Here is a 55,504-nt window from a genome sequence, read left to right on the forward strand (position 1 = left end):
CCCCGTCGAAGGCGTTGCCGAGGATCAGCGGGTTGAGCACCACGATGTAGGCCATCGTGAAGAAGGTCGCCAGGCCACCACGGGCCTCACGGCCCAGGGTCGAGCCACGGGCGGTGATTTCGAAGAACCGGTCGAAGCCGTTCCGGGCTCTGGGTCCTTCTTCCGTCTTGTCGGACTTGATCGGGGTTTTGCTCATCAGATCCTCGCAGGCGATCCGTCGTTGCCGCGCGCATCGTCGCAGATCACGGGCCTACCCTGAAAATTGATCCCGTACCCTGGCCACGTGCCGCAGGAACAACCCCCCCGCCCCCAGCCGCTCGACCCCCCGATGGTGCCGTTCGCCATCGCCGGTATCGCCGCCTGGGCGGTCGCCGGACTGGTACTGCTGATCTTCTTCCAGGACTGGCTGACCGAGCAGGGGCGGGAGAACTGGCTCTGGACCTGCCTGGCCGGGTTCCTACTCGGATTCCCCGGCCTGGCGGTGATGCTCAGGCACGACGCCAACCGCCGTCGTCGTCGGGCGGCCGACCACACCGGTCCGGTCGACTGACCTGGCCGTCGGTGCCACCCGGTGCAACCTGACCGGGGTGGTGGTGTCGTGCGGTCCGGTCAGCCGTGCCCGTAGGGCTCGACCGGTTCGTCGGTCCCCACCGATCCGGCCGGCCGAATCACCGGAACCGTCTCCACCTCGCTGTCATCGTAGACCGCGGGTGGCTCGTCGGCCGACGTCTCCGGCGAGTCCGTCAACGCCTCGGAGTGCGCACCACAGCCGTGGTCGGCGCTGACCGCCCGACCGTCGTCCGGCGCGTAGTAGTTGCCGCAGACGCCGAAGCTCTGCCGCAGGACGCCCGCGATCGGCAGGTAGAACCCGCACGAACCGCAGCGGGCGGAGGCGGGCGCGGCTACCGAGATGGGCGCGGCCGGGCCGTGGTCGCCGTCGTACCAGCGCTGGGCGGTGTCCATCCGTCCCTCACGGGACATCACCCGGACCCGGCCGAAACCCAACTCCCAGGCCGTCTCCTCCACCGCCGGGTCGTCCGAGAGTACGTACCCGGGGGCGAGCCGCTCGTCGTCCGGGGGAGTCGGCAGCAGGTCACCCGGACCGAGGTCACCGGGCTGGAGCCGGTCCTGCCAGGGCAGCCACCCCGGAGCCAGCAGCGCATCCGGTCCGGGCAGCAGCACCGTGTCGCAGACCGTGACGTTCCGGCTGCGCGGCACCCGGGTCACGGTGACCGCCCACCGCCAGCCCCGATAACCAGGGAGGCGACACTCGAAGAAGTGGGTCACCAATCGATCACCTTCGGCGACCGCCGCCAGGTGGTCGCCGACGTCGGACGGGCCCGCTTCGGTAATGCCGGCACGGGCCACCTCGACGGCGCTGGCACAAACCTGGTCGAGACGAGGGGCACGAGTGGCGACGGTCCTGGTCACCTGCTCATTGTTGCCTATCCGGGTGGCCGACCCGCAGGGACTCCCCGGTACGATCTCCGGCCAGAGCCGGCAGAGATCGACCGGATAGGCAAGGATGGTCGGCATGCCGCTGTTCTCCCGCTCCGGCCGCTCGGCCCTCGGGCGTACGGTCGGCACCGCCATCCGGCTCATCCGGTTCACCCTGCGGACGACGCTGGGCGGCGGGCGCTGGACGGTACGAAGCGTGGGCCGGGTACGGGAAAAGGGTGCCGGTGGCGAGCCGGGCATGGCCCGGATGTTCGACCTGCACGCCATCTCCTGCGCCGGCGACGCACTGGTCGCGATCGGTCTGGCCGGCACGATCTTCTTCAACGCTCCGCTCGGCGAGGCCCGCAGCAAGGTGGCCCTCTACCTGTTGGTGACCATGGTGCCGTTCGCACTGCTCGCCCCGGTGGTGGGCCCGCTGCTGGACCACTTCCGGCACGGTCGCCGCTGGGCCCTGGCCACCACCATGCTCGGTCGCGCCTTCCTGGCCTGGCTGATCTCCGACTACCTGCACGGCTTCGGGCTCTACCCCGCCGCGTTCGGCGTACTCGCCCTCTCCCGGGCGTACGGCGTCGCCCGCTCGGCCGCCGTACCGAGGCTGCTTCCGGCGGGGTTGGGGCTGTCCCAGGCGGGTGCCCGGGCCAGTGTCTACGGCACGATCGCCGGCGGTGTGGTGGGTCCGGTCGGCCTGGCCCTGTTCTGGTTCGGCCCGCAGTGGCCGTTGCGGGCCGCCTCGGTGATCTTCCTGATCGGCATGGTGCTCTCGCTGCGGCTACCGGCCCAGGCGGACTCCGCACCACCGGAGGCCATGCCGCGGGTCTTCGCCGCCCTCTTCCGCCGGCCGGGCACGGGCGACCGGGCCCTCGGACGCAGCGGTCCGGACGGCCGGCTGGTGATGACCAGCCTGGTCGGCAGCGCGACGCTGCGCGCCATGTTCGGCTTCCTGCTGCTCTACCTCGCCTTCGCGCTCAAGGCCGGCGACCTGACCACCGAGGTGTTCGGGCGGGACATCGCCAGCGAGGGCGCGCTGGTGCTGGTGGGTGGAGCGCTCGCGGTGGGCTCCTTCCTCGCCACCGCAGCGGGCACCCGGCTCCGCATCCACCAGCCGACCATGATCCAGTCCAGCGGTCTGGTCGTCGTCGCCGGAGTGGCGATACTCACCGCAATCAAGTTCTCACTTCCCATGGTGGCCCTACTCTGCCTGGTAACCGCCATGATCAGCGGCATCGCAAAGCTGGCCGTGGACGCGTGCATCCAGGAACGGGTCCAGGAACGACTCCGGGCAAGCGCGTTCGCCCGCTCGGAGACGGTGCTGATGCTGGCCTTCGTGGCCGGCGGGGCGCTCGGACTCATTCCGGTCGAGGGGTGGATCGGCATCGCCGGGCTGGCTGGCTTCGCCACCCTCGCCGCCGTACGGGCGACGGTGATGGCCACCCGACTACGCGGCGAGCGCCTGCTGGGCCGTGCGCTCGCCGACGACGAGCGGGCCACCCCGGACGAGCCGTCCACCAGCCAGGCCAGCGCAGACCGTACGACCAGCAGCGCGGGTGCCGACGTACCGACTCCGGTCTCGCCCGCCCCGGCATCATCCAGCGGAGCGGCGCCCGGGTCCACGGCCGGATCGGCCGCCACATCAGCCGCCGCATCAGCCGCCGGGTCCGCCCCCGGGACGACCGCCTGGGCGATGGTCACCCCCGACGAGCCGATCGACGAACCGCCGCTCGCGCCGCCCGGCTTCCACATCTACCGGCCGTCCTCGGCCATGCCACGCACCGGATCGGGGGACGACGAGTCCCGCCGCGAACCACAGGGACCAAAGAGTTGAACGGTGGAATCCTGGTCGTCACTGCCGTACCGGCCGAGACGGAGGCGCTGCTCGCTGGCCTGATCACCCCGGCCTCCACCACCGTCGCCCCGGTCGGGGTCGGTCCGGCCGCTGCTGCCGCCGGCACCGCCCGACTGCTGGCGCTGGCCGAGGTGGCGGGCAGCCCGTACCGGGCGGTGGTGAGCGCCGGCATCGGCGGCGGGTTCCCGGACCGGGCCGCGCTCGGCGGCATCGTCCTCGGCACCCGTAGCATCGCCGCCGACCTCGGGGCCGAGTCACCGGAGGGCTTTCTCCCCCTCGACGAGTTGGGCATGTCGCGGGAACACCTCGGCGGCGGGCCGGAGATCCCCGCCGACCCGACCCTGCTCGCCCAGTTGCGCGCCGCGCTACCCGGTGCGACGGTCGGCGCGGTTCTCACCCTGAACACCGTCACCGGCACGGCCGAGACCACCCGGGTGCTCGCCGACCGGTATCCCGACGCGGTGGCCGAGGGGATGGAGGGACACGGGGTGGCGGTAGCCGCCGCCCAGGCCGGGTTGCCGTTCGCGGAGTTGCGTGCGATCTCCAACCCGATCGGCCCCCGGGACCGGGGAGCGTGGCGGATGCGTGCGGCCTTCGACGCGCTGACCACCGCCGCCGCCGCCTTCGGCTAGCCGGTCAGTGTCGGCGCAGGGCCACCACGGCCAGGTCGTCGCTGCTCTGCGATGGGCCCAGTTCGGCGAGTAGCCGGCCGCAGAACCGGTCGAGGTCGGCGTCCACGGTGGCCGCGCAGACGGCCAGGTCGGCCATCCGCTGGTCGATGTCGACGTCCCGGCGCTCGATCAACCCGTCGGTGTAGAGCACCAACGTCGCCCCGGAGGGCAGGTCGAATTCGAGGTCGTCGGGACGGTCGGCGTGGATCCCGAGAAGCGGAGCCCGGTGTTCGATGAACCGGGTCGCGTCGGCCGTGACCAGCAGCGACGGCAGGTGACCGGCACTGGCCAACCGGACCCGCCCGGTGTCGGGTTCCAGGGTCAACAGGCAGACCGTCGCGAACTCTCCCGGCAGCAGCGTACGGACCAGCTCATCGACCCGTTCCAGGATGACGCCGGGCGAATGGCCCTCCACGGCGTACGCCCGGATGGCGTGCCGAAGCTCGGCCATGACGGTGGCCGCGTGCAGCGAGTGGCCGGCGACGTCGCCGATCACCGCGAGCAGCCGGCCGTCGATCATCGCGAATTCGTAGAAGTCCCCTCCGACCTCGGTCTGCATACTGGCGGGCTCGTAACGTACGGCAAGGTCCAACCCGGCGATCTTGGGCAGCCGGCGGGGCAACAGGCTGCGTTGCAGGGTCACCGCGATTCGGTGTTCCTCGTCGTAGGAGCGTTGCGCCTCGACTGCGGTGGCGACCGCCTGAGCGAGCTGCGTGAGGACGATGGACTCCGGGAGCAGGGCGGAGGACGGTACGGCGACGTGCACCGCCGGCCGGTCGTTACGGAGCCGTACGGTGGCGATGGCGATCTGTTCGTCCGCGCTGACGGGCAGCGGCCAATCCTCGGGCGTGGGTGCCGTGTCCACCGTGACCCCGACCGGCACCGGTACGACATCACCGGGCCAGCTACCGGTCCGCACCGACGTGCCTGGCTCGATGGTGACCGCGGCCAGGCGGTCCCCGTCGGCGTTCTCCGCCACGACGACGGCACCGGTCCCGAATATCTGGGCGGCCCCGGTCACGGCGGCGTCGAGCAACTGCGGCAGCGTGGCAGCCGAGTTGACGGCGAGGGTGGTCTCGGCGAGGCAGGCGAGCCGGGCGGCGAGCAGTTCGGCGCGACGCCGGGCACGGTAGTAGCGCAGTGCGGCACGGGTGGTGGCGATCAGCTCGTCCGGCTCGATGGGTTCGACGAGATAGGCGTCGGCTCCCCGGGCCAACCCCTGGGTACGGTCGGCCAGGTCGACCGCGTGTGCCGACACGTGGATGACGGGCCGGGAGGCGTGCCTCGGGTTCGCCTTGATCCGTTCGGCGACGTCGAAGCCACTCATGTCGCCGAGCCGTACGTCCAGCACGATCAGGTCGATGTCCTGGCTGGCCATCCGGTCGAGCGCGCTCGCGCCGCTGTCCGCCTCGACAACGGTGAACCCGGCCCGGGTCAGCCACCTGACCAGCAGATAGCGCTTGGCGGCGCTGTCGTCGACCACAAGAATCGTGGCATCGGTCACCGGACGGTCCATGCGGTCACGGCTCCGGCCGGACGGGCAACTGGAGCGTGAAGGTGCTGCCGGTGCCGGGGACGCTGGTCACCCCGAGGCTGCCGCCGAGGATGGTGGCGAGTCGTCGCGCGTAGGGCAGGCCGAGGCCGGTGCCGCCGGACGACTTCCCCGGCACCTGGTAGAACTCCTCGAAGATCCGTTCCTGGTGCTCGGGTGGGATGCCGATCCCGGTGTCGCTGACCTGGAACGTCCACCACTCACCATCGCGGTCGGCGGTCATCTGGACCTCACCGCGCTCGGTGAACTTGAGCCCGTTGTGCAGCAGGTTCCGCAGGATCTGAGTGAGGAGCACCTCGTCCGAGCGGATCACCGCTGGCGATTTGGGATCGACGACCACCAGCTCGATTCCGGGGCGGGTGGCCATGGCGCGGGCGGTACCGCGCAGCTGCCCGAAGACGGCCCGAAGTTCGACGTCGGACCAGGTCGGCTCGATCGTTCCGGACTCCGCCTTGCCGAGGTCGAGCAGGTCGTTGACCAGCGCCAGCAGGTCCGCCGCCGAACTGCGGATCAGCTCGACCTGCTCCTTCTGCTCGTCGGTGAGCGGGTCGGAGAAGGGGTCCGCCAGCAGCCGGGTCAGACCGATCACGGCGGTTACCGGAGCCCGCAGCTCGTGGCTGACGTTGGCGAGGAAGCGGCTCTTCGTCTCGCTGACCACCCGCAACCGGGCGGACCGCTCCTCCAGCTCGGCGTGGAGCGCGACGACACCCCGGTTGGTCTCGTCCAGCTCCTCGGAGAGCTGGGTGTAGAGGGCGAGGACGCCCCGGTTGGTTTCGGCGAGTTCCTCGTTGAGGCGGGCCAGCTCGTCCCGTTGTGCCCGGGCCTGCTCCAGGGCTGCCAGTAGTTGCTCGTTCTGCTCCGCCATCTCCTCCAATGGTGTCCGGGCAGCGGAGGAAGTCAGGTCGCCGCGCACCGCTTCGAGATGGGCGGGGGTGAGCGGACCGGCCGAGCGGGGGATCCGACGCGACATTCGTATCACGGTAGACCCACCGTTCGGCTGAACGCTGAACGAGTCGACCAATCGCCCCACGGCCAGGGCCCCGGGCAGTCGTTGATCAGTGTCGATCGAATGGCTGGCGACAACCTCGGTGACCAGCGTCTGTGGATCCGTACCGATGGTCACCGAAAAGACCACCTCGGCCGGGACGGGCACGGCGAGGGTAACCAGAAGATATCGGCCAATCTCGCTGAGCGCGGTGGCCAGCCGGATCTGGTCCTGGTGTTCGAGGCCGACGGCTGCGGCCACCTCCCGACCCCGCTGCCGGACCACGAAGACGTCGGGCTCGGCGCGTAGTGCCATCCGCAGCAGCGGGATGCCGTTCTCGCCGGGCTCGATCATGGCGTGGTCCGGGCGACCAGTACGCACGCGTCGTCCCGCCGTACGGCAGCATCCCGCAGCATCGTGCCCGCGATCACCTGAGGGGACCGTCGTTGCAGGCCGGGATAGTCGGCCAGCCGCCACCGGTCGGTCACCCCGTCGGTGTGCATGACCAGGCAGGCACCGGCCGGCATCGGGTAGTCGAACTCCCGTACCGTGCGCCGCTGGTGACCGACGATGCCCGGCAGCGACACCAGCCCGCGTCGGTCCGGGCCGTCCATCAGCGTCCCGGTGATGTTGCCTAGCCCGGCGTAGCGGACCAGACCAGCTTCCAGGTCCAGCTCGGCGACGGCTGCGGCGGCACCTCGGGTGTGGCTGACCGACCGGTGCAGATGCTCGATGACCGCTGCCGGACGTACCGCCGGGGCCACCTGGAAGGCGTGTACGGTGGCCGCCGCAGCCGCCGCCGCCAGCGGCCCGTGCCCCAGGCCGTCGCAGACCAGCACCTGCCGTCGACCGTCCACGACCCGTACGGCGAACCCGTCACCACAGGCCTTCTCGCCGGTCATCGGCCGGCTGACCCCGGCCGCCCAGTACAACTCGGGCGGCTCCGCCGGCCAGACCTGCACGGCGGTCACCGTGCCCTTGCCCGACATCGAGAAGACGTCGACCCAGCTCGCCTGCCGGCTGATCGCCCCGAGGCCGATCCCCAGGGTGCCGGCGGTCGAGTATCCGTCCCGGGCGGACGAGAGGACGTTGTCCATCCCGGGGCCGGAGTCGACGGCGAGGACCTCCACCCCGGCGACCTTCCCGGCCCGGGCCGGGCGGATCAGGAGCAGCCCGTCGTCGGCGTGCTTGACGAGGTTGCTGGCGAGTTCGGTGACGACGATCGCGAGCGCACCGACCCGCTCGGTATCGAAACCCATCTGGCCGGCGAGCAACTCCGCCGATCGGCGTGCCGCACTGACCCGGCCGAGTTCCTCCATCCGGAACCACACCCCGCCGTCGGTGAGCCGGTGGTCGCCCGTCACGTCGACCGCGACCATTTGGTGATGGTCACCCGGGTGCCCCGGCCGGGGGCCGTGTCGATCTCGAACTCGTCGACCAGCCGGCGGGCCCCACCGAGCCCCAGGCCGAGTCCACCCCCGCTGGTGTAGCCGTCGCTCAACGCCAGGTCCAGGTCGGCGATGCCGGGGCCGTCGTCGGCGAAGACGATGCGTACGCCCTTGCGGCGACCACTGTCCACCACCCCGATCTCGGCCCCACCACCCCCGCCGTAGACGAGGGTGTTCCGGGCCAGTTCACTCGCGGCGGTCACCAGTTTCGTCTGGTCGACCAGGGAGAGCGCGACGGTGACGGCGACGCTACGCACCACCTGCCGGACCAGGACCACGTCCTTGTCGGCGGCGATCGTCACTACCTGAGGGGCGCCCAGGTCAGGACTGGCGGTCACGACGAGGTCGAGGTGGGACGGTCGATGTCGAGCCCGGTTGGCAGCGCCCAGTCGTCGTCCGAACCGAGGTCCGGCAGGTACAGCGCCTCATCGAAGCGGGACCGGGCGAGCAACTCCATGGCCCGTTCGACGTTCAACGCGGTTCGGATGCCGTCCAGGGAGAGGCCCAGCTCGACGAGGGTGATCGCGACTGCGGGGCGCATCCCCACGACGACGGTGGCGGCGTCCAGCACCCGGGCGATGGCCGCGATCGAGGAGAGCGTACGACCGACGAACGAGTCGACGATGTCCATCGCGGTGATGTCGATGATCACGCCTCGGCAGCCGGTGGCCACGATCCGCTCGGCCAGGTCCTCCTGGAGCGCCAGTGCGGTCTGGTCCTCCATGTCGACCTGGATCGAGACGAGTAGCAGGTCGCCGATCTTGAGGACCGGTACCCGGTCCATCAGGCCTCCCGGGTGCCCGGCAGCGCAGCCGAGTTGCCTCGGGTCGCCCGCCGGTTGATCTCGATCATCCGTAGCGCGTGGCGGAGCGCGTCGGCCAGCGTCGCCTTGGTGGCGATGTCACCGAACTCGATGCCCAACGCCACGATCGTCTGTGCGATCTGCGGCCGGATGCCGGAGATGATGCACTCGGCACCCATCAGCCGCGCGGCCACCACGGTCTTGAGGATGTGCTGGGCCACCTGGGTGTCGACGGCGGGTACGCCGGTGATGTCGATGATCGCGTAGGGCGAGCCGGTGTCCACCAGCATCTGCAGCAGCCGTTCCATCACCACCTGGGCCCGCGCCGAGTCCAGCGTGCCGACCAGCGGGATGGCGACGACGCCCTCCCAGAGCTTCACTACCGGCGTAGCCAGCTCCAGCAGTTGCTCCGCCTGGTCGGCGATCAGCTCCTCGCGCGACTTGGTGTAGCGCTCGAAGGTGAACAGCCCCATCTGGTCCACCACCGCCGAGGCGGCCACGTAGTCGGCGAGCGCCTGGGCGTCGCCGCCATGTACGCCCAGCACGTCGACCAGCGCCTCCTTGAGGGCGAAGACACTGATCGCGGTCTCGCTGGCGGTGAAGCCCTGGCGTGCCCGGCTACGAGACAGCTCGGCCAGCGTGCCGCGCAGTTCCGCTGAACGGTCCGCGTCCAGATCGAACGGACCCTCCTGGAGGGTCGCGGTCAATGCGCGGTGCAGGTCCTGTACCTGCTGGCGCAGTTCCGCCTCGGTCATCCGGCCCCGCAGTGAGTTCGCGACGACCTCCGTCCACCGTGCGCTCAGCTGCTCGGCATGGCTGTCGAACAGCACGCCGAGGCGACCGCTCTCGTCGGCCGTGATTCCCATGCTTTTCCTCCCCGCCCGCCGGTCCGCCCGGCTACCGCACCATCTTCCGGCTTCCTTCCCGGCTGCGCGCGGCCAGACGGCGAACTCTATCACCGGTAGCGCGGGGGACGGCCGGTCAAGCGGCGATGACCTGCACATCTTGACATTGACACGATTCATGACACCGTCGCTGCCCCGGCCCGACGAAACCGCCAGTCACTGTCTATGACCTCACACTCGATGGGCCGACGCGGGAGCGGTCGACCCGGATGTGGTTCGGTGTAGGACGTGGCGCTCTCGCTGGCGATCTCGCCCTGCCCCAACGACACCTTCGTCTTCCACGCCCTGGTACACGGGCTGGTACCGGGCGCACCTCCGGTCGAGGTGACCTACGCCGACGTAGACGTCACCAACACCGCGGCCGAACGCGGGGCGTACGACCTGGTGAAGGTGAGCTACGCGGCACTGCCCTGGCTGCTCGACGACTACCACCTGCTGCCCTGCGGCGGCGCGCTGGGCCGAGGCTGCGGCCCGCTGGTGCTGACCCGCAAGGACCGCGCCCACGGCGACCTGACCGGCGCGACCGTCGCCGTACCAGGGGACCGGACCACGGCGTACCTGCTCTTCCGGCTCTGGTCGGCGGCCCGGCCGCCGGCCCGGATCGAGGTCGTGCCGTTCCACGAGATCATGCCCGGGGTCGCCGTCGGCCGCTACGACGCCGGCCTGGTGATCCACGAAGCCCGGTTCACCTATCCCCGGTACGACCTGACCGCCCTGGTCGACCTCGGCGAATGGTGGGAGGGCGACACCGGCCTACCGATCCCACTCGGCGCGATCCTGGCCCGCCGGGGTGCGGTCGACCCGGCCCAGGCCACCGACTGGATCCGCACCTCGGTACGACAGGCCTGGGCCGACCCGGCGGCCACCCGCGAGTACGTGCTGCGACACGCACAGGAGATGGAAGCCGCCGTGGTCGACCGGCACATCGCCCTCTACGTCAACGAGTTCACCGCCGACCTGGGCGAGGACGGCCGGGCCGCGATCGACGCGCTGCTGCGCCGGGCTGCGGACGCCGGCCTGACCCCTCAGATCTCCAGCTCGCGGGCCACGGCGTGGACCAGCTGAGCAACCGTCTGCGCGGTCTTCCGGTCGGGAAACCGGCCCCGACGTAGATCCGGCTGGATCTTCGCCTCAAGGACCTTGATCATGTCTTCGACCAGACCGTGCAGCTCCTCGGCCGGTCGACGACGCAGCTCGGCCATGGACGGCGGAGCGTCCAGCAGCTTCACCCCGAGCGCCTGGGCGCCCCGACGACTGTCCACCACACCGAACTCGATCCGCTGGCCCCCCTTGAGGTCGGTGACGCCAGCGGGCAGCGCGCCCTTGGGCAGGAACACGTCGCCACCCTCGTCACTGGTGACGAACCCGTATCCCTTGGCCGCGTCATACCACTTCACTCGACCCGTCGGCACCTGTTAACCCCTGCCTCGTTGAGACTCCTGTGTCACACAAGGCTAGCCGCATCGGCCGACTTGGCGCTGCTGGGAATCCGGCCGGCAGGTCGACTGGGAATCCGGTGGGCAGGTCGACGCCACCCGGCCATCCGAGGAGCCGGACGGGCCCTCGGCCGGATAGCGTGGAACGACGATGACCACCACACTCGCCGACCACCTCAGGTCGCTACCCGACGACACGCTCGCCGCCCTGCTGGAGCTGCGTCCCGACCTGGTCGTCCCGGTACCGGCCGACGTGTCCGCGCTGGCCGTACGGGCCCAGTCCCGGGTGTCGGTCGCTCGCGCCCTGGACGGGCTGGACCAGTTCACCCTCCAGATCCTCGACGCGGCCCGGTTGACCCGTGATCCGGACAACGAGGGCCGAACCTCCGTCGCGGCGATCCTCGCCCTGGCCACCACCGGCCGAGGTGGGGACCAGGCCGCCGTACGCGCCGCGCTCGACCGGCTCCGCGCACTGTTCCTGCTGTACGGACCGGAGTCGGCCCTCCAGGTGGTGGCCAGTGTCGACGAGGTCTGCCTGCCGTACCCGGCGGGTCTGGGGCGACCCGCGGCGGAACTGGACGAACGGGCAGCGCAGTTGGTGGCGGATCCGGCCCGACTTCGCCGGACCGTGCTCTCCGCTCCGCCCCCGGCCCGGGCGATCCTCGATCGGCTCGCCGCCGGCCCACCGGTGGGGACGCTCCCGGCCGAACTGCTGCACCCGCCGACCACCGACGGTCCAGCCCTACCTACGGTCGACGGGACGGAACTGGACGCGTCCCCATCACCGGTGCGCTGGCTGGTCGAGCACGCGCTGCTGGTCCCGATCCCGGACACCGGGGCCACCGCCCGGGGTGCCGCCGTGGAACTACCCCGCGAGGTAGGACTGCTGCTGCGCCGCGACTGCGGCCCGCTCGGCCCGCTGCGCCCCCAACCACCGGTGCCGGCCGCCACAGCCCGGGAACCGAAGGCCGCCGACTCCGCCGGGGCCGGTCAGGCGATGGAGACGGTACGGCACACCGAGGCGCTGCTGGAGGCGCTCTCCGCCGAACCCGCCCCGGTGCTGCGCTCGGGCGGAATCGGCGTACGTGAGCTGCGCCGGCTGGCCCGCACCACCGGGCTGGACGAGACCACCACGGCGCTGCTGCTGGAGGTCGCGCACGCCGCCGGGCTGACCGGGGAAGCCGACCTGCCCGGGGCCACCACCACTCGTACCGGGGCCGACCAGCAGGTGCTGCCCACCGCCACGTACGAGGTGTGGCGCAGCGGCTCGCTGGCGCAGCGCTGGGACCACCTGGCCCGGGCCTGGCTGGCCATGCCCCGACAGGCGGGCCTGGTCGGGCAGCGCGACGACCGGGACCGTCTGATCACCGTGCTCTCCAGTGAGGTGGACCGGGCCGCCGCACCGGCCGTCCGGCGGGCCGTACTCGGGGTGCTCGGCGCACTTGACCCGGGGGGTGCACCCACCGCCGACGAGGTGCTCGAACTGCTCGCCTGGCACGCCCCGCGCCGCAGCAAGGGGCGCGAGCCGGCGCACCGCGAGGCGCTGACCGAGGCGGCCCGCCTCGGCGTCACCGGCCTGGGTGCGCTCACCTCGTACGGCCGACTGCTGCTGGCCGAGGCCCTGGCCGGGAGTGCCCGTGCGGCGGCGGCCAGCGACGACCCGCTCGGCCGACGGGCCGAGCCGGGCGCACCTGCGGACGAGGCGGCCACCACGGTCCGGGCTCTGGACGCGCTCTTGCCCGCCCCGGTCGACCACTTCCTGATGCAGGCCGACCTGAGCGTGGTGGTGCCCGGCCCGCCCGAGCCGATGCTCGCCGCCGAGTTGGAGGTGGTGGCCGAGCACGAGTCGACGGGTGGGGCCAGCGTGCACCGGGTGACCGGGGCGAGCCTGCGCCGGGCGCTGGACGCCGGGTACGCCGCCGACGACCTGCACGCCCTGTTCCAGCGCCGGTCCCGGACCCCGGTGCCGCAGACGTTGACCTACCTGGTCGACGACGTGGCCCGTAAGCACGGCGGGCTACGGGTCGGCTCCGCCGGGGCGTACGTCCGCAGCGACGACGAGGCACTGCTCACCGAGGTACTGGCGGACCGGCGACTGGCCGCACTGTCCCTGCGGCGGCTGGCCCCGACGGTGCTGAGCACCCCGTACCAGGTGGGCCGAATGCTGACCGCGATGCGGGAGGCGGGCTACGCCCCGGTGCCGGAGGACGCGACCGGTGCCGCGGTGCTGACCCGGCCGAAACCGAGCCGGGCACCGGCCCGGATGTCGGTCGCCAACCGGGTCACCGACCCGCTGGCCACACCGAAACTCACCGCACCCCGACTGCTCGGCATCGTCGAGCACATCCGGCGGGGCGACGCCGCCGCCCGTGCGGCCCGCCGCGCCCCGGCCTCGGTCCGGACGATGAACGGTCGGGGTGGTGCCGAACCCTCCCAGAGCCAGGCCCACACCCAGGCACTCGCCGTCCTACAACAGGCGGTCCGCGACAAGGCGTTGGTCTGGGTCGGGTACGTCGACGCACACGGGGCCACCACGTCCCGCCTGGTCCGGCCGGTCTCGATGAGCGCCGGATACCTGCGGGCCGAGGACGACCGGAGCGAGATGCTGCACACCTTCGCCCTGCACCGGATCACGGCAGCGGTGTTGGAGGAGTAGCCGGGGCTGATGCGGCGCGGGTTCAGTTTCGTCGGCTGCGCCGCGGCATCTGGTCAGTTTCGTCGGCTGCGACGGACCGTGCCGACGATGGAGATGAGGAGCAGCAAGGCGAAGGCACTGCCGGCCGCCTCGCCGACCGAGTCGACGAACCCCTGCTCCAGCACCAGCCAGCCGAACAGGAACCAGCCGAACAGGATCCCCCCGGCCAGCGAATACCAGACGATGGTGGCGCGGGAGACCGGTTCGTTGGTGGGCGGCTGGGGGTGTGTCTCACGACCAGACGGCGCGACCGGCTTGGCGGTCCGCTGCTCGTCGTTGGTTCGCAACTCGTGGTCGACCGTCATCCATCCTCCCCACCTGTGCGTTTCCCCTGTACCCAGACTCGCACCCGAGAAGCCAATTCGACAGGGGTGGATTCCCTGAGTGCCGGCTCTCCGACAACTACCTCCTCTCTGTCCCTAACGGGGTAGACGCGTTTTCGGCACTCGCTGATCGACTCCGCAGGGTCACCCCGCCTCGACCAGGACGACGACGGACCAGCACGGCGGAAGCGGAGAAGGGACAACCGCAGTGGTACGCCGCCCCGGGCGTTCGCAACCCGGGTAGTAGGCCGATCGGCAACTCCGGCATGACGACCTGTGACCACCCCGGTACATACGCTGCCGCAGGTACTCGTCATACGAGCGAAGGGATCCTCGATGTACGTCCGTCACCTGCTTGCTGTCACCGCATCCGTCCTGGCCGGGGGCTTCGGGCTGGCCGCACCGGCAGCCGCACACGTCACCGCCCAGCCAATCGCGGCCAGTGTCACCACCATGAGCGCCGGCCGACTCGGGGCCAGCGTCGCCGCCGTACTGGGGTTGGCCGGTGTGGTCGTCGGCGGACTGGCTCTGGCCCGCCCCGCCGGTCGTACGCGCGGATTCGGGCGACTCCGTGCCCCAGTGGCCCTGGTGGCGGGGCTGATCGGCATGGCCCTCGGTGGGCTGGTCGTGACCACCTCCGACAGTGGTATCGGCACCGGCAACGGGCGAGGTGGCGCCTACGTGGCCCTGTTGGTGGGACTGGTCGCCGTCATCCTGGGTGGGCTGGCCCTGGTTCGCTCCCGCCGCGCCGCCTGACCAGCCGGCCCCGGGGCCCAGGTCAGGAGCGGGCGAGCCAGCCGGGAACGGTCAGGCCGGACTCGTACGCGAGGATCACCAACTGGGCCCGGTCCCGGACCTGGGTCTTGGTCATGATCCGGCTGACGTGCGTCTTCGCGGTGGCCGGACTCAACACCAGCCGCGCCGCGATCTCATCGTTGGACAGGCCGGCGGCGACCAGTGCCATCACCTCACGTTCCCGCTGGGTGAGCGCGCTCAGCCGAGGCCCCGGGTCCGGGTGGCTGACCCGGGCGGTGAACTCGGAAATCAGCCGGCGGGTGATCGACGGCGCGATCAGCGCGTCACCGCGCGCCACCACTCGCACCCCGTGGATCAGCTCCGCTGGCTCGGTGTCCTTGACCAGAAAGCCGCTCGCGCCGGCCTGCAGCGCACCGTAGACGTAGTCGTCCAGGTCGAACGTGGTCAGGATGATCACACGGACATCGGAGCTCGCGGCGATCTCCCGAGTGGCAGCCAGGCCGTCCAGTCCGGGCATCTGAATGTCCATGAGAACGACATCCGGCCGCACCTGCCGGGTCAGCCGCACCGCCTCGGCACCGTCGGCAGCCTCACCCACCACCGCTATGCCGTCCTCACCGTCCAGGATGGAACGGAAACCGGCGCGTACCAGGGTCTGGTCGTCGGCGAGCAGCACCCGGATCATGCTGACGCCCCCACGGATACCGGCCCTGGCCGTAGCCGCAGGCGGGCATGAACCCGGAACCCGCCGTCCGGCCCGGGGCCTGTGGTCAGCGACCCGCCCAGCGCCCGGGCCCGCTCACCCATACCGAGGATCCCGTTGCCGGGCGGGCCCGATACGCCGCTGCCGTCGTCTTCGACCTCCACCAGCACGTCGTCGCGGTCCGGTCGGACCCGGATGACTGCGGTGGTCGCGCCGGCGTGGCGGGCCACGTTGGTGAGCGCCTCCTGAACGATCCGGTACGCCGCCAGGTCGACTTCCGGCGGCAATGGCGGGGTCTCGGTCAGCTCGGTACGGATCGCCAACCCGGACCGCTCGGCCATCGCAACCAGCTCGTCGAGGCGGTTCAGCCCGGAGGTGGGAGTAGTCGGCGTCTCGCCCTCCTGCCGCAGAATGCCCAGCGCCATGCGCAACTCCCGCAACGTCTCCTTGCTCGTCTGCTTGATCGCGATCAGCGCCTGCTCGGACCGGGCCGGGTCGGGGCGGTGCAGCGCGGCACTGGCCTGCACGTTGATCAGCGAAAGGTGATGGCCGAGAACGTCGTGCAGTTCGCGGGCGATGCGCAGCCGCTCCTCGGTGGCCCGGCGTCGGGCCTCCTCCTCAGTACGCTGCTCTGCGGCGAGCGTCCGGGCCTGCGCCTCGGCAAGGTAGGCCCGGCGGTTGCGAGTCACGCCGACGATGACGGCGACGAGCCATCCGGCGTGCAACAACGTCGCCCCGTTCGCGGTCCCCTCGGTCTTGTTGTAGCTGTCCGCGGCGGCGAAGGCGACCACCGAGGCCAGCCCGAGCCCGATGGCGAGGGCGAGGCGCCCCTCGTCGACAACGGTGTAGAGCGCCACGACGAACACCAGCATGATCGGCCCTGGCCGGTGCAGCAGCGCTCCGTAGATGCCGACGGCGGCCAGCGCCGCCACACCCACCGCCACCGGATAACGGCGGCGAAAGCAGAGCGCGCCGGAGGATGCCAGCACGACCAGAAGCGCCGCCCAGTCAGCGGCGGTGTCGATGCCGCGAGACTGCACAACGAGGCCGACGAGGGCGACCAGGCCGACCACCAGCACCAGGGCGGCGTTCGCCACCCAACCGTGCCATCGCCACCTCAGCATGTGTCGAAGCCTAATCTTCGCCAGGTGGGTGTCCGAGGTCCGGCGGTCGAAGATTGCCGCTGGGGCAGCGCCCAGGCCGGGCTATCCGGGCTGGCGCCGATCGGGCCTTCTGGGCTACGGGCGCACGTTCCTGCGTAACCGCCAGCCCAGAGTCGTCCAGCACATCCCCCAGATCAGGAAGAACGGCGACCACAACCACAGATCCCACTGCGCCAGTTCGCGGGCCAGCGCGGCATGCTCGGTTGGGGGTGGGCGTACTCCGGTCAGCAGTAACACGTCACCGACGAAGCCGAATCCCAGCACGCCAACCGATCGAGCGATCACGAAGACCCCGAGTGTCCAGGTGATCGCAAGCAACAGCCGGCGCGGCACCGTCGGCAAGTCACGGCGCAGACTGAGCAACGCAACGACGACACCGATCAGCACGGCACCTGCCAGCACCCAGTGACCTGCCACAAACAGCGGATCACGGGCGAGCAGCCCGATGACGACGACCCCGAGGACGCCGTGGTATCACTGCCAACCCACGCCGATGCCGATGAACCCGTCCACGATCATGACCACCGCGCCGGCCCCGGCAGCCAGTGTCATCCCCACCAGCATCAGCAGCATGAGTGGCCTCGGCACTCGGCCCCCCAGCGCCGTGACCGTAGCCAGGACGAGACAGGCACCCAGCAGCCCAAGCGCTCGCACACCACTGTGCGGGGCCACGTCCATGACCTCGCGGGCGTACCGTTCGTGCTCGGCGGCCGACACGACCGGCCCACTCGGTAACCCGAGCCTGGCTTGTAGGGCGAAGGCTGCTTTACCGGCGGCGTAACTGAGGAACACCACCGCCGTCGGATACGCGGGCCAGCGCCGCTGGAGATCAACACCATCCATAGCTGCGAACGTAGCCACGGCAGGCCGATCGACTCGTCCGAGCATGAGGGAACCGACTCCCCACAGGGGGAATCGGCGGTTGCACAGGCTTCACCTGCGTCCATACGTCAGTTGTCGACCCGACGTGACCGCACTCGTCCAGGCGGTGCCACGCTGGCAGTAGTCGCCGTTTCGCGACCACCCAGCGGGAGTGGTCGCGAAACGGTCACCCGACTACCGGAAAGACGCGGCGTGGTCCACGGCCCACTGACCGAAGGTGCGGGCTGGCCGACCCGTCAGTCGTGGCACCACAGCGGCCCAATCCTCGTTGACCGGAGCAGGATCGCGGGCGGAGTCGGCCCAGATCCCGAACAACCAGTCGACGACCTCGGCCGGATACCCGTCCTGGATCCACTGCTCGCGGGCCTGCACCGGATCGTGCTCCTCGAACCTGACCTTCTCCCCGAGAGCAGCGCCGATCAGCCGCACCTGCTCGGCAACGGTGAGGGCCTCCGGTCCCGCGAACGTGTACGTCATGCCGGCGTGGCCATCCTCGGTCAGGACCGTCGCGATCACCTCGGCGATGTCGGCCTCGTGCGTCGGCTGGGTGACCGCGGCACCGTATGGCCGGCGCACCAGCCGCTGCGTGCGTACCGCTGGCGCCCAGTCGAGCCAGTTGCCGGCGAACTCGCCCGGCCGCACGATCGTCCATTCCAGGCCGGATTCCTGTGCGGCCCGTTCGACGGGCAGGTAGCCGTCATCGCCCCAGACGTCGCTGTCGGCCAGCGCTCCAGAGAGGACCACGATTCGGCGTACGCCAGCGGCCCCGGCCATCGCGACCACCTCAGCCGCCGTCTGCGGGGCTACCGGGAATAGGTACATCCGCTCGACCGACCGCAGCGCGTCGCGCAGCGTCGCGGGCTGTTCGAGGTCGCCCGCAAACAGTTCCACCTCGTCGGGCAGGCCAGCCGTCGCTGGCCTACGGGTCAGGGCGCGGACGGACTGACCGGCCCGGAGCAGTTCGCCCACAATGCCTCGCCCCATGAATCCGGTCGCCCCGGTCAGCAAAATGGTCATGCGGCTGCTCCCGTCCGTGCCGAGGGCCGAAAGTCGGCCGCATGATCAAGGGCCCACTGGGCGAAGGTGCGCGGTGGCTGTCCGGTGATCCGCTGGTAGGTGTCGGTGGCGGGCAGCAGCTCCGGCCCCTCGACGGCGGCGGCCAGCAGCTCGATCAGCCAGGAGACGGTCTGCTGGTCGTACCCGTCGTCCAGCCATTGTTCGCGGGCCTGCTGCGGGCTCAGCTCCTCGAAGCGGATCTCCTGCCCGACCGCCGCTCCGATCGCCGTCGCCTGCTCCGCCTGGCTCACCCTCGCCGGTCCGGTGAGCGTGTAGGCCGCGCCGAGGTGGCCGTCGCCGAGCAACGCTGCGACCGCCACGTCGGCGATGTCGGCCTCGTGCACCCAGGGAAAGCCGGCTGCGGCGTACGGCGCACGCACCATCTGCTCGCGCTGAATCCGGGCGACCCAAGCAAGGGCGTTCACGGCCAGCAGGCCCGGGCGTACGTGGGTCCACTGCGCGCCGCTGGCCTCCACGGCCCGTTCGACCGCCCGATGCGCCAGCCGTTCCTCGGCGAGGTGCCGCCGCAACGCGCTGATGTCGGGGTCGTCTGGAGCGTCGTCGGACTCGAATGCGGCTGCGGCGGCCGAATGCACCACGAACCTGTGTACCCCGGCTCGCACCGCCAGGTCCACGAACCCATTCCCCGGTTCGCTGTCGACATCGACGAAGGGGAACAGGTAAACGCGCTCGATTCCGCCCAGAACCGCAGGCCAGGTCTCGGGCCGCTGGAAGTCACCCTCGATCACGTCGACACCGGCACGTGGCGTGAATGCCTGCGGCCGGCGGGTCATGGCCCGCACCGGGCAACCCGCATTCACCAACTGGTCCACCACGTGACGGCCGGTGTTCCCGGACGCGCCGGTCACTAGGATTGTCATGTTGCTCCTTTCCGGATCCCTGGATGGCGCAATAGACCGCCGTCGTACCCGGCCAAGGTTCACGGCGGCGGTCACCAGGGACGATAGGCGGATTTCCACGCGCCCGCACATAGCACATATGTACGATCAGGCACCGATATCGGCGCTCGCCTTCCGGTTACGACGAGCGTCGACTTTGGTCGGGGCGTACTCGCAGGTTGGCCGTAGTTGGCGAGCCCGGCGGGCGGCGAGCCTTGGAGCGTCTCATTGAGCGCACGTCCCGGAGGACCCCCGATGCCCGCACCGCCCCCGGCCCGGCCCCGCGCCGGGCGACTCCTGCTGGCCCTCGGCCTGGTCCTGCTGTCGCCGCTATACGCGGAATCGCTTTCCGGCTACGACGTCAGCACCGGCGATCCACTCGCCCTGCTGGGCGGGTTGCTGATCCTGGGGCCGCTGTACGGCTGCCCCGCGCTGCTCATCCGAGAACTGGCCCGCCGGTACGACGTACGGTGGCCGGGCATCCTCGCGTTGGCGACGGCGGCCGGGCTGCTCCAGGCCGGGGTCATCGACCAGAGCCTGTTCAGCATGTCCTACCGCGACATCGACTACTGGGACGACATGCTGCTGCCCACGCTGATCGAGCCGCTGGGGTTCGCGCCCTACCTGGCGATCTCCTTCGTCGTCGGTCATGTCGTCTGGAGTTTCGGCGCACCCATCGCACTCACGGAGGCACTGGCCGGGCACCGGGCAAAGACTCCCTGGCTGCGCTGGCCGGGACTGCTCGTGGCGACCATGCTCTACCTCGCCGCCGCCGCGTTGATCCTCGGCAGTCACCTGAAGACCGAGGACGACCACGCCTCGGCCGCCCAGATCGGCGTTACTCTCCTGGTCGTCGCGCTGCTGGTCGCCGGGGCGTTCACCCTCGGGCGGCGGCCCGTGCCGACCCGACACGAACGGGCACTGCCACCGCCATACGCGATAGGTCTACTCAGCCTGGTCGGTGCGCTCACATTCGACTTCCTGCCGTCCACCTGGGCTGGGGTCACCGGCGGGGCCGCGCTGCTCGCCGCCGGTGCCGGGCTGCTGGCGTACGTCTCCCGGTCGACCCACTGGGATGGGCGCTACCTCGTGGCAGTGGCCGGGGGCGCGGTGGTCGCGAGGGCTCTCGTGGCGTTCCTGGCTACCCCGCTCGGTGATGTCCCGCCGCTACCGAAGTACGCGCACAACACCGTCTTCCTGCTGGGCTCCCTGGCATTGATCACGTGGGCCTACCGGCGCAGTCGGGCTGGCCGGACCGGTCGACTCGGGGCGGAGGTTGCGTAACCTGTCCGGGTCAGAGGTCGCGGAAGTTCGCGCCGTTCTCCATAGAGGACTGTGGGCGGCTCGCCGCCGAGCGAAGTGCGCTTCGAGCCGCCCGCGTCTGGTCGGGCGATCAGGGCGAGACGCCGCCGACCTTGACCATGCCGATGGTGATCCGGTCACTGGTACTGCCGAAGACCACCTTGAGCGCGAGTGTCAGCGTGCCGCTCGGGGTGAAACTGGTCGGCACGGTGTAACAGTTGGCCGTCGGGGTGGTGCGGTCGGTGCTGTCGTCCACCCGTACCGTCGCCGAGTTGGGGGTGGTCATCTCGGTGACCCGGGTCTGGCTGATGTAGGTGGTCCCCACCATGCTCGTGCTGATGGCGTAGCACACGTCGATCGAGGTGATTGCGGCGTTGTCCCAGGGCAGCCCGAGATTCAGCCACTGGAAGTCGCCCTCACCGATGACCTGCTGCGGCGTCAGCACGATGGCGGTGGACGGGCAGCAGTATGGTCCGGCCGTGAACTTGGCGGTGGCTGGGCCGGACGGCCCGTTGGCGGTCGCGCCAAGCGGGCTGTATCTGGCCTGCATCGATACTCCCTGTACCGAGCCGGAGTCTTCGGCGTTGGCCGACGGCGCGATGGCGAGCAGGCTGCCGGCCAGCAGACCAGCGAGTCCGGCGGCGAGTGCGGCCAGGACGGTTCGTGGACTACGCACCATGAGTTTCAACAGAGCCTCCCTGACGAAACAGGCTGTGGCCACCCCGCCCCGGCATCCGATCCGGCAGCCAGCACATCGAAGACTGTCAAAGTCTTGGAATCGCGTCCAGCGCCGTACGACCGCACCAACTTCCGCGATCCGCGAGACACAACAAACCGCCACGACCCGGTTACTTCCGGAGTCGCCCCGGTCAGCAGCGGTTGCGCCGGAAACCGGATGAACCAAATCCGCCACGGGTGGCGATAGTCCATTCGTGCAGTGGATTCGTAACCGGAGCGTCCCGCCCCCGACGGAGGAGAGCGGCGACGCCGACCTGCTACGCGCGGTGGCCGGTCGACAGGTCGAGGCATTGCGGCTGCTGCATCGACGACATGCACCATGGCTACGGTCCCGGTTGGCCCGTCGGTGCGCCGACCCCGACGTGGTGGATGCGGCCGTCCAGGACACGTTCGTCGCCATCTGGCGCGGCGCCCATCGTTTCACCGAGACCAACAGTGACGCCGCAGCCTGGATCTGGACGATCGCCATCCGCCGACTGTTGTCCACCCTCCGGGGTGCCGGCTTCCGCTGGCAGAGCACCCCGGTTCCGGAGATACCCGAGCAGTCCCGTACCGCTCCCTCAGCCGAGGAGGTCGTGCTGCTCGGCATCCAACACGGGGACCTGGGCGGCGCACTGTCCCGCCTGTCACCGGAGCTACGGGCGGTCATCCAGGCGACCGTGCTGGACGGCCTGACGGTACGGGAGGCAGCCGCGCTACTCGGTGTTCCGGAAGGTACGGCTAAGACCCGGCTCATGCGGGCCAAGGCGCGACTGCGGGAGTACCTGACATGACGGGAGGAGCCCCGATGACCTGGCATGTTCCACCGGATCTGCTCGTCGAGTACGACACCGGCCGGCTTGACCCGGCCCGGGTTATGGCGGTCGAGGCACACCTGGCCCGATGCTCCGACTGCCGCAACGCCGTACCGGCCGACGAGGCATGGCTGGACCGTAGTTGGGACGCGCTGCTGGAGGTGGTGGACAGTCCACGGCGCAGCCCGTTGGAGTGGCTGTTCGCCCGGCTCGGCCTGCCCGAGCACCGGGCCCGGCTGCTGGCCGCCACACCCGCCCTACGTCGAGCCTGGCTCACCGCCACGGTGGCGGTGCTCGCGTTCGCCGTACTCGCCGCCCACCTTGCCGAGAGCGGGTGGCCGCTGTTGACGTTCCTCCTGGTAGCGCCGGTGCTACCGGTGCTGGCGGTGGCGACCGCGTACGGCCCTCGGGTCGATCCGATGCACGAGATCACCGCAACGACGCCGACTGCCGGACCGGGGATGGTGCTGTGGCGTGCGATGACCGTGCTGATCGTCTCCCTGGGCCTGGGCGCGATCGCGTCGATGTTCCTGCCACCGGTCGGCTGGCTGGCGCTCGCCTGGTTGTTGCCCGCGCTCTTCCTATGCCTGGGCAGCCTCGCCCTGGCCACCGTCCTGCCATTGCAGGTCGCCGCAGGTGGGCTCGCCAGCGCCTGGCTGGTCACCGTCATGACACTGCTGGATCGCAGCGGCGACCTGTCGCACGCCCTGACCGCCCGATACCTCTTCGAGCCGGTCGCGCAGACCGGTTTCCTGGTGGCAGCCGTCGGCGCTGCCGTCGTCCTGACCGTGCGGCGTCGCCGCCTCGACGTTGGAGAACCACGTTGACAACTACCGTGACGATCCGAGGGCTCGGCAAGCGGTACGGCAGCCGGCCGGTGCTCGATCAGCTCGACCTCGACATCGGCCCCGGAATCACCGGGCTGCTCGGTCCGAACGGCGCGGGCAAGACCACGCTGCTGCGGTGCCTGGCGACCGCCCTCGCCGCCGACAGTGGCCAACTCAACATCCTCGGCTACGACCCGAGCCAGGCCGCGCAGCGTACCGAGCTGCGGCGGCGGATCGGCTACCTGCCGCAGGACCCGGGCTTCTACCCGAACTTCACCGTGTTCGGCCTGCTCGACTACGTGGCGATCCTCAAGGAGCTGACCGACCGCCGGCAGCGACACCGGGAGGTACGCCGGGTGCTGGACGAGGTCGACCTCGCCGATCGAGCCAGGACCAAGGTACGGAAGCTCTCCGGTGGCATGCGTCAGCGGTTGGGCGTCGCCCAGTGCCTGCTGGCCGATCCCAAGCTGCTCATCCTCGACGAGCCCACCGTCGGCATCGACCCGGAACAGCGGATGCGTTTCCGGGCGCTCATCTCGCGGCTCGGCGAGCAGCGCACCGTACTGCTGTCGACCCACCAGACCGAGGACGTGGGGGCGCTGTGCGAGCGGGTGGTGGTCCTGCTCCATGGCCGCGTGGTTTTTGACGGTACGCCGGCCGGGCTCGCCGGTCAGGCCAGTGGTCAGGTGTGGCTGTCGACGGACCCGCCGGAGGGAGCAACGCTGTACTGGCGTAACGCCGACGGGCGCTACCGGACGCTCGGCGACCAGCCCGACGGTGGCACACCGGCCGAGCCGACGATCGAGGACGGATACCTGCTGCTGGTCGGCGAACACCGGGCGGCTGACGCGTCGGCGGTGACCCGATGAAGGCGCTGGCGCTGGCCGAGGTCCGGCTGCTGCTGCGTAGTCCGATCGTCTGGGGTGCCCTGGTCCTGGCGCTGGCGTTGGGCGTCACCCTCGGCTGGACCCGGCTGCCGGACTGGGAACGGTTCGCGATGAACGCCGGCACGGCCTCGCTGCTGTTGGGTGCCGGGCTGTTGCTGGCCGGCCATCTGGCGGTCAGCCGCGACCACCGCGCCGGGGTGGTCGAGAGTCACGCTGTGCTGCCCACCCCGCTTCGGCGGCGTACGGTGAGTTTGCTGGCACTGGCACCGGTCGCCGCACTGGCCGGGGTGCTGCTGCTCGGGGCGCTACTGCTCAGCCTGCTGCCGGATTGGCCGGCAGGGCGACTGGACTGGCCGAATCTGCTGGTCGTGGTGGTGGTTCCGGTGCTGGCCGTCAGCGTCGGGGTGGCCATCGGTCGGTGGTTGCCGGCGACCGCGGCCGGGCCGCTCGGGCTCATCGTCAGTGCGGCGCTGGTGCTCGCCCTGCCCGGCCTCGGTAATGGGGACAGTTATCTGGGTTTATGGCTCTCCCCGGTCCTGATGGACCGGAACTGGGCACCGGGGGCACCCCAGCCCACCGGTTGGCATCTGCTCTACCTGGTCGCGCTGGTGGTCTTCGTCGGTGCGGTGCCCCTACTCCGGCACTGGCGGATACTGCCGGCGCTGGTCGGGGTGCTTGCCCTGACGCTGGCGGCATCGACGGTCGGCCCGCAACTGTCCGCGACACCCCGGGCGATCAGCGCTGAGATGGAGGAGCCGTACACCGGGGAGGCGGCGCTGGTGTGTCAGCGCCACAACGAGGTGCGCTACTGCGCCCTGCCCGGTTACGAACGGTGGATCGTACGGTGGCGGGAGGCGGTGGCACCGGTCGTCGTCGTGTTGCCGCCCTCGGTCCGCGCCGACCTACCCCGGGTACGGCAATTCGCCTACTCCTTCTACGAGTCCCAGAGCCCGGCCGACGTCGCCACCGACCTGATCTGGGGACGGCAGGGTCGTTGGGCTGCTGACTCCCGAGCCCAACTGGCTACCTCGTTCGCCGCTACGATCGTCGGTCTGCCTGGTCTGTGGACGGCCGATCCTGCCATCCGGCTCCGGGGGTGCTCGGCCAGCGGGCAGGCCCGTACGGTCATCACGCTGTGGCTGGCTGCGCAGGCACTGCCCGACGGCGCGGCCCTGCTACGGGCACATCGGCTCGGCCTCTTCCCGAGCCGCTACGGCCAGCCGGAGATCGACGCGGCCCTGGCGTTGCTCAACCTGCCACGGCAGCAGGTGGCCGGCATCGTAGCGGCTGGCTGGGACCGGCTGACGGCACCAACGGCCGGCTTCGACGTACTCACTGCCCTCGGATTACCGGTCGCGGCCAACGTTTCGCCCGGTACGACCAGCGCCTCACCCGATGCCGACGGTACGGCCAACGCCTCACCCAGCACGGCCAGCGCCTCACCCGATGCCGAGAAGATACGTTGCCCGTGATGTTGCGCGCCCGACAGAGCCTTCTGCTGCTCCGGCCGCTGGCGCTCGCCATACCGTGGGGGCCGCTGGCACTGGCCGCCGGGCTCTCCGCCCTGATTCTGTTACCGGCGCTGCTGGACGATCCTGCCCCGTACGCCGCGCTGCTCGAACTCCGGCTGGCCGCAGTGCTGCTCGGTGCTGGGGCGTCATTCGCGATGACCGACCGGATGGCTCCCACCGTCGTCCCGGCCACACCGCGCTGGCTGCGGCAGTGGCTACGGCTGGTTATCGTGGTCGTTCCGGCCACGCTGACGTGGCTGGCGCTGCACTCGATCGCCGTCGTGGTGCTGGGTGCCGATGCCACGGCACCAGCGGGCGACCTCGCGGTGGAGGCGCTGGTGTGCGGGTTGGCCGGCGTGGCGGGTTCGGCGGTCGCCGCCCGCTACCGGCACACATCGACCGGCGCACTCGCCGGGCCGATGACCCAGTTCACTCTCGCCGCATTCACCTTTTTCATCGACAGGCAGAGTTCGCCGTGGCTGCCGCCGGGTAGCCCGAACTGGTCAACTGTCCACCGCTACTGGTTGCTCGGTTTGCCGATCATCGGCCTCACACTTTTTCTGGTCAACCGGGACACCTGGCCGATACGGCATCGACTGCTCGCTTGCCTTCCGCGCCGTACCGGCGGTCCACATCAGGTTCGATCGTGACCACGCTGAGCGACGGGAGAAAAGCGAATGCCGAGCGGCCCTTCGATGCGTACTGTGCCGGCCATGTCCCGCGTAGAGGTACGGCCGTTCGAGGCCGCTGATCTTGCCGCCTGCGGCACCCTCCTGGCCGAGCGGCACCGCCAACACCGCATCGCAGAGCCGCTGCTCTCCCCCCGTTTCGAGGACGCCGACGCCGCTATCGCGGAGCTGACCACCGCATTCGAGGGTGCGGGTGCGTCCGGGGCGGTCGCGTTCCGCGCCGGCGACCTGGTCGGTTTCGTGCTCGGGGCCCCAAAGTCGTCACCGCTGTGGGGTCCGAACATCTGGGTCGAAGCAGCCGGTCAGGCGGCCACCGACGCCGAGGTGATGCGTGACCTGTACGCATTCGCCGCCACCAGTTGGGTCGCCGAGGGCCACACGGCGCACTACGTCATGGTGCCGGCACACGACGCGGAACTGGTGCACGCCTGGTTCCGCCTCGGCTTCGGCCAGCAGCACGCACACGCCATCCGGCCAGCGTCCAGACCAGCGACGAGCATGGTTCCTCGACTGTCGGTACGCCGGGCCATTCGGGCGGACATCCCGGCACTCGCCCAGCTCGACCTTGAGTTGCCAATGCACCAGGGCCTCTCCCCGACCTTCTCACCCGGCAAGATCGGGACGGTCGAGGAGAACCTCGCCGACTGGACAGAGGACTTCGATGACGACGGGTACGTGACGTTCGTGGCCGAACACGACGGCGAGGTCATCGGCTCGGCCATCGGATGCGCGTTGGAGAAGTCGAGCGCACACCTCGGCCCGGCCCGCCCGGACAATGCCGGGTTCCTCGGGTTCGCCGCGGTCTTTCCGCAGGCTCGGGGTGCCGGTGCCGGCCGGGCCCTCGGTGAGGCCATCATCGACTGGGCCGCCGCCAGCGGATTCGACAGTGTGGTCACCGACTGGCGGGTGACCAACCTGCTCTCCTCCCGTACCTGGCCGAAACTCGGTTTCACCGAGACCTTCCTCCGGTTACACCGCATGATCGGCTACTGAACCAGCCACAAGACAAGTACGGCGACACAGCGCCTGCTGTGCCGCCGTACTTGGTATGCAGTTGTCAGGTGCCAGCGCGGTGGCCGAAGGCGTGCACCCGGGTGCCAACCTTGCCCAGCGACCACAGCGTCTTGGCGTCCGCCGGCAGCATGTTGATGCAGCCGTGCGAGCCGACCGGGTTGTGCAGGTAGGTGGTCGCCTCGTGGAAGCCCATTCCCTGGGTGAAGTGCTGCCAGTACGGCATCCACACCTCGTACGGGTCGGACCACTCCTTGATGTTGCGGAAGTTGATTTTGTACGTGCCGGGGGGCGTGGCGAAGTCCTTCATCCCGGTACGGGTGACCGTAGGCTTCATGATCACCTTGCTGCCCTGCATCGCCCAGACGGTCTGCAGGGTCAGGTCGATGCAGAACGTGGTGCCCGTACCGGTCTTGCACTTGGCGGTGTTGGTGCTGGCCAGCCGCCGGGCCACGTCGAGGGTGAGCGGTCCGGCCCGTCCCTCGGCGGGGCGAATGTCGTACCGCTTCTGGAACTTCTTGATGGCCGAGCAGTCCTCGATCGACTGCTTGCCGTCCACCTTCATCCGCCCGAATCCGCCCAGCTTGGCCAGGTACGCCTCGACCTCGCGCTGCTTCTCGCCCTGGGGACAACTCCCCCGATCCGAGGAGGTGGTCTTCGTCGGGGCCGGCTTCTTGACGGTCTTCGTCGGGGCTGGGGTGGTCTTGGTCGGCTTGGGGTTACGCTTGGTCGACTTCTGATCCGGCCCGGCGGTGTCGCTCGCCCCCGATCCACGCTCCGCCTTACTGGCCGGGGCAGGGCGATCAGCCCCGGCCCGTTCCTGCGGATCGAACGTACACGCGCCGGCGCCGACCAGCGTGACCACTGCCAGAGCCAGGACCCGAGCGATCCTGCGAGGTTGGTTCATCCGCCCTCCTCGGACAGCCGCACTCAACAAGACGCATCGAGATACGGGGATGGTTGCGGTCTTTGGAAGAGTTTTCCGGTTCGTTATCTCCCGTGCAAGACTGGAGGGTCACCCAATGTGTGGGAGGAAGCTGGCGTGAGTGGCGGACCGCTGATCGTTCAATCGGACAAGACCCTGCTACTGGAGGTCGATCATCCAGACGCGCGGGCCTGTCGGATGGCCATCGCCCCGTTCGCCGAGTTGGAGCGCTCCCCGGAGCACGTGCACACCTACCGGCTGACCCCGCTCGGGCTGTGGAACGCCCGCGCCGCCGGGCACGACGCCGAGGGCGTGGTCGACGCGCTGATCAAGTTCTCCCGCTACCCGGTGCCGCATGCGCTGCTGGTCGACATCGCCGAGACCATGGACCGGTACGGCCGGCTCCAGTTGGTCAACGACCCCGCGTACGGGCTGGTGCTGCGGGCCCTGGACCGGCTGGTCCTGGTCGAGGTGGCCAAGAGCAAGAAGCTCGCCGGGATGCTCGGCAACAAGATCGATGACGAAAGCATCGCCGTACACCCCTCCGAGCGGGGGCGACTCAAGCAGGCGCTGCTCAAGCTGGGCTGGCCGGCAGAAGACCTGGCCGGTTACGTGGACGGCGAGGCGCACCCGATCGAGCTGGCCGAGGCTGGCAAGGACGGGCGCCCTGCCTGGACCCTGCGGTCCTACCAGCGGGAGGCGGTGGAGCACTTCTGGGCCGGCGGGTCGGGCGTGGTGGTGCTGCCCTGCGGCGCGGGCAAGACGCTGGTCGGGGCGGCGGCGATGGCCGAGGCGAAGGCGACCACGCTGATCCTGGTCACCAACACGGTCGCCGGCCGGCAGTGGAAGCGCGAGCTGGTGGCCCGCACCTCGCTGACCGAAGACGAGATCGGCGAATACTCGGGCGAGCGCAAGGAGATCCGCCCGGTCACCATCGCGACGTACCAGGTGCTCACCTCGCGGCGGAAGGGCGCCTTCACCCACCTGGACCTCTTCGGGGCCCGCGACTGGGGTCTGGTCATCTACGACGAGGTGCACCTTCTACCCGCGCCGATCTTCCGGTTCACCGCCGACCTCCAGGCCCGCCGCCGGCTCGGCCTGACCGCGACCCTCGTACGGGAAGACGGCCGCGAAGGCGACGTCTTCTCGCTGATCGGCCCGAAGCGGTACGACGCGCCGTGGAAGGACATCGAGGCGCAGGGTTGGATCGCCCCGGCCGAGTGTGTCGAGGTACGCGTCACCCTCACCGATGCCGAGCGGATGGCGTACGCGACGGCGGAGTCGGAGGAGCGCTACCGGTTCGCGGCGACCGCCCGCACCAAGCTGCCGGTGGTGAAGGCGCTGGTCGACCGGCACCCCGGTGAGCAGGTATTGGTGATCGGCGGCTACATCGACCAGTTACACCAGCTCGGCGAATACCTCAATGCTCCGATCGTGCAGGGCTCCACCACCAACAAGGAGCGGGAACGCCTCTTCGACGCGTTCCGGTCCGGCGAGATCTCCACCCTGGTGATCTCCAAGGTGGGTAACTTCTCGATCGACCTGCCCGAGGCGGCGGTGGCGATCCAGGTCTCCGGTACGTTCGGCTCCCGCCAGGAGGAGGCGCAACGCCTCGGCCGGGTGCTCCGGCCGAAGGCCGACCGCCGGCAGGCACACTTCTACACGGTCGTGTCCCGGGACACCATCGACACCGAGTACGCCGCACACCGGCAACGCTTCCTGGCCGAGCAGGGGTACGCGTACACGATCATCGACGCCGACGACGTACTCGGCCCGCCCCTGCCCAGCGTGGATTGATCAGGCCGCCCTGATTTTCCGCAGGACGTACCGATCAACGCAGTCCGATTGCGTTTCTTTCGAATTTACGTGACACTTGCAGCATGACAGCCGCAGCCCGCGTCATGGACGAGCAGACGATCCTGCCGGACGCCGCCACTAAGGCGGAGGTAGTAGACCTACTCAAGGTCCTACGCGATCGCGGCCACGACGTCGCGCCAGCGCGAGCACGGCTGGTCAGCGCCGACGGCTCCAGCAGCGTGCCGCTACCCGACAGCCTGCACGACATCCTGGTCAAGGCACTCGAAGCGCTAGCCGGCGGATACGCCGTCACGATCGCGCCGCAGCACACCACCCTCACCACACAACAGGCCGCCGACCTGCTCGGGGTCTCTCGGCCCACGCTGACCAAGCTGCTCGACGACAACAAGATCCCTTACGAACGACCCAACAGCCACCGCCGCATCAAACTCGCCGACCTGCTCGCGTACCAGCAACAGCGTCGACAGGAACGCCGAGGACTACTTCGACGGATGACCACAGAGGGCATCGCGATGGGCCTCTACGACGTTCCAGCAGCACAACAGGAGGATGACCACGGTGGGTCATGAGGATGTTGCGCAACGATAAGATCCCCTGGTGCCGTTCTCAGCATTGCTCGATGCAAACGTCCTGGTGCCAAACGCTCTTCGTGACACTCTGCTAAGGCTCGCCGAGTCCGACTTCTATCGACCACTGTGGAGTCCAGACATCATCGCCGAGACGCGGCGAACCATCCTGCGCCTACGTCCTGACATCGAGCCAAAGCGCCTTGATGCCATGTTCAGCTGCATGGACGAGGCCTTCAGCGATGCTCTGATCACCGGATACGAACCCCTCGTTGGCGGGATGACCAACGACGAGGGTGACCGGCATGTCCTTGCCGCCGCTGTCGTCGGGCGCGCCGACGTAATCGTGACCAGCAACGTCAAGCACTTCCCGCGCCACACCCTCGACCCGCTCAGCATCGAGGCACTGGAGCCGGATCGGTTTCTATGCCTCCAATACGACCTTGCTCCTTCCCTGGTGGTTTACGTCATCAAGGAGCAAAGCGCGGATACAGGCAGATCCGCCGGCAAACCTCGGCTCACCGTCGAAACGCTGCTCAACCAACTCAACACTCTGGGAGTCCCAAAGTTCACGAGCCACATTCGGGGCCACCTGGCAGGCGCCAAGCTGCACCAGAGGGCACCGGAGGTGGCCAGCGCCAAGGCTGATGCAGCCGCAGGGGAACGGGTTAAGACCAGAGAAGGTGCCGCTGACGATCAAGCACCAACAGAGGTCTGATTTGCTTCGAAAGGCAGTAGCCCTGGACTCGGTTGATCCATGCAACCACAGATGCCCCGTAGCCCCCCGACCAGCACCGCCAGTGCTGGCAGCCGCTGGCGCTCCAACAGATGTAGACGCACGAAGGCCCCGCGTCTGCGGGGCTTAAGGCGGGTTCGGAAGCGGGCTTCCTGCCGCCAATCGTAGCGAGAACTCGGTCAGCGGCCGGAGGATTCAGCTACGAAGACGCCTCGACCCGGCCGCCCCACCAGGACACCCCGCTTCCGCAACGTCGCTACCGCGCGGCTGATGGTCGACTGCGAAACGTCGTACACATCAGCCAAGGCTCGGCCAGCGGGCAACTGTGAGCCCGGCGGGTAGGTTCCGTTCTCGATCTTGCTCATCAAATCGTCGAGCAGCTCGTCCATCGTGGGTGGAATAGGCACGCTTTGGCCCCTTGCAGTCGGTTGGCCCACCCAGTATTGATCGACTATGCCGAGATAGGCAACGCATGCACGACAACTGACGTTGCTGACAAATTCGGGTTAGTAGACATGATGACGTCCTTGACATAGGTGACTCAGCGGCAATACGGTCGCTGTCAGTGATGTGGTGCTGCTGCGGTCGGTTGGCGCTGCTCGTACGGGACACGCATCGCTCGTGCCACCGCAATACGTACCTCCCCCCGGTCCCGGGGTGGCCGGACCGCTCTCCCGGCCGGCCACCCCGGGACACCCCGCACACCCACACGGCCCTGTCGTTGTACCCGCCGATCGAGGCTGCACCGGCAGGGCGGGGTGGTCTCCGCCGCACCCGAAACGGCGGAGACCACCCCTTCCACCAGCAGAAAGAGCCTCCGGCAGACGACCGAACGAAGGGCGACACGTGTGCGCACTCCTACGCCGACTACGCGGCAGACGGCGTGACGATCATCAACCGAGACACCTTCGCCACGACACCACCACAAGACCCGCCGGACACCTGACGCTGCGCCCCTGGCAGGTACGCAGCCATCACTTCACCACACGCCGTCGCGGCCTCGACCCAGCCGAGATCCGCGCCTTCCTACACCGGGTCGCCGACGAACTGGCCGTCACACAGACCGCTCTGGTCGCCGTCCAAGAAGAAAACGTACGCATCAAACGCGCGCTGTGGGCCTGGCAGAATGCCCACTCCCCGAGCGGGTACGAACTGGCCCGGCGATGACCAGCCCAGCAACCCGGAGCCGCTGGGTGATCCACCTCCCGATCACCGCGCTGGACCTGCTCCGGGCACGAATCCTCGCGCGTACCGCCGCCCGCCTCCTGGCCCACTTCAGCAGTTGCGTCGACCTGGGTGAGGTCACCGTTACCCGGGAGGACGATCAGGACGTACATCATCGGGTCTTCTGCGACCGGCTGCTCGCGAACGGTGCCCGATGCGCCCTGCCCACCGAACACAGCCGACCCTGCGGTGGTCGATGGCCCCGGCAACCGTACGGCCACAGCCATGACACCCGATAGCAGGGGCGGTTAGCCCTTCGCAGCAAGCCGATCATCCTCTGTCGACTTTCAGGCATCCCAGCGCTCTCGAATCGGCACGCTCCGCTATTGTGCGATCTAGTGCCTGTGACGGTGGCGGGGGAGGCTGCTCATGGCGGAATTGGACGATGGGCTGCAAATCAAGGTAAGTACGGCCGATCTCCGACAGGTCTCCACCCAGCTCAGCGGTGACCGGGCAGCCACACTCGAACCGCGATCGACGCAGGTCAAGACCGACTTTTCTCCTGGTGTGCCGTTCGGTGCCACCTCGGCCAGCGGATACGTCTTCGCCGCGAAGAAGCGGTACGCGCTGGCGCTGGACCGGGCGATAGCCACGCTTGCCGGCTACACCGCCAGAGTGGACCAGATTGCGCTGGCTACCAGCGAGGCAGCAGACAACTACGACGAGGTCGACGCGCTGACCGCCGTACGGCTGGCCGGCAAGGGTCTCCACCACTCTCACACCGACCCGGCCTACCTCCCGAGTGGCACGGTCCCGGCCGCTCCTCCACCGAGCAAGCAACTGCCCATCATGGGACCACCCGTGCCCAAGAAGAACACCGAGGAGCCGGCCGGTGGCCCGGTTGCCCCGCCCTGGTGCACCAACTGGGACGCCTACAACCTGCATGCTCTGTGGCAGATGGTCGAGGGCGACAACATCGAAACCGGTCGCCGCCAGGTGAGCACCTGGGCAGCCGTGGAGTCAGCGCTGGTCGACCAGATCGCCCGGCTGCGCCGGTATCGGCAGACGACAGAGGTCGCCTGGCCCGCGACCAGCAGTCCCGCCGCCCGCACCTTCCTCGCCGAACTCGACGAACTCATCGCCAACATGAGCCGGAGTGAGACCGCTGCTGGCAGGAACAAGCATGCCCTCAACGGCATCATGGACTCCCTGGAGTCGGCGAAGAAGCGGCTGGAGCCGCTGCTCGGGCAATACCAGGGCAAGGCCGACGACATGATGCTGCGCCAACTCGACGGCGCAGAAGACGAGATCAATCGCAAGGCCCGCCAGATCATGGCTGATGCCGAGATCGCGGTCAGCCAACACACCGAATCAATCACCCTTCCGCCTCGTTACAGCCCCAGCCGTGAAGATTTGGCACTGCCCCTACCACCGGGCGGCGGAGGCTCTGGGCCCGGTGGTGACGGTGGTGGTTCGCTCGTGCCGCCGGTGCCGCACCACCCGCCCGCGCCGCTACCCGGGATCAACCCGGTCCTGCCCGACGGGCAGCAGTGGACACCTGGCGGTGGCACCCCCGGCGGTAGTGGCCCGATCCTCGGTGGCGTCGGCGGCGGCACAACTCCACCGACGACAGGTCTGCCGAGCGTCGGTGGCGGGGCCAGCATCGGCGCTGGTGCTGGCGTCGGCATCGGCGGCGGACTCGGCAGCGGTAGTAGCTTCGGTGGCGGCGCATTGCCGCCGGGCGGAATGTATGCCCCGGCCAGCGGAGCGGGCGGCCGAGGCGTCGGCGGCGCTCAGGCGGGCGGTCGAGCCGGCGGCACTAGCTCGGGGATGCCAGGCATGGCAGGCATGGGCGCCGGGGGCGGTAGACCTGGCCGGAACCAGAGTGGTCAAGACTCGAACGGCCGGGCAGACCTGGTGTGGGAAGTAGCCGAAGGAGTGGCCCCCGTGACCGAAGCACCCCGAGGCGAACGTCGTCACGATCTCGGCCCCGGCGTCATCGGGATCAACCGGTGAACCGGCGTCCCACCCGCCATCGGACCAGCCGGGTAATCGTCGCCGCCGTGGCCGCGCTCGCCACCACCTTCGTGGCCGCACCCCCCGCCCAGGCTGACGAAATCCGCGACCAGCAGTGGCACCTCGGCTTCCTCAACATTGCCGAAGCACACCGGATCACGAAGGGAGCCGGGGTCACCGTCGCCATGGTCGACACCGGGGTCGACGCGGGTCACCCCGACCTCATCGGTTCAGTGTTATCCGGCAACGACCTCACCAACGCTAAGGGCGACTTGCCGGATGGGCGGACCGACATCGACGGGCATGGTACCGCCATGGCCGGACTCATCGCCGCCCACGGTCACGGCAACGGGGCCGGCGCCCTCGGCATCGCCCCCCAAGCCAAGATCCTGCCGATTCGCCACGGCGTAACCTCAAGGACGGGTTCTGACGCCGAGGCTGCTATCCGGTGGGCGACCAGCCAGGGTGTCAAGGTAATCAGTCTTTCCCTCGGCGCTGCCGACGACGATGTTGAGATGCGGGAGGTCATCCAGGCGGCGCAGCGGGCTGACATCGTGGTCGTCGCTGCCGCCGGTAACCGCCCCGACGACAAGAAAGTCATCTACCCAGCTGCCTATCCGGGGGTGCTTGCCGTCGGCGGGGTGGACCGCAACGGCCGGCACGCCGAGATCTCCGTCACCGGACCGGAGGTCGTACTCGCCGCCCCCGCCGTCGACATCATGACCACGGGAACCCGTGCCAACGGCGGCAACGGTTATCACCTCGGCCGTGGCACCAGTGATGCCACGGCCATCGTGGCCGGGGCGGTGGCGCTGGTTCGGGCTAAGTATCCGCACCTCAAGGCACCTGAGGTCATCCACCGGCTCACCGCCACCGCTACCGACAAGGGCGCACCGGGCCGCGACGACCAGTACGGCTACGGCATCGTCAACATCGTCAAGGCGCTCACTGCCGACGTACCGCCGCTGCCCGAGGCGAGCCTCGTCCCAGCCAACCCGAACCCGACGTTCCAGGTGCCTGGGCCGGCTCCCAACGCGATCGATGGCCAGAACGGCCAATGGCCAGTGGGCGTCATCGCTGCTATCGGCGTGGGATGCCTCCTGCTGGTCGGGGCCGTCATCGCCGTTGCCGTCCTGCTGCTGCGCCGCCGCTCGCGGACCTGACCCGTCCACTCTCTGTAGCGGCAGCACCACCTCGCCTCGATGCAAGAAAGGCCCTTCCTTACATCGGGACCTCCGGGCCGCCGTCGATCAGGTCGGCCATCAGGTCGCCGTACTCGTCGATCCGGGACAGCACCTCGGCGGAGGTGAACTGGCGCACGGTGCTCGGGATGCCTCCCCCGGCCTCCTCCACCTCCGACCATGTCAGCGGTGTGGAGACAGTCGGCGTGGCTTGGGCCCGCAGCGAGTACGGCGTCACCGTCGTCTTGGCCGCGTTGTTCTGACTCCAGTCGATGAAGATCTTGCCGGGGCGGAGCCGCTTGGCCATCTTCGAGATGATCAGTTTCGGCTCGGCGTTCTCCAGTTCCTCGGCGATCCGCTTGGCGTACGCCGAGACCAGGTCGGCCGGCTGGGTGCCGGCGATCGGGCAGCAAAGCTGCATTCCCTTCTTGCCGGAGGTCTTCGGATAGCTGACGATTCCGTCGTCGGCGAGCCGGTTCCGCATGAGTACGGCGACCGCGCTGCACTCGGGCAGCCCGGCCGGTGCGCCCGGGTCGAGGTCGACGACGAGCATGTCGGGTGATTCGCCGACCCGCCACTGCGGGGTGTGCAGTTCCAGCGCGGCGAGGTTGGCCAACCAGACCAGGGTGGGCAGGTCGTCGGCGACCACGTAGTCGAGTTTCTCCCGTCCCTTGGTCGACCCGGGGGCGGGCAGCCGTTCCAGGCGTACCCAGTCGGGGGTGCCGGCCGGGGCGTTCTTTTCGAAGAAGGACGGGGCATCCACCCCGTTCGGGTAGCGGATCCGGGTCAGGGGGCGGTCGCGCAGGTGCGGCAGCAGTACCGGGGCGACCCGGGTGTAGTAGTCGATCACCTCGCCCTTGGTGAAGCCGGCGCTCGGATAGAGCACCTTGTCGAGGTTGGAGAGTTCCAGCTCGCGGCCGTCGACCTCGACCCGGACCCGGCTCGCCTTCCCGCCGGTGCGCTCAGCTGTCATCGGTCACGTCCTCCACCGCCTTGTCGGGGCGTAACCGGCGTAGCCGGGGGAACCGTAGCCGCCCGTCCGGGGTGCGCTGGCCGTACTTCACTTCGATGACAGTCTCTGGTCTTACCCAGATCGCCCCTCGGGCATCGGTGACGGGGAGCTTGCCGCGAAATGGTGACGTTTCGGACCGGAGCGGTTCCAGGATGCCGAGCAGTTCTCGTTCGGTCGCCGCACCGATGCCGCCGCCGACCCGACCCCGGTAGACGAGTCGCCCGTCCGGTCCGGGTACGCCCACCAGCAGGCCGCCGATCCGGCGCGCCCCGGGTCGCCAACCGCCGACCACGAAGTCACCGGTCACCTCCAGCTTGATCTTGACCCAGTCGGGCGAGCGGACCCCGGGACGGTAGGCCGAGTCGAGTCGCTTGGCCATCACCCCTTCCAGGCCGTGTTCCCCGGCCGCCTCGTAGGTGGCTGGTCCGTCGGAGAAGACCGGTGGCACGGCCCAGTTGGGGCCGTTGAGGTCGAGCCCGTCGAGTAGATCCCGCCGCTCGCGGTAGGGGCGGCCGGTCAGGGACTCGCCGCGCCACCGGAGCAGGTCGAAGATCATGTACGTCACCGGCATCGCCGCCGCGAGCCGGGCGGCCTTGCCCTTCTCCCGTACGTGCATCCGCTCGGCGAGCGCGGTGAACGACGGCACGCCACCCCCGCTCAACACGACCACCTCACCATCGAGCAGTACGTCGTCCACCTGCTCCCGGAGCGCGGCCAGTTCCGGATAGGCGATTGTGATCTCGGCACCGGATCGGGCGTAGAGGCGTATCGTGGCGCCACCGATATCGGCTAGCGCACGCACTCCGTCCCATTTGAATTCGTAGCCCCATTCGGATCCGGCGGGCAGGTCGCCAACGCTGGCGAGCATCGGCTTGACTGGCGCACGGGGCACCTCACCAGCGTAGATCCGCCGGGAAACCCTCGTCCGCTCTTCAAACAGATGCGATCCTGGTCGATATCGGATGAAGGGGCGGGGGAATGCGGGCCATCTGGAAAGGTGCGGTTTCGTTCGGGCTGGTCTCCATCGGAGTCAAGCTTTACTCAGCTACCGAGGAAAAGGACATCCGCTTCCACCAGGTGCACCGTGAGGATGGCGGCCGAATCCGATACAAACGCACCTGTTCGGTTTGTGGCGAGGAGGTCAGCTACGACGACATCGCCAAGGGCTACGACATCGGCGGCGGCGAGATGGTGATCCTCACCGACGCGGACTTCGCCGACCTGCCGTTGACCACCTCGCACGCGATCGACGTGCTGGAGTTCGTACCGGCCGAGCAGGTCGACCCGATCCTCTACAACAAGGCGTACTTCCTGGAGCCGGAAGGGGCGGCGACCAAGCCGTACGTGCTGCTGCGCGACGCGCTGGCCGACGCCGAGCGGGTGGCCATCGTCAAGGTGGCACTACGTCAACGCGAGCAACTCGCCACTCTCCGGGTACGCGAGGGCGTGCTGCTGCTCAACACGATGCTCTGGCCGGACGAGATCCGTACCCCGAGTTTCGGCTTCCTCGACGAGGACATCAAGGTGCGGGGGCCGGAGTTGGCGATGGCCAGTTCCCTGATCGACTCGATGGCCGGGGAGTTCGAGCCGGACGCCTTCACCGACGACTACCGGACGGCGTTGCAGGAGGTGATCGACGCCAAGGTCGAGGGTCGGGAGGTGGTGCAGCCGGAAGAGGTGGAGGAGGCACCGGCCGCCGCGGTGGACCTGATGGCGGCGCTGCGCGCGTCGGTGGACCGGGCGCGAGCCGCCCGGGGTGAGGCACCGACCCGGGGTGAGACGCGGGCCGGGGGCGGGGCTGGCAAGCCGACGCCGATCACCTCGGCGAAGTCGGCGCAGCGTGCCGCCCAGGCGGCGAAGAAGGCCACCGCCAAGAAGCCGGCCAAGAAGGCCGAGGGTGCGAAGAAGACCGCCGGCAAGAAGACGGCCGAGAAGGCGACCGGGGCCAAGGCGACCGGCCGGAAGGCTGCTGGAGAGAAGAAGGCCGCCCCGAAGAAGGCGGCCCGCAAGAGCGCCTGAGGCGGCCCGCCCCTGTGCGAGCCGGGCAGCCAGGGGGCGAGCCGGGCAGCCAGGGCGCGAGCCGGGCGCTCGGTTAGCCGCGCCCCAGCTTCTGGGTGGGCGTGATCCGGACGATCACGCGCTCCTCGCCGGGTTGCAGCGGGTACCGGTCCTGGCCGAGATACTTCTTCGCCAGCTGGTGAATGTGCGCCTCGGCCCCCTCCTCGACCAGCTCCGCGGTGCCCTTGACCCAGAGCGTCCGGAAGTCGTTGGCCCGGTCCACCACGGATACCGCCACCGCCGGGTTCCGGGCCAGGTTGTCGAACTTCACCCGCCCTTTTGCCGTGTTGAAGACGATGTGCTCGCCGTCGGTGTCCACCCACACCGGTGTCACGTGCGGGCTGCCGTCCGCCTCGATCGTCGCCACGTGGGCGAGGTGCGGCTCGTTGAGCAGAGCCAGATCTTGGTCAGTGAGGATCGTCATGATCTGAAGCTACCCCTCGGATCCACAGTGGCATACCTGTTTCCACTACCAAAACGCCCCAAACCGTACGGCGGACCCGCCCACGCCCCCATCTTTCTCCCCCGAGCTGGGCGACAATTCGAAGACTTCCCACCCACCTTAACTAACGTTAAGGTACGGAGGTGGAGACCATCGACGATCCACAACGGCTCGCTCGGCTGATGTGGACACACTTCGAACCGGTACATGCCATCACCTACTTCCATCCCCGCCCCCAAGCGGCGTACGAGGCAGCCGGACTACGTGGCTGGCGCAGCTACTTCGCCGCCCGATCCGCACCACTGGGCCCAGTCGAGGCGGCGCCTGTGGTCGCCGCGTTCTTCGGGTTCGCCCCCGCCATGGTGGCCCGGGCCCTGCCCTCGGTCTGGCACCTGGTCAGCCCGGAGGATGCGTTACACACCCGGCTCACCGGAGCCGTACAGGCCCTCGCCGAACTGACGTACGACCTGCCGGAGGCCCACCTCACCGAGTTGGCCGAACTACTGGAGGCCGCCGCCGACCACCTCGACCACAGCGGCCGGATCCTCGGCGCGGTCAACGCGGCGCTACCCCGCCCTGAGCAGTCCCTCGGCCGGCTCTGGCAGGCGGCCACCACACTCCGCGAGCACCGGGGCGACGGGCATGTCGCCGCCCTGGTGGCGGCGGGGCTGGACGGGCCGGAATCGCTCGTCTGGCGAGCCAGCATCGACCTGCCCCGGCAGGTGTTGCAGCCCTACCGGGGCTGGACCGACGAGGAATGGCAGGCGGCAGCGGACCGGCTGACCGCCCGGGGCTGGCTCACTGCCGACGGGAAGCCGACCGAGGCCGGGCGTACGGCGTACCAGGCGATCGAGGAGACCACCGACCGGACGGCGGCCGGGCCATGGCGGGCCCTCGACCCGACAGAGACCGGCCGACTGAGGGAACTGCTCGCTCCGGTCGCCCACGCCTGCTATGCGGTTCTGCCACCCGTCACCCCGCACGGCCTGCCCGCCCCGATCCGCTGAGCCGGTCCGAATCCGTCATCCTGCCGGCCATGCCGATCCCTGGCTGGTCGGGCAGGATGGGGAGCGTGACGGATGCGATGATCTTCGACTTGGACGGCGTGATCGTGGACTCCGAGCCGGTCTGGGAGGAGGTCCGACGCGCCTACGTGGCCCTGCACGGCGGCCGGTGGCAGCCGGACACCCAGCACCGGCTGATGGGCATGAGCACCGGAGAGTGGTCCCACTACCTCAGTGACGAACTGGGCGTCGACCGTACGCCGGAGCAGGTCGCCACCGAGGTGATCGAGGAGATGACCCGGCGGTACGCGAAACACGTACCCCTGATCGACCGCGCCGACCAGGTCGTCCGCCGGCTCGCCGCGCGGTGGCCGCTGGGGTTGGCCAGTTCCTCGCCCACCCGGCTGATCGCGGCGGCGCTGGCCGCGACGGGCCTGACCGACGCGTTCCGCACCACCCTCTCCACCGAGGAGACCGCCCACGGCAAGCCCGCACCCGACGTCTACCTCGCGGTCGCCGAGACGCTCGGCGTCGACCCGGCACGCTGCGTCGCCATCGAGGACTCGTCCAACGGCGTACGCTCCGCAGCCGCCGCCGGGATGCGGGTGATCGCGGTGCCACACGCGGCCTATCCACTCGCCCCGGACGCCGAAGAGCAAGCCACCCTGGTCCTGCCGTCCATCGGCGACCTCACCGACCAGGCCGTTGAGGCCGCCGCCACGAACTAGCGTCAGGCCGGATCGCCGCCGGCCTCCGGGGGCTGTCTACTGGGTGTTGACGATCAGGCCGATGTGGGTGAAGAAGTTCAACGCGCCGAAGAGGGTGAAGACGACACCGGCGATGCCCCAGGCGACCCCGGCGGCGATCAGCAGCGGCCGGGTCATCTTGCGCAGACCGAGGGGCAGGAGCACCGCCCCGATCCCGGTCAGGACGTACAGACCGGAGATGAAGGTCGCCTCGATCCACGGGTAGTCGGCGAACTCGCCCGAGATCGGCTCCTCCGGCGGTGCGGCGAACAGGGTGTAGGTCCAGCCTGCGGCGGCGATGGCGAAACAGGCCAGGCCGAGCGCGAAGACGAAGACGGAGATCGGGCCGAACAACCGTCGAACCTGGTCGGTCCGAATCCCGCCCGCATCACCGGCGGCCATCTCGAACATCGGCGCCCGCCGCCAGAGCACCAGCGCGGCCCCGAGCATCAGAGCACCGAACGCCAACGCCGGCTCGCCAAAGATGATGTTGTCGAAGGCAAAGCCGCCGCTCGCCAGTGGCCAGGTCAACGTCATGTGCAGACCGGTCAGGAAGAGGATCACACCGAGGACCGCGAACGCCGCAGCCCACCCTTCGGCAACGATCGGCTTGTGGTTGACCACCTGCCAACCGAACGCGACAACCAGGACCAGGCCGACACCCGCTGCCAGGGCCATGACCGTGTTGTAGGTGGGCATCTCCACCCAGTTGATCTTCAGGCCGTCCTGCGCCAGCAAGCCGGTCACCATTCGACTCCTTCCGACCGTCGACCGGACGCATCACTTCGCCGCGTCCCGGCCATCCCGGGCAGGTATGGCCACCGCAGCGGGTTCCCCGACGGTCCCAGGTGAAACGCGACCCAACCGCCGGGCATCGCCGTAGATTGGCTCGGTGAGCGTTTCCTGGGCTGATTCGTACGTTGGCCAGCTACGTGCCCTGGCCGGGGACCGGACGCTGATGTTCGTCGGCGCACGGGCGGTAGTCCGGGACGACGCCGGCCGGGTGTTGCTGATCCAACGTTCCGACAACGGTCACTGGGCGATGCCGGCCGGGGCGATGGAGTTGGGCGAGTCCATCGCCGACTGCGCGGCCCGGGAGGTACGCGAGGAGACCGGCCTGCTGACCAGCGCGGTGACCGCCTTCAGCCTCTACACCGGACCGGATCGGACGAACACCAACATGTACGGCCACACGTACCAGGTCTTCACTGTGGCGTTCCGGGTGGACGCGTGGACCGGTGACCTGCTCACCGTCACCGACGAGACGACCGATGCCCGGTTCTACCCTATGGACGAACTGCCGAGTCCAATCTCCCCGTCGGTGGTCGAGACCCTGGCTGATCTGGCCGCCTTCGAGCGGACCGGCCGGATGGTCCTGAAGTAGTCAGCCCCTGTCCCTGTCCCTGTCCCTGTCCCGCCGACGCTGGACGCTGGACGCTGGACGCCGACATCAGAGCATTGTCTGGCTCTGGGCCTCCATCTCGCTGGCTGCCTCCTCCTTGGTCGCCTTGTCCAGGGGCTTACCGCCGGGGGCAGGAGCCTTGCCGCCAGCCGGACCAACCCCACCGGCCGCCCCCTGCGGACCGGCCCCCCGCAATTCCCGGTCGGGCAGCAGCACGGTGACCACCACGGCCAGGATCGTGATCAGCCCGGTCACCAGGAACACCAGGTGCAGTGAGCCGACGAACGACTCCTGGATGGCGACCCGGACCGGTTCGGGCAGCGCCAGGATCTTCTCCGGCTCGTTGATCGAGATGTTGCCCGCACCGCCGACCGCAGTGGCCTGCTCGGGTGGCAACTGGGCCAGCGCCCCGGGTAGCCGCTCGGCCAGCCCACTGTTCAGCCGGGCGGTCAGCACCGCGCCGAGGATCGCCACGCCGAACGAGCCGCCGAGCGACCGGAAGAATGTCGCCGCCGACGTACCGGCACCCAGGTCACGCGCCTCCACGGCGTTCTGCACCGCGAGGATCAACGACTGCATGCAGAGACCCATCCCGATCCCAATGATCACCATGAAGGCGAACGCGAGCCACAGGGATGTCCGGACCTCCAACTGGGTGAAGAGCAGCATGCCGACCAGCAGCACCACCGACCCGGCCACCGGGAACCACTTGTACCGGCCGAACCGGCTCATCGCCCGCCCGGAGAGCACCGACATGACGATCACCCCGGCCATCATCGGCAACATCAACAAACCGCTACGGGTCGGCGAGGCTCCCTTGACGATCTGCAAGTAGAGCGGGATGAAGATGATCGACCCGAACATCACCAGACCAAGGACGAACCCGGCGATGTTGGCCAACGCGAAGGTCGGCCGGCGAAACAGGTGCAGGGGCAGGATCGGCTCGCCGACCCGGGCCTCCTGGATCAGGAACACCACCGCGAGCACGGCACCGCCCGCGAAGAGCCCGATGATCGTCGGCGAACTCCAGGCGTACTCGTTGCCACCCCAGCTCAACGCGAGCAACAGGCAGCTCACCCAGACCACCAGCAGGACCGCCCCGATCCAGTCGATCGCGTGCTTGCGCCGCTGGAACGGCACCATCCGCATGACCCGGTAGCAGACCACGATCGCCAAGAGGCCCAGCGGGATGTTGATATAGAAGATCCACCGCCAGTTCGTCTCGGCGAAGTAGCCGCCGACGAGCGGCCCGGCCACCGAGGACAGTCCGAAGACCGCACCGAAGAGCCCCTGGTAGCGGCCCCGCTCGCGGGGCGACACCACATCCGAAATGATCGTGAAGGCGAGCGTCATCAGCCCGCCCGCGCCGAGGCCCTGGATACCCCGCGTGATGATCAACTGGGCCATGTTCTGGGACAGCCCGGCCAGCAGCGAGCCGATCAGGAACGTCACGATCGAGAACAGGAAGACCGGGCGGCGGCCGAGCAGGTCGGAGATCTTCCCGTAGAGCGGGGTGGAGGCGGTGGACGCGAGCAGGTACGCGGTCACCACCCACGAGTAGTGGGTGATCCCGCCCAGTTCACCAACGATGGTCGGCAACGCGGTACCGACGATGGTCTGATCCAGTGCGGCGAGCAGCATGCCGGTCATCAGCCCTGCCATCAGCAGCAGAATCTGTCGGTGGCTCAGTATCGGGCGGTCGTCCTGCGCGACGGTCATCGCGGCTCCTCCCCTGGTGGTTCCCGGTTCCCGTGGTGTCCGGGGCGCCCATGACCCGGCCCCGGGGACCTCATGGGCCCAGTCTCGACCGAGCTGTACCGTCTCGCCCGGGGATCGGCCAGATCAGGACGATCCCAACAGTCCGGACAGCACCCACAACCGTCCGGAGAGCCCCAACGACACCGGTGGCAGCAGCCGTACCCGCAGGTTTGACCCTGACCACGACGGGGACCCGCAGCCGTATGGCGACAGGCGCAGCGGAGAGCGGCCGACTCGCGGCCGTGGTGGACGACTGGGTGGGACGCGGCGTACTGGTGGTGGGGGACGCCATGCTCGACGAGTGGCGGTTCGCCGACTCGGACCGGCTCTGCCGAGAAGCCCCTGCCCCGGTGCTGACCCTACGCCGCCGGCTCGCGGCGGCTGGTGGAGCGGCGAACACCGCCGTCAACCTCGCCGCACTGGGCGGGCTGGCCGCACTGGTCGCACCGATCGGCGCGGACGCCCCCGGTGACGAACTGCACGACTGCCTCGACCGGGCAGGTGTGCTGGACCGTACGGTGACCCAGCAGGGCCGGGCGACCCCGGTCAAGCGCCGGCTCCTCGCCGCCGACCAGATCCTGATCCGGGAGGACGAGGGCGACGCCGACGACGAACTCCACGACGAAACGATCGATCGCCTGTTGGGCGCACTGTCCTGCGCCGCCGAGGAACTGCTCATCCTGACCGACGGCAGACCGCCCACCCTGGTGGTCTGCGACTACGGTCTGGGCGCGCTACCCGTGGCGATCCGCGCCTGGCTGGTCGCCCACCGCGACCTCTTCGCCACCGTGGCGCTCGACGCCCACGACCTGGCCGACTGGCGCGGTCTCGCCCCCACGGTGGTGACCCCGAGTTTCGCCGAGGCCACCCGGCTGCTCGACGTGGCTACGAGCACGCGGGACGGGACCGGGACGACCCAGGCGGAGATCGACGTGACCGGGGACCGCACGGCGACCGTCGACACCGGCCTCGACCGGGCCGACGTGGCCCAGGCGCACCTCGCCGAGCTGCGCGAGCGTACCGGGGCTGAGGTGGTGGCGGTGACCCTCGACGGGGATGGCGCGATCGTCGGCGGCGCCGACGGTGATTCCCGGCGCAGCCACGCCACCCGAGTCCCGGCCAGCCACGCGGTCGGTGCGGGCGACGCCTACCTGGCCGCCATGACGCTGGCCCTGGCCGCCGACGCGCCGCTGCCCACGGCCGCGCAGTTGGCCCAACTCGCCGCCACCATCACCGTCTCCGACACCGGTACCTGCGTTTGTCTCCGGGACGACCTGCTCGCCGCGCTCGGTTCGGCGGCTGCGCCGCAACCGCCCGCAGCCGTGCCGATGCCGCCGGAAACCGTTGCGGTGCCGGTACCGTCCACGGCCGTCACCGTGCCCCCGCCTGCGGCCACCGTCGTCGACCACGCGGAGCTGACCACACTGGTCGCACAGCATCGGCAGGCGGGGCGGAACATCGTCTTCACCAACGGCTGCTTCGACGTCCTGCACCGGGGGCACGTCCGCTATCTGGACCAGGCCCGGGCCCTGGGCGACCTGCTGGTGGTCGCGGTCAACTCCGACGACAGCGTACGGCGACTCAAGGGTGCGGACCGGCCGGTGAACCCGGTCGAGGACCGGGTAGCCGTGCTCGCCGCACTCTCCTGCGTGGACCATGTCGTGGTCTTCGCGGAGGACTCACCGGTCGCGCTGATCGAGACCGTCCGACCCGACGTGTACGTCAAGGGCGGCGACTATCCGCCGGAGATGGTTCCCGAGGCACCCCTGGTACGTCGACTCGGCGGCCAGGTGCACACCCTCGGTTACGTACCCGACCGTTCCACCTCGGCGATCATCGAGCGGATCCGCTCGCAGGGTGAGGTGATCGGTGAGGCGGTTGGAGGGGAACCTTCCGCTCCGGAAAACGGAAATAGGGGGCCCTTCCTTACCGGCAGACCGTCGTGACCCGGCCGCTGGACCCGGGCTGCCAGGAGGAGTTCCGGGACGACCAGCGGTTACTGGACGTACTGGTCCCGACCCGGGACCGCCCGGCTGAACTGGCCGTCACCCTCTCCGGACTGGCCGCGCAGGGTGGTGAGGGTGCGGACGGGTTCGGGGTGGTGGTCAGCGACCAGTCCGACGGGCCAGCCCCCTGGACCGATCCGGCGGTGGCGGCGATGGTGCGAGTGTTGCGACATCGGGGACATCCGGTGCTGCTCACCCGACGGCTGCCCCGGCGCGGGCTCGCCGAGCATCGCGCCTACCTGCTCGACCAGTCGGCCGCCCGGTACGTCCTCTACCTCGACGACGACGTCTGGCTCGAACCGGACACCGTGGACCGGTTGCTGACCGCGATCGGCGAACTGGGCTGCGGCTTCGTCGGCAACGCCGTACACGGGTTGTCCTATCTGCACGACGTACGGCCGGAGACCCACCGGCACTATGTGGAGTGGACCGGGCCGCCGGAGCCGGAGGAGATCCGGCCGGAGACGCCGGAGTGGGACCGGGCGCAGATCCACTCGGCGGCGAACCTGCTGCACGTCACCGCCGCCCGCCGGCTGCCCTCGGGACAGTGGCGGGCATACAAGGTGTCCTGGATCGGCGGGTGTGTGCTCTACGACGCGGCCCGACTGCGAGCGGCTGGCGGATTCGACTTCTGGCCTCAGGTGGGCGAGCGGCACCAGGGCGAGGACGTCGCCGCCCAGCTCACCGTGATGCGTCGGTACGGCGGGGCCGGCATCCTGCCCAGCGGGGCCTACCACCTGGAGTCACCGACCACGGTCACCGAGCGGGACGTCGAGGCGTGGGAGGTGGTGCTCACCGGCGGTCCGACGAGTCCACCAGGTCCGCCACCGCCGCCAGCACCTCCACCACCGGTACGTCGGTGACGAAGGAAACCCGGTGCGGGCAGTCCCCGTCGCCGGGCCGGTCCGGGTAGATCTCCCGGCTACAGTCGACGCCGCAGACCGGGCAGTTGAGGGTCCACGAGCCGATCGGCCGGTGCCGGGCGCGCAGCGGGGTCGCGCAGTTGAGCAGGTTGCCGACCCAGAAGATGCCGACGGTGGGGGTGCCGACCGCCGCCGCCACGTGCACCGGGCCGGTGTCGTTGGAGATCACCACCCGGCAGTCGGCGTAGCAGCCGATCAGGCCGCCCAGGGACAGCTCGCCGACCAGGGACCGGACCGGCACCCGGGCCGCCGTGACCACCCGCTCGGCCAGTTCACGCTCGTCCGGCGTGCCGGTGACCAGCACTTCGTACCCGTCGGCGACCAGGGCGTCGGCCACCTCGGCGAAGCGTTCCGCGGGCCAGCGGCGGCGGGGGTCGCTGGCCCCGGGATGCAGGGCGATCCGGGGTACGTCCGGCGGCCCTACCACGTCCCGCGCCTCGGTTCGGTCCGCCTCGGTCACCGCCAGGTACGGGGTCAGCCGGACCGGTGGTGCGCCCACCAGACCGGCCACCTCCAGGTAGCGCACCACCTCCGGCTGGTAGTAGACGTAGCGCATCCACCGGTCCAGGGGTGGGGCGTTCTCGGCGCGGAGTCCGGCGGTGATCCGGGCACCCAAAGCGGAGATCACCGGGTTGGAGTTGGCACCGCCACCGTGCATCTGTAGCGCGAGGTCGAACCGTTCCCGGCGGGCTGCGGCGAGGAAGTCGGCCATCGCCTCCTTCGACGGTGGCGCCTCACCGGCTCCGGCGGCGCGGATGCCCTCGGCGGGGGGCACCACCAGCACCCGGTCGACCGGGCCGGGTCGTTCGGCGAGCAGACGGGCGTGCCAGGGTGCCCCGATCAGCACCAGTTCGGCATCCGGGTAGGCGGCCCGTAGGGCGTCCAAAGCCGGCAGTACGAAGATGAAGTCACCCAGGGCGTTGGCCCGCAGTACGGCGATGCGCTCGACGTCGGACACCCGGTCGCTGATCTGCCCGATCATGGTCCGACCACTGCTCATGCCCCGGCTGCCGGTCAGGGGTGCTGCCACCGGGCGGTGCCGGGTGCGCCCGCTTCGGGGCGGTGCAGTTCCCGGTCGGCGGCCGGGTCACCGGCGATCGGCCGGGTGAGGCCGCCCTGGGGCGTACCCGCGCCGGGTTCGGGGTAGAGCCGTCGGCCGACGGTGATCGTGCGGGGGGCGGTGCGGGCCGCCTGGGGCAGCATGACGGTCAACAGCCCGTGGTCCATCACCGCGTCGATGTTGTCCAGGTCGGCCTGTGCCGGCAGGTTGATCCGGTATTCGAAGCCCCGGGTACGGGAGCCGGTGCCCGCCATGCCGTGATCGGCGTTGACCTCCTCCTCGGAACGGGCCCGGATGCACAGTTCCCGCTCGTCGAGTTCGAGGGCGACCTCCTCGGGGGCGACTCCGGGCAGGCGGGCGACCACCGCCCAACCGGTTTCCGTCTTGCACAGTTCCACGTCGGGGCTGCCACCGCCGATGCTGGCCAGCGCCGAGCCGACCATGCGCCCCAGTCCGGACCGGAGGGTCTGTAGGTCGGCCACCGGGTCCCACCGCCGCTCGGCTGGGCGTTGTTTCTCCTGCTGTTCGCCATGCTCGGTCATCGTGTTTCCACTCCTATTCCACCCGCCGGCCCACCATGTCCCCCAGCCCGCCGTGTCCCCTGTTTCGCGAGCCGGCTCGCCGTGTCCCCTGTTTCGCGAGCCGGCTCGCCGTGCCCCCTGTTTCGCGAGCCAGCTCGCCGGGCCTCCTATTTCGCGAGCCGGCTCGCCGGGCCGCCACGGAGGGAACTCGGCGCGTCGAGGTTCGCGTTGGGGTCCACGCCCACACCGAGGCGGTCGACCAGCTCGCCGCCGAACCAGGCACCGAGCCCGGCTCCGACGATGGCGACGATCTCGATGGCGATCAGTGCGCCCCCGGCGGTGCGGTGATCGGCGGCCATCCGTACCGCCCAGACCGCGGCGAAGAGCACGATCACGGCGCTGTTGGTAAGGGCGTGGGCGACGCCGATCCGCTTGGCCCGGGTGTGCCGGGGGATGGCCCGTAGGTCGACCGCACCGGCCGCTGCGGCGAAGACGCCGCCGATCAGACCGACGACGATGTTCCAGTAGGCGACCTCGCCGAGGAACCGGGGACCGCCGAGGATGTCGATCACGTCGAAGATGACCGCCGTGACGAAGAGTGCCACGGGAAACATCACCAGCATCGGATGTACCGGGTGGCCCATGATCTTTACTCGGCTCTCCATGGTCGCCCTCCCAGTTCGGCGGTCCGGCGCGCCTGTGGGTGAGGCCGTACCCGGTGGTCGGGGCGGCAAACCTCGCTGATGCGGGTTCGACCCCACCGCCTCGGTGTCCTCACCGGTCACATCACTCGACGTGAGCGCTAAAACCGACACATCTCTCTTCCCTCACTAAAGGGCAATTTAGTGCTAAATTCGCAGGACACCCCGAAGATTGGTCGTCATCAGTCTGGTTTTCGGAGGTTCCTGATGAGGTACAGACGCGCCTTCCTCGCCGTACTGGCCGGTGCCGCCCTCGTACTCCCGCACCCGGCGGCTGTCCCCGCGTCGGACCGTCCGTTCCAGATGCAAGACCAGGACGAACGCGGCGGTCAGGCCGAATGGGGCGGCGGTGGCGGTGGCGTAAGCGGCTGTCGTCCCGGCACCCCTGCCCCAGCCGCCCCCACCGGGCGGTACCACGGGGATCGGGCGATCTTCGGCCCCGCCGAGCTGCCGGCCACCGCCCCGGTCGGCGACCTGCTCCGCAACTACCGGCGGTTCGGCGCACTGGACCAGGCGAGCTTCCTGGAGCAGTACGGCAACGCCGCGAAGGACGGCTGGGTCTACCCACCGGCCCTCGGCTTCGTCGTCCTGCCCGACGGACGGCCGGTCAAGTTCGCCTTCGAGTTGCAGCCGGGTCACCGGATCGACCGGTTCGGCTTCCCCGGTGGCAGTTTCCTCGCCCCCGTCGGCACCCCGTACGCCCGGCGGGCCCTGCCCCCACAGTCGCTGAACACCCCGAGCCAGGCCCCGCTGGCCAACTACCACGTCTACTGCGTGGTCAAGCCGTTCACGGTGGACGCCGGACCGATCGCCCCCTGGTTCGCCCAGCCGGGCTTCGGCATCCAGTTCAAACTGGAGCAGAAGTACCTGCCCGAGGCGGGCCCGGCGCTCAACGTCACCTGGCTACTGGCCAATGGCTACCTGGTGGAGGAGGCTCCCGTTCCGGGAGACGACCCGGCGGTGGCGGGACAGGTCCGCACCCACTCCGCATGATCCGGGCGGATAACCTGCGCTGGTGGATCGGTACCAGCTCCGCGACGCCCTGCTGGCGGCCGGCGTGTCACCCGACGCGTTCCGGCTGACCGGCGTGCACGAGCCCGTGCCGGTTCCGGCCGACTTCTGGTTCCTCCGGCTGCGCATGGGCGGACCGAAGGGTGGGCAGCAGTGGGAGATCGGTTCCCACGAGCGCGGCACCGACGAGGTACGCGCGCTGCTCGATTCGGAATCGGCTGCCTGCGCCCAGCTCTACCGCACCCTTACCGGCCGACCCACACCACCTTGACGCACGCGTACATGTCGATACCTTGATCGTTGTGAACATCAAGAAGTCGCGCGTATTCGCCATCGTGGGCGCCCTGACCGCCGGCCTCCTCACGGTCGTCACGCCCGCCGCCCCGGCCGCCGCGCTGCCCGCCTGCCCGCAGATCTTCGGGCACGGCGGCTACCCGACCAAGGCCAACCCCTGGGACCGCGACCAGGTACGGCAGCCCAACCATCCACGTGGTCTTACCGACCAGAAGAGTTGGGGGGCCAGCGGCGTCGAGGCCGACCTCCAGCTCACCAAGAACGGCACCAAGGCGGTGATGTGGCACAACACCACGACCAACGGACTGACCGGCACCCGGAAGGCGATCACCGAGCTCTGGTGGGCCACCGGCAGCGACATGCTCAAGGGGCGGAAGATCAGCCGAGGCCCGTACACCGGCGAGACGGTCTACACCTTCCGTGAGTGGCTGGACGCCGTTCGCGCCCGGCAGATGATCGCCCTGGTGGAGGTCAAGGGAGAGGCCAAGCAGTCGCTGCTGAACACCGATTCGGCCATCAGGGCACGGGCGTGGCAGGAGATACTCGATCCGATCAAGGAGCGGATCGCGGGGCAGGAAATCATGATCTACACGCATGACGCCACGCTGAAGACCGAACTCGAAAAGCGGATCAAGGCTGCCGGGCTGGATGCCACCCTGACGAACCGCCCGACCTGGGTCGACTCGGTCGGCTGGGAGGAGCCACCGCCTGCCGCCTCAGGCAACCACACCAAGTGGCAGAGCACCCTCAACCAGGGCCCGAAGCGGATCGCCACCAGTTGGACCAAGGACTACAAGACCTGGCTGGCCGGTAGGTGCGCCTGAGCTGACCCGTACGCGGAGCGGGCAGCCGGCAAGGGCGGATCATCGTCGGCGCCCGCTCCGCTTGTGCTTGGAACGGCTGGTGAACCAGCCGCAGCCCGACCTACCCTGCTCTGCTCACGACGACCGAGGGTCAGTGGTGGTCATCGGCAAGCAGCCGAGATACGGCTTCCGCCGCGAAGTCGGACACCGTTACCAGTTCGTCGCCCTGGTCGATTCGGCGAATGCATGCGTCGACCACGGCCTGGAGCACGGCGACAGTCAACTCCGGATGCGGTGGCCCCAACTCGCGGACAACCTGGGTGAGGGCCTCATGGAGCGAGACGTGCAGATTCTTCACGCGCTCGCGCGCGGACGGGGAGAGTGAGCCGCGCGAGATCGAGGCTCGCCAACCGTGGGTACCCCGCGCGGCCTGGTCGAGATTGGCCCTGACGTAGGCGGCGACCTGCTCCTTGGGCGTGGCCTCAGCCGCGATCGCTCGTTCCACTGCGTCGATCCAGGTGGGGAACTCGCGTGTCACGACGAGTTCCAACAGGTCTTCGATCGAGTCGAAGTAACGATAGATGCTGTTGCGTGCGATGCCGGCCCGCGCAGCGACCGCGCCAGCGGTGAGGGCCTCCACGCCGCCCTCGTTCAGGATTGCCTCAGCCGAGTCGATCAGCTGAGCGAGCCGCCGAGCCCGATGCTCACGGACACTACCAGCGTCAATCTTGGGCATTTTCTCCGCTCAGCCTCGGGCACGGCACGGTTCCGTCGCACGCCAATCTACCCCGGCATGCGGGGGCACTGAGGGGCGCTGTGCTAGCTTGACGACAACTTAGCGACACCCCTGTCGCTAAATTCTGTCCGCGCTCACTACCGAGGGCTACCCAATGCAACCGACGTACTCCCGCATGCTCCAATGCCTCCTGGGGTCGAGAAAACGCGCCGCCGTGGTGGTGTCCTTCTGGGTACTGATCGCGGGCCTCCTCGCCGGGGGCGCCCCTGCGCTGGACTCCGTCGAGGACAACGCCTCCGCCAACCTTCCGCCCGCCGCGTCAGATTCCATGAAGGCCCGCGACCTCGTCCGCTCGCAACTGCCCGGCCAGAACGCGACACCGGCAATCATCGTGGTGCGCGGCGAGGGCACCGACCCGGCGGCGAGCGCCCAGGAAGCCGTCGCGCGCATCACCTCCGCACTGTCGGAAGCCGCCAGGCCCGTCCAGGTCGCGAGCGTGATCTCCACGGTGACGGCTCCCACCGCCGCAGCCGAGTTGGTCTCACCGGACCGCCGCGCCCAACTGGTCATCGTGCCCATGACCGGAAGCCCTTCGGACGAGTCCTTCCAGAACGCTGTCGACAGGGTGCGTACCCTCGCATCCGACCGCGCAGGGTCCACCGAAGTTGCCGTGACCGGCCCCGCCGGGATCGCCACCGACACCGTGAAGGTCTTCAGCGGCGGTGACAAGGTCATGCTCCTGGCCACCATCCTGCTCGTCCTCGTCATCCTTCTGGTCATCTACCGTTCACCGCTGATGGCGCTCGTGCCACTCGTCGCCGTCGGCGTGGCAATGCGCGTGTCGGAGACGACCGGTGCACTCCTCGCGGACGCCGGAGTCATCACGGTCAGCTCCCAGACCGCCTCGATCATGACCGTGTTGCTGTTCGGTGTGGGCACGGACTACGCGCTGATCATCACTGCCCGCTACCGCGAGGCCCTCCTCGACGAGCCAGACCGTCCACGCGCGATGCAGGCCGCCGTACGCCGAACAGCCGAATCGGTGCTCGCCAGCGCCTCCACCATCGTGCTCGCCATGTTCGCCCTGCTCGTGGCCGTCTCTCCTGCGCTGCGCGGCTTCGGGCCGTACCTCGCTCTCGGCGTTGCCGTCATGGCGCTGGTGGCATTCACCTTCATTCCGGCCCTGATCCTCCTGTTGGGTGGCAGCGTCTTCTGGCCGGGTGGCGTGGGCAAGGCCGCCGAACGCAGTCGCGGCGCGGGTGTCTGGCACCGCGTCGCCGCACTCGTCGCCCGCGCCCCGGTTCGGGTGGCCACGACCGTGGTCGCGCTGCTCGTGGTGATGAGCGCCGGGCTGATCAGCTACCAGGAGAGCTTCAACTCGCTCAGCGGCTTCCGTACCGCCACCGAGTCAGAACGCGGACAGCGGCTCATCCAGGATGCATTCGGCCCCGGTGAGATCGCACCCAGTACCGTCGTCGTCCGTTCCCGGGACGACCTGCGGTCCAGCCCCGCACCCGCCGCCATCGCCGCCGCCCTTGCCGGCTCTGCGGATGTCACCCGGGTTGGGCCGCACCCCCGTTTCGGCGAGGACGGCAGGACGGTCTTCTACGACGTCGTCCTCAGGTGGGATCCGTACGGCTCCGAGGCACTCGACGCGATCGATCCACTCAAGGAGACCGCGCGGGTCGCGGCCGACGCCGCCGGGGTAGCGAACGCCACGGTGCTCATCGCAGGGGAGACGGCGCAGAACGCCGACATCCGCTCTGCCCTCGACCGCGACACGACCTACATCGTGCTCCTGGTCCTAGCAATCGTCACCGCGGTCCTGTTCCTCTTGTTGCGATCGCTTCTCGCGCCGCTCTACCTGGTAGCAACCCTCGTCCTGTCATTCCTGGCGACCCTGGGTGCCACCACCTTCTTCACGCTGACCGTCCTCGGTGACGAAGGCATCGGCAACCGCGTCACCGCATACATCTTCGTCTTCCTCGTCGCGCTCGGCGTCGACTACAACATCTTCATCATGAGCCGGTTCAAGCAGGAGCTACGCACCGCACCTCCAGCCAGGGCCATCAGCGCCGCACTCACTCGCACCGGCGGCGTCGTCTCCTCCGCAGGCCTCATCCTCGCTGCGACCTTCGCCGTCCTGATGACGCAGCCGATCCGCGAACTGTTCCAGTTCGGCTTCGCCATGGCCTTCGGTGTCCTGCTGGACACCTTCCTCATCCGACCTCTCCTGGTTCCCGCCATCGTCCGGCTCCTCGGTGACCACGCCCTGTGGCCTACCCGCCCAGCACGCCCGGCTGGCCCTCGGATGCCTTCCACCCCCGCCGACGGCGCACCTGCCGCACCGCCTACCGAAACCACCATCCGAACAGGTCGCCTGCTACGCAGCTTCACCTGGATCGCGGTCATCGAGGCGTGCACCTGGGCCGGCCTGCTCATCGGGATGTACCTCAAGTACGTCCCGAAGACCACCGAACTCGGCGTCCGGATCTTCGGAACACTGCACGGCGGCGCCTTTATCGCTTACGTACTCCTGGCCGCTCTGGTGGCAATCCGGTTGAAGTGGAGACTGAGCTGGACGACGGTCTTCGCCCTGCTGGCCGCCGTACCACCATTCATGACCGTGGCGTTCGAGACATGGGCCCGCCGCACTGGCCGGCTTCCCGGACCGACCCCAACTCCGAATCCGTCCCCTCCCCGTAGCTGAGTGCCACCTGTGGCCGCCGGCGCCGTACCGATGCCGGCGGCCAGCTCTGGCTGATCTCCTCGCCACCTTCCACGAATACGTCCCGACTCCTGGCGAGGCAACAGCACCACGGGCACCCTGCCTGGCGTCAGGAGTTGTAGTAGATGTCGTCGGCTTCCCGGGTGATCGCCTTTGCCGGGGCCTTGATCTGGTGTGGCTTCCCGTGCCCGCTCATCGAAGTCGTCATGGTGAGCTTTGGGCCCTCCCTGGCAGTCAACTCGACAGTGATCGAGGTAACCCACCCCTGATTGTCGATGGTGGCCTTGAATGCCGCCCGGACCATGCCGAACGAGATGATGCTCGGTGCGCCAACCGGCAGGAACGGCTTCATCCCGTCCTGAGTAGGGCTGAAGAAGCCTTCATATACGCCCGGGCTGCTCTGCTTCACCGAGCCGATCTTGGAGGAAAACGCTACCAGACCGGTCGGATCAGCCATGTCAAAATGAAATAGACTGCCCGGCTTCACCCGCTTCAGGTCAAGGTGTATCCACACCTTGTCGCCAACCTCGCGCTGGTAGTTGTCATTGCCGATCACA

General features: G+C 69.3%; 59 protein-coding genes (2 of these 59 only partly in view). 30 read left to right on the plus strand and 29 right to left on the minus strand.

Features of this window, described 5'->3' with window-relative positions; all coding sequences use genetic code 11:
* Window positions 1–196 carry the 5' end (the start) of an NCS2 family permease gene (locus FHR38_RS10690; protein WP_184534524.1) on the minus strand. The gene continues 1,283 nt to the left of window position 1, outside the view, so 196 of the gene's 1,479 nt are visible here — the first part of the coding sequence; the start codon lies at window positions 194–196; its stop codon lies beyond the left edge, outside the window.
* 87 nt (window positions 197–283) lie between these two features.
* Between FHR38_RS10690 and FHR38_RS10695 the strand changes: the two genes are divergently transcribed.
* On the plus strand, window positions 284–550 hold the full coding sequence (locus FHR38_RS10695; RefSeq protein WP_184534525.1) for a DUF2530 domain-containing protein: 267 nt from the start codon (window positions 284–286) through the stop codon (window positions 548–550).
* Between the two features lie 59 nt (window positions 551–609).
* Here the strand turns inward: FHR38_RS10695 and FHR38_RS10700 are convergent, their stop codons facing one another.
* A complete protein-coding gene (locus FHR38_RS10700) occupies window positions 610–1,449 on the minus strand; it encodes a DUF3027 domain-containing protein (RefSeq protein WP_312882538.1) in 840 nt (279 codons plus the stop codon).
* A gap of 85 nt (window positions 1,450–1,534) precedes the next feature.
* Between FHR38_RS10700 and FHR38_RS10705 the strand changes: the two genes are divergently transcribed.
* Window positions 1,535–3,280, plus strand: coding sequence for an MFS transporter (locus FHR38_RS10705; RefSeq protein WP_184534527.1), 1,746 nt, complete (start codon window positions 1,535–1,537; stop codon window positions 3,278–3,280).
* Window positions 3,277–3,933, plus strand: a complete 657-nt coding sequence (locus FHR38_RS10710; protein ID WP_184534528.1) for a futalosine hydrolase — start codon at window positions 3,277–3,279, stop codon at window positions 3,931–3,933. Before FHR38_RS10705 ends, FHR38_RS10710 begins: the two co-directional genes overlap by 4 nt.
* 4 nt (window positions 3,934–3,937) lie before the next feature.
* Here FHR38_RS10710 and FHR38_RS10715 read toward each other — a convergent pair whose 3' ends face one another.
* The 6 genes from FHR38_RS10715 to FHR38_RS10740 are packed head-to-tail and all read right to left on the minus strand — an operon-like array spanning window position 3,938 to window position 9,625.
* Complete coding sequence (locus tag FHR38_RS10715) at window positions 3,938–5,488, minus strand: fused response regulator/phosphatase (protein ID WP_184534529.1); 1,551 nt, start codon at window positions 5,486–5,488, stop codon at window positions 3,938–3,940.
* 4 nt (window positions 5,489–5,492) lie between these two features.
* Window positions 5,493–6,863 carry a sensor histidine kinase gene (locus FHR38_RS10720; RefSeq protein ID WP_376771475.1) on the minus strand — a complete coding sequence of 457 codons (1,371 nt, stop codon included), beginning with the start codon at window positions 6,861–6,863 and terminating at the stop codon, window positions 5,493–5,495.
* The gene (locus FHR38_RS10725; RefSeq protein WP_184534530.1) at window positions 6,860–7,888 is read right to left on the minus strand and encodes a SpoIIE family protein phosphatase; all 1,029 of its coding nucleotides are present in this window, start codon (window positions 7,886–7,888) and stop codon (window positions 6,860–6,862) included. The genes FHR38_RS10720 and FHR38_RS10725 overlap by 4 nt, the downstream gene beginning before the upstream one ends.
* On the minus strand, window positions 7,870–8,295 hold the full coding sequence (locus FHR38_RS10730; protein ID WP_184534531.1) for an ATP-binding protein: 426 nt from the start codon (window positions 8,293–8,295) through the stop codon (window positions 7,870–7,872). Before FHR38_RS10730 ends, FHR38_RS10725 begins: the two co-directional genes overlap by 19 nt.
* Window positions 8,292–8,741 (minus strand): STAS domain-containing protein, encoded by a 450-nt coding sequence (locus FHR38_RS10735; RefSeq protein ID WP_246446443.1) that lies wholly within the window; start codon window positions 8,739–8,741, stop codon window positions 8,292–8,294. Before FHR38_RS10735 ends, FHR38_RS10730 begins: the two co-directional genes overlap by 4 nt.
* The gene (locus tag FHR38_RS10740) at window positions 8,741–9,625 is read right to left on the minus strand and encodes an STAS domain-containing protein (protein ID WP_184534532.1); all 885 of its coding nucleotides are present in this window, start codon (window positions 9,623–9,625) and stop codon (window positions 8,741–8,743) included. The genes FHR38_RS10735 and FHR38_RS10740 overlap by 1 nt, the downstream gene beginning before the upstream one ends.
* A gap of 267 nt (window positions 9,626–9,892) precedes the next feature.
* Here FHR38_RS10740 and FHR38_RS10745 point away from each other — a divergent pair, with 267 nt between their 5' ends.
* The gene (locus FHR38_RS10745) at window positions 9,893–10,729 is read left to right on the plus strand and encodes a 1,4-dihydroxy-6-naphtoate synthase (protein ID WP_184534533.1); all 837 of its coding nucleotides are present in this window, start codon (window positions 9,893–9,895) and stop codon (window positions 10,727–10,729) included.
* Here FHR38_RS10745 and FHR38_RS10750 read toward each other — a convergent pair.
* Complete coding sequence (locus FHR38_RS10750) at window positions 10,690–11,076, minus strand: cold-shock protein (RefSeq protein ID WP_184534534.1); 387 nt, start codon at window positions 11,074–11,076, stop codon at window positions 10,690–10,692. The two genes, FHR38_RS10745 and FHR38_RS10750, sit on opposite strands and share 40 nt — an antisense overlap.
* 175 nt (window positions 11,077–11,251) lie before the next feature.
* Here FHR38_RS10750 and FHR38_RS10755 point away from each other — a divergent pair, with 175 nt between their 5' ends.
* Window positions 11,252–13,756, plus strand: coding sequence for a helicase-associated domain-containing protein (locus FHR38_RS10755; RefSeq protein ID WP_184534535.1), 2,505 nt, complete (start codon window positions 11,252–11,254; stop codon window positions 13,754–13,756).
* Window positions 13,757–13,809: 53 nt separating this feature from the next.
* Here FHR38_RS10755 and FHR38_RS10760 read toward each other — a convergent pair whose 3' ends face one another.
* A complete protein-coding gene (locus tag FHR38_RS10760; RefSeq protein WP_184534536.1) occupies window positions 13,810–14,100 on the minus strand; it encodes a hypothetical protein in 291 nt (96 codons plus the stop codon).
* A 354-nt stretch (window positions 14,101–14,454) separates the two neighbouring features.
* Between FHR38_RS10760 and FHR38_RS10765 the strand changes: the two genes are divergently transcribed.
* Window positions 14,455–14,874, plus strand: coding sequence for a DUF6223 family protein (locus FHR38_RS10765; protein ID WP_184534537.1), 420 nt, complete (start codon window positions 14,455–14,457; stop codon window positions 14,872–14,874).
* A gap of 22 nt (window positions 14,875–14,896) precedes the next feature.
* On the opposite strand, the gene FHR38_RS10770 is transcribed toward FHR38_RS10765, so the two are convergent.
* From FHR38_RS10770 to FHR38_RS10795, 6 genes are all read right to left on the minus strand, one after another.
* The gene (locus FHR38_RS10770) at window positions 14,897–15,559 is read right to left on the minus strand and encodes a response regulator (protein ID WP_184534538.1); all 663 of its coding nucleotides are present in this window, start codon (window positions 15,557–15,559) and stop codon (window positions 14,897–14,899) included.
* Complete coding sequence (locus FHR38_RS10775) at window positions 15,556–16,701, minus strand: sensor histidine kinase (RefSeq protein WP_184534539.1); 1,146 nt, start codon at window positions 16,699–16,701, stop codon at window positions 15,556–15,558. Before FHR38_RS10775 ends, FHR38_RS10770 begins: the two co-directional genes overlap by 4 nt.
* A gap of 114 nt (window positions 16,702–16,815) precedes the next feature.
* Complete coding sequence (locus FHR38_RS10780) at window positions 16,816–17,142, minus strand: DUF3995 domain-containing protein (RefSeq protein WP_221448983.1); 327 nt, start codon at window positions 17,140–17,142, stop codon at window positions 16,816–16,818.
* A gap of 72 nt (window positions 17,143–17,214) precedes the next feature.
* A complete protein-coding gene (locus FHR38_RS10785; RefSeq protein ID WP_184534540.1) occupies window positions 17,215–17,583 on the minus strand; it encodes a hypothetical protein in 369 nt (122 codons plus the stop codon).
* A gap of 213 nt (window positions 17,584–17,796) precedes the next feature.
* Window positions 17,797–18,639, minus strand: a complete 843-nt coding sequence (locus FHR38_RS10790) for an NAD(P)H-binding protein (protein ID WP_184534541.1) — start codon at window positions 18,637–18,639, stop codon at window positions 17,797–17,799.
* Entirely contained in the window at window positions 18,636–19,559 is a 924-nt protein-coding gene (locus FHR38_RS10795; RefSeq protein ID WP_221448984.1) for an NAD(P)H-binding protein, read from the minus strand. Before FHR38_RS10795 ends, FHR38_RS10790 begins: the two co-directional genes overlap by 4 nt.
* Window positions 19,560–19,832: 273 nt before the next feature.
* Here FHR38_RS10795 and FHR38_RS10800 point away from each other — a divergent pair, with 273 nt between their 5' ends.
* Complete coding sequence (locus tag FHR38_RS10800) at window positions 19,833–20,861, plus strand: AF_0692 family protein (RefSeq protein ID WP_184534542.1); 1,029 nt, start codon at window positions 19,833–19,835, stop codon at window positions 20,859–20,861.
* A 109-nt stretch (window positions 20,862–20,970) separates the two neighbouring features.
* On the opposite strand, the gene FHR38_RS10805 is transcribed toward FHR38_RS10800, so the two are convergent.
* Entirely contained in the window at window positions 20,971–21,567 is a 597-nt protein-coding gene (locus tag FHR38_RS10805; RefSeq protein ID WP_184534543.1) for a hypothetical protein, read from the minus strand.
* A gap of 244 nt (window positions 21,568–21,811) precedes the next feature.
* On the opposite strand from FHR38_RS10805, the gene FHR38_RS10810 reads away from it, so the two are divergent.
* The 6 genes from FHR38_RS10810 to FHR38_RS10830 all read left to right on the plus strand — a co-directional run bounded on the left by FHR38_RS10810 (window position 21,812) and on the right by FHR38_RS10830 (window position 27,318).
* Entirely contained in the window at window positions 21,812–22,390 is a 579-nt protein-coding gene (locus tag FHR38_RS10810) for an RNA polymerase sigma factor (RefSeq protein WP_184534544.1), read from the plus strand.
* 14 nt (window positions 22,391–22,404) lie between these two features.
* Window positions 22,405–23,238 carry a zf-HC2 domain-containing protein gene (locus FHR38_RS32125; protein WP_246446445.1) on the plus strand — a complete coding sequence of 278 codons (834 nt, stop codon included), beginning with the start codon at window positions 22,405–22,407 and terminating at the stop codon, window positions 23,236–23,238.
* Window positions 23,235–24,107, plus strand: a complete 873-nt coding sequence (locus FHR38_RS10815) for an ATP-binding cassette domain-containing protein (protein ID WP_246446448.1) — start codon at window positions 23,235–23,237, stop codon at window positions 24,105–24,107. The genes FHR38_RS32125 and FHR38_RS10815 overlap by 4 nt, the downstream gene beginning before the upstream one ends.
* On the plus strand, window positions 24,104–25,597 hold the full coding sequence (locus FHR38_RS10820; protein WP_184534546.1) for a hypothetical protein: 1,494 nt from the start codon (window positions 24,104–24,106) through the stop codon (window positions 25,595–25,597). Before FHR38_RS10815 ends, FHR38_RS10820 begins: the two co-directional genes overlap by 4 nt.
* Complete coding sequence (locus FHR38_RS10825) at window positions 25,597–26,286, plus strand: hypothetical protein (protein WP_184534547.1); 690 nt, start codon at window positions 25,597–25,599, stop codon at window positions 26,284–26,286. Before FHR38_RS10820 ends, FHR38_RS10825 begins: the two co-directional genes overlap by 1 nt.
* A 63-nt stretch (window positions 26,287–26,349) precedes the next feature.
* Window positions 26,350–27,318, plus strand: a complete 969-nt coding sequence (locus FHR38_RS10830) for a GNAT family N-acetyltransferase (RefSeq protein ID WP_184534548.1) — start codon at window positions 26,350–26,352, stop codon at window positions 27,316–27,318.
* 64 nt (window positions 27,319–27,382) lie between these two features.
* On the opposite strand, the gene FHR38_RS10835 is transcribed toward FHR38_RS10830, so the two are convergent.
* Entirely contained in the window at window positions 27,383–28,243 is an 861-nt protein-coding gene (locus FHR38_RS10835; protein WP_184534549.1) for a L,D-transpeptidase family protein, read from the minus strand.
* A gap of 135 nt (window positions 28,244–28,378) precedes the next feature.
* On the opposite strand from FHR38_RS10835, the gene FHR38_RS10840 reads away from it, so the two are divergent.
* The 3 genes from FHR38_RS10840 (at window position 28,379) to FHR38_RS10850 (ending at window position 31,363) form a co-directional block, all read left to right on the plus strand.
* Window positions 28,379–30,058: a DNA repair helicase XPB gene (locus FHR38_RS10840; protein ID WP_184534550.1), complete on the plus strand. Its 1,680-nt coding sequence runs from the start codon at window positions 28,379–28,381 to the stop codon at window positions 30,056–30,058.
* A gap of 83 nt (window positions 30,059–30,141) precedes the next feature.
* Window positions 30,142–30,648: a helix-turn-helix domain-containing protein gene (locus FHR38_RS10845; protein WP_221448985.1), complete on the plus strand. Its 507-nt coding sequence runs from the start codon at window positions 30,142–30,144 to the stop codon at window positions 30,646–30,648.
* Between the two features lie 28 nt (window positions 30,649–30,676).
* The gene (locus FHR38_RS10850) at window positions 30,677–31,363 is read left to right on the plus strand and encodes a PIN domain-containing protein (RefSeq protein ID WP_184534551.1); all 687 of its coding nucleotides are present in this window, start codon (window positions 30,677–30,679) and stop codon (window positions 31,361–31,363) included.
* Window positions 31,364–31,560: 197 nt separating this feature from the next.
* Here the strand turns inward: FHR38_RS10850 and FHR38_RS10855 are convergent, their stop codons facing one another.
* Window positions 31,561–31,770, minus strand: a complete 210-nt coding sequence (locus FHR38_RS10855; RefSeq protein WP_184534552.1) for a winged helix-turn-helix domain-containing protein — start codon at window positions 31,768–31,770, stop codon at window positions 31,561–31,563.
* 457 nt (window positions 31,771–32,227) lie between these two features.
* Between FHR38_RS10855 and FHR38_RS10860 the strand changes: the two genes are divergently transcribed.
* The 4 genes from FHR38_RS10860 (at window position 32,228) to mycP (ending at window position 35,724) form a co-directional block, all read left to right on the plus strand.
* Window positions 32,228–32,548, plus strand: a complete 321-nt coding sequence (locus tag FHR38_RS10860; protein ID WP_184534553.1) for a DivIVA domain-containing protein — start codon at window positions 32,228–32,230, stop codon at window positions 32,546–32,548.
* Complete coding sequence (locus tag FHR38_RS10865; protein WP_184534554.1) at window positions 32,545–32,844, plus strand: hypothetical protein; 300 nt, start codon at window positions 32,545–32,547, stop codon at window positions 32,842–32,844. Before FHR38_RS10860 ends, FHR38_RS10865 begins: the two co-directional genes overlap by 4 nt.
* A 130-nt stretch (window positions 32,845–32,974) precedes the next feature.
* A complete protein-coding gene (locus tag FHR38_RS10870; protein WP_184534555.1) occupies window positions 32,975–34,561 on the plus strand; it encodes a hypothetical protein in 1,587 nt (528 codons plus the stop codon).
* A complete protein-coding gene (mycP, locus tag FHR38_RS10875; protein ID WP_184534556.1) occupies window positions 34,558–35,724 on the plus strand; it encodes a type VII secretion-associated serine protease mycosin in 1,167 nt (388 codons plus the stop codon). The genes FHR38_RS10870 and mycP overlap by 4 nt, the downstream gene beginning before the upstream one ends.
* A gap of 58 nt (window positions 35,725–35,782) precedes the next feature.
* Here the strand turns inward: mycP and ligD (FHR38_RS10880) are convergent, their stop codons facing one another.
* Window positions 35,783–36,715 carry a non-homologous end-joining DNA ligase gene (ligD, locus tag FHR38_RS10880; protein WP_184534557.1) on the minus strand — a complete coding sequence of 311 codons (933 nt, stop codon included), beginning with the start codon at window positions 36,713–36,715 and terminating at the stop codon, window positions 35,783–35,785.
* Window positions 36,705–37,646, minus strand: coding sequence for a non-homologous end-joining DNA ligase (gene ligD / locus FHR38_RS10885; protein WP_184534558.1), 942 nt, complete (start codon window positions 37,644–37,646; stop codon window positions 36,705–36,707). The genes ligD (FHR38_RS10880) and ligD (FHR38_RS10885) overlap by 11 nt, the downstream gene beginning before the upstream one ends.
* A gap of 86 nt (window positions 37,647–37,732) precedes the next feature.
* Here ligD (FHR38_RS10885) and ku point away from each other — a divergent pair, with 86 nt between their 5' ends.
* Window positions 37,733–38,773 carry a non-homologous end joining protein Ku gene (gene ku / locus FHR38_RS10890; RefSeq protein WP_184534559.1) on the plus strand — a complete coding sequence of 347 codons (1,041 nt, stop codon included), beginning with the start codon at window positions 37,733–37,735 and terminating at the stop codon, window positions 38,771–38,773.
* A 73-nt stretch (window positions 38,774–38,846) separates the two neighbouring features.
* On the opposite strand, the gene FHR38_RS10895 is transcribed toward ku, so the two are convergent.
* The gene (locus FHR38_RS10895; protein WP_184534560.1) at window positions 38,847–39,236 is read right to left on the minus strand and encodes a PPOX class F420-dependent oxidoreductase; all 390 of its coding nucleotides are present in this window, start codon (window positions 39,234–39,236) and stop codon (window positions 38,847–38,849) included.
* A gap of 200 nt (window positions 39,237–39,436) precedes the next feature.
* On the opposite strand from FHR38_RS10895, the gene FHR38_RS10900 reads away from it, so the two are divergent.
* Window positions 39,437–40,261: an SCO6745 family protein gene (locus tag FHR38_RS10900; RefSeq protein ID WP_184539515.1), complete on the plus strand. Its 825-nt coding sequence runs from the start codon at window positions 39,437–39,439 to the stop codon at window positions 40,259–40,261.
* Between the two features lie 56 nt (window positions 40,262–40,317).
* Window positions 40,318–40,986 (plus strand): HAD family hydrolase, encoded by a 669-nt coding sequence (locus FHR38_RS10905; RefSeq protein ID WP_184539517.1) that lies wholly within the window; start codon window positions 40,318–40,320, stop codon window positions 40,984–40,986.
* Between the two features lie 36 nt (window positions 40,987–41,022).
* Here the strand turns inward: FHR38_RS10905 and FHR38_RS10910 are convergent, their stop codons facing one another.
* A complete protein-coding gene (locus FHR38_RS10910; RefSeq protein WP_221448986.1) occupies window positions 41,023–41,751 on the minus strand; it encodes a DUF981 family protein in 729 nt (242 codons plus the stop codon).
* Between the two features lie 145 nt (window positions 41,752–41,896).
* On the opposite strand from FHR38_RS10910, the gene FHR38_RS10915 reads away from it, so the two are divergent.
* Window positions 41,897–42,388, plus strand: a complete 492-nt coding sequence (locus tag FHR38_RS10915) for an NUDIX domain-containing protein (protein ID WP_184534562.1) — start codon at window positions 41,897–41,899, stop codon at window positions 42,386–42,388.
* 66 nt (window positions 42,389–42,454) lie between these two features.
* Here the strand turns inward: FHR38_RS10915 and FHR38_RS10920 are convergent, their stop codons facing one another.
* Window positions 42,455–44,125: an MDR family MFS transporter gene (locus FHR38_RS10920; RefSeq protein ID WP_184534563.1), complete on the minus strand. Its 1,671-nt coding sequence runs from the start codon at window positions 44,123–44,125 to the stop codon at window positions 42,455–42,457.
* Window positions 44,126–44,367: 242 nt separating this feature from the next.
* On the opposite strand from FHR38_RS10920, the gene rfaE2 reads away from it, so the two are divergent.
* Both rfaE2 and FHR38_RS10930 read left to right on the plus strand, forming a co-directional pair.
* Window positions 44,368–46,110 (plus strand): D-glycero-beta-D-manno-heptose 1-phosphate adenylyltransferase, encoded by a 1,743-nt coding sequence (rfaE2, locus tag FHR38_RS10925; protein WP_184534564.1) that lies wholly within the window; start codon window positions 44,368–44,370, stop codon window positions 46,108–46,110.
* A complete protein-coding gene (locus FHR38_RS10930) occupies window positions 46,107–47,033 on the plus strand; it encodes a glycosyltransferase family 2 protein (RefSeq protein ID WP_184534565.1) in 927 nt (308 codons plus the stop codon). Before rfaE2 ends, FHR38_RS10930 begins: the two co-directional genes overlap by 4 nt.
* On the opposite strand, the gene FHR38_RS10935 is transcribed toward FHR38_RS10930, so the two are convergent.
* The 3 genes from FHR38_RS10935 to FHR38_RS10945 form a co-directional block, all read right to left on the minus strand.
* Window positions 46,963–48,093, minus strand: coding sequence for a glycosyltransferase family 9 protein (locus FHR38_RS10935; protein ID WP_184534566.1), 1,131 nt, complete (start codon window positions 48,091–48,093; stop codon window positions 46,963–46,965). The two genes, FHR38_RS10930 and FHR38_RS10935, sit on opposite strands and share 71 nt — an antisense overlap.
* 14 nt (window positions 48,094–48,107) lie before the next feature.
* Window positions 48,108–48,695 carry an Hsp20/alpha crystallin family protein gene (locus FHR38_RS10940; protein ID WP_184534567.1) on the minus strand — a complete coding sequence of 196 codons (588 nt, stop codon included), beginning with the start codon at window positions 48,693–48,695 and terminating at the stop codon, window positions 48,108–48,110.
* A gap of 146 nt (window positions 48,696–48,841) precedes the next feature.
* Window positions 48,842–49,339 carry a DUF2231 domain-containing protein gene (locus FHR38_RS10945; RefSeq protein WP_184534568.1) on the minus strand — a complete coding sequence of 166 codons (498 nt, stop codon included), beginning with the start codon at window positions 49,337–49,339 and terminating at the stop codon, window positions 48,842–48,844.
* A 243-nt stretch (window positions 49,340–49,582) separates the two neighbouring features.
* On the opposite strand from FHR38_RS10945, the gene FHR38_RS10950 reads away from it, so the two are divergent.
* The 3 genes from FHR38_RS10950 to FHR38_RS10960 are packed head-to-tail and all read left to right on the plus strand — an operon-like array spanning window position 49,583 to window position 51,504.
* Window positions 49,583–50,368 carry a TNT domain-containing protein gene (locus FHR38_RS10950; protein WP_221448987.1) on the plus strand — a complete coding sequence of 262 codons (786 nt, stop codon included), beginning with the start codon at window positions 49,583–49,585 and terminating at the stop codon, window positions 50,366–50,368.
* A 22-nt stretch (window positions 50,369–50,390) separates the two neighbouring features.
* Window positions 50,391–50,657: a hypothetical protein gene (locus FHR38_RS10955; RefSeq protein WP_184534569.1), complete on the plus strand. Its 267-nt coding sequence runs from the start codon at window positions 50,391–50,393 to the stop codon at window positions 50,655–50,657.
* Between the two features lie 31 nt (window positions 50,658–50,688).
* Window positions 50,689–51,504 (plus strand): glycerophosphodiester phosphodiesterase family protein, encoded by an 816-nt coding sequence (locus tag FHR38_RS10960; protein ID WP_221448988.1) that lies wholly within the window; start codon window positions 50,689–50,691, stop codon window positions 51,502–51,504.
* A gap of 130 nt (window positions 51,505–51,634) precedes the next feature.
* On the opposite strand, the gene FHR38_RS10965 is transcribed toward FHR38_RS10960, so the two are convergent.
* Entirely contained in the window at window positions 51,635–52,219 is a 585-nt protein-coding gene (locus FHR38_RS10965) for a TetR/AcrR family transcriptional regulator (protein WP_184534570.1), read from the minus strand.
* 175 nt (window positions 52,220–52,394) lie between these two features.
* Here FHR38_RS10965 and FHR38_RS10970 point away from each other — a divergent pair, with 175 nt between their 5' ends.
* Complete coding sequence (locus FHR38_RS10970; protein WP_221448990.1) at window positions 52,395–54,929, plus strand: MMPL family transporter; 2,535 nt, start codon at window positions 52,395–52,397, stop codon at window positions 54,927–54,929.
* 127 nt (window positions 54,930–55,056) lie between these two features.
* Here FHR38_RS10970 and FHR38_RS10975 read toward each other — a convergent pair whose 3' ends face one another.
* On the minus strand, window positions 55,057–55,504 hold the 3' portion of the coding sequence (locus tag FHR38_RS10975) for a hypothetical protein (protein ID WP_184534572.1). The gene runs 332 nt beyond the window's last position; 448 of the gene's 780 nt are visible here — the last part of the coding sequence; the start codon falls outside the window, past its right edge — the gene reads right to left on this strand; it ends in the stop codon at window positions 55,057–55,059.

The organism is Micromonospora polyrhachis (genome assembly GCF_014203835.1).
Taxonomy (GTDB): Bacteria; Actinomycetota; Actinomycetes; order Mycobacteriales; family Micromonosporaceae; genus Micromonospora_H; species Micromonospora_H polyrhachis.

Coding starts and splice junctions, on each gene's coding strand:
- FHR38_RS10795 (WP_221448984.1), bottom strand. CDS start 19,559: ATGACAATCCTAGTGACCGGCGCGTCCGGGAACACCGGCCGTCACGTG.
- FHR38_RS10970 (WP_221448990.1), top strand. CDS start 52,395: ATGCTCCAATGCCTCCTGGGGTCGAGAAAACGCGCCGCCGTGGTGGTG.
- FHR38_RS10835 (WP_184534549.1), bottom strand. CDS start 28,243: ATGAACCAACCTCGCAGGATCGCTCGGGTCCTGGCTCTGGCAGTGGTC.
- ku (WP_184534559.1), top strand. CDS start 37,733: ATGCGGGCCATCTGGAAAGGTGCGGTTTCGTTCGGGCTGGTCTCCATC.
- FHR38_RS10895 (WP_184534560.1), bottom strand. CDS start 39,236: ATGACGATCCTCACTGACCAAGATCTGGCTCTGCTCAACGAGCCGCAC.
- FHR38_RS10825 (WP_184534547.1), top strand. CDS start 25,597: ATGTTGCGCGCCCGACAGAGCCTTCTGCTGCTCCGGCCGCTGGCGCTC.
- FHR38_RS10775 (WP_184534539.1), bottom strand. CDS start 16,701: ATGCTGAGGTGGCGATGGCACGGTTGGGTGGCGAACGCCGCCCTGGTG.
- FHR38_RS10940 (WP_184534567.1), bottom strand. CDS start 48,695: ATGACCGAGCATGGCGAACAGCAGGAGAAACAACGCCCAGCCGAGCGG.
- FHR38_RS10935 (WP_184534566.1), bottom strand. CDS start 48,093: ATGAGCAGTGGTCGGACCATGATCGGGCAGATCAGCGACCGGGTGTCC.
- FHR38_RS10900 (WP_184539515.1), top strand. CDS start 39,437: ATGTGGACACACTTCGAACCGGTACATGCCATCACCTACTTCCATCCC.
- FHR38_RS10785 (WP_184534540.1), bottom strand. CDS start 17,583: ATGGATGGTGTTGATCTCCAGCGGCGCTGGCCCGCGTATCCGACGGCG.
- FHR38_RS10965 (WP_184534570.1), bottom strand. CDS start 52,219: ATGCCCAAGATTGACGCTGGTAGTGTCCGTGAGCATCGGGCTCGGCGG.
- FHR38_RS10855 (WP_184534552.1), bottom strand. CDS start 31,770: ATGGACGAGCTGCTCGACGATTTGATGAGCAAGATCGAGAACGGAACC.
- FHR38_RS10765 (WP_184534537.1), top strand. CDS start 14,455: ATGTACGTCCGTCACCTGCTTGCTGTCACCGCATCCGTCCTGGCCGGG.
- FHR38_RS10715 (WP_184534529.1), bottom strand. CDS start 5,488: ATGGACCGTCCGGTGACCGATGCCACGATTCTTGTGGTCGACGACAGC.
- FHR38_RS10820 (WP_184534546.1), top strand. CDS start 24,104: ATGAAGGCGCTGGCGCTGGCCGAGGTCCGGCTGCTGCTGCGTAGTCCG.
- FHR38_RS10905 (WP_184539517.1), top strand. CDS start 40,318: ATGGGGAGCGTGACGGATGCGATGATCTTCGACTTGGACGGCGTGATC.
- FHR38_RS10735 (WP_246446443.1), bottom strand. CDS start 8,741: ATGGACCGGGTACCGGTCCTCAAGATCGGCGACCTGCTACTCGTCTCG.
- FHR38_RS10950 (WP_221448987.1), top strand. CDS start 49,583: ATGAGGTACAGACGCGCCTTCCTCGCCGTACTGGCCGGTGCCGCCCTC.
- FHR38_RS10800 (WP_184534542.1), top strand. CDS start 19,833: ATGCCCGCACCGCCCCCGGCCCGGCCCCGCGCCGGGCGACTCCTGCTG.
- FHR38_RS10770 (WP_184534538.1), bottom strand. CDS start 15,559: ATGATCCGGGTGCTGCTCGCCGACGACCAGACCCTGGTACGCGCCGGT.
- FHR38_RS10920 (WP_184534563.1), bottom strand. CDS start 44,125: ATGACCGTCGCGCAGGACGACCGCCCGATACTGAGCCACCGACAGATT.
- FHR38_RS32125 (WP_246446445.1), top strand. CDS start 22,405: ATGACCTGGCATGTTCCACCGGATCTGCTCGTCGAGTACGACACCGGC.
- FHR38_RS10870 (WP_184534555.1), top strand. CDS start 32,975: ATGGCGGAATTGGACGATGGGCTGCAAATCAAGGTAAGTACGGCCGAT.
- FHR38_RS10725 (WP_184534530.1), bottom strand. CDS start 7,888: ATGGTCGCGGTCGACGTGACGGGCGACCACCGGCTCACCGACGGCGGG.
- FHR38_RS10740 (WP_184534532.1), bottom strand. CDS start 9,625: ATGGGAATCACGGCCGACGAGAGCGGTCGCCTCGGCGTGCTGTTCGAC.
- rfaE2 (WP_184534564.1), top strand. CDS start 44,368: ATGGCGACAGGCGCAGCGGAGAGCGGCCGACTCGCGGCCGTGGTGGAC.
- FHR38_RS10720 (WP_376771475.1), bottom strand. CDS start 6,863: ATGATCGAGCCCGGCGAGAACGGCATCCCGCTGCTGCGGATGGCACTA.
- FHR38_RS10845 (WP_221448985.1), top strand. CDS start 30,142: ATGACAGCCGCAGCCCGCGTCATGGACGAGCAGACGATCCTGCCGGAC.
- FHR38_RS10790 (WP_184534541.1), bottom strand. CDS start 18,639: ATGACCATTTTGCTGACCGGGGCGACCGGATTCATGGGGCGAGGCATT.
- ligD (WP_184534557.1), bottom strand. CDS start 36,715: ATGACAGCTGAGCGCACCGGCGGGAAGGCGAGCCGGGTCCGGGTCGAG.
- FHR38_RS10945 (WP_184534568.1), bottom strand. CDS start 49,339: ATGGAGAGCCGAGTAAAGATCATGGGCCACCCGGTACATCCGATGCTG.
- FHR38_RS10830 (WP_184534548.1), top strand. CDS start 26,350: ATGTCCCGCGTAGAGGTACGGCCGTTCGAGGCCGCTGATCTTGCCGCC.
- FHR38_RS10705 (WP_184534527.1), top strand. CDS start 1,535: ATGCCGCTGTTCTCCCGCTCCGGCCGCTCGGCCCTCGGGCGTACGGTC.
- FHR38_RS10865 (WP_184534554.1), top strand. CDS start 32,545: ATGACCAGCCCAGCAACCCGGAGCCGCTGGGTGATCCACCTCCCGATC.
- FHR38_RS10760 (WP_184534536.1), bottom strand. CDS start 14,100: ATGACGGTCGACCACGAGTTGCGAACCAACGACGAGCAGCGGACCGCC.
- FHR38_RS10755 (WP_184534535.1), top strand. CDS start 11,252: ATGACCACCACACTCGCCGACCACCTCAGGTCGCTACCCGACGACACG.